We start from the raw sequence: 42,508 nt of genomic DNA, 5'->3' as shown, positions 1-42,508 counted from the left end.
TGCTAAAATTGCCCCATACTGCGTTACAAATCTCGCTAAGGCATCTGCATTATCGTCGCTTTGTGCCTTGTCTGGAACAATTTTAGCGATCAGCAGTGCCTATTTGCGAATGTTCAACACGCCCTAATCTTCTTATCGTATTAGAGCGTGTCCTTATTGTTCTTACTTAATTATTGTTGCTTAATTATTCTTACTCATCGAGCGAGGACGCGCCCTAGCATTTTCTTGTATTGGATCTTATGAAACACAACATTGAGGCGAGCTTAGATGCTCGCCGGACTCAGTATTTTCAAGTGTTTTTGATGGGCATCAGTGCCTTTATCATGAATACCACTGAATTCGTCCCCGTCGCCCTACTCAGTGACATTGCCCAAGATTTTTCTATCACCCCTGCCGAGACTGGCTGGATGCTGACGCTGTATGCGTGGATCGTTGCGGTCATGTCATTGCCGCTGATGCTACTGACCAGTCGCTTTGAGCGCAAAAGCTTACTGCTAGGGTTATTTGCAGTATTTATTGCCAGTCATGTACTGTCCGTATTTGCTTGGAGCTTTGATGTGCTGCTGATCAGCCGCGTAGGTATCGCGCTATCACATGCGATATTTTGGTCCATCACCGCGGCGATTGCCATACGAGTAGCACCAGAAGGCAAAAAAGCACTGGCACTAAGCGTGCTTGCAACGGGTACCTCATTGGCGATGGTGCTAGGGGTGCCGTTGGGGCGTTTGGTTGGTCAATGGTTTGGCTGGCGCGCGACGTTTGGTGGGATTGGGATGATTGCTTTTGTGGTGTTTGTGCTACAAGCCAAGCTATTACCGACCCTGCCCAGTATGTTTCAAGGCTCTTTTAGAAAAATACCAGAACTACTAAAAAACCCACTATTGGTCTGCCTGTACTTGCTTATCCTACTGGTCTTTACCGCTCACTATAGCGCCTACTCTTATATTGAGCCGTTTATGCGGCAGGTCGGCTCAGTGAGCGAAAACTCAGCGACGGTCATTTTATTGTTATTCGGTGTCGCAGGGATTGCCGGCAGTGTCATATTTAGCCGTTGGGGTGATCGATTTAACACGCGGATTATGCTGGTCTCGACCATACTGATGCTTTTATCTATGCTAGTACTGCTGTATGTGGTGACCTCGATCTGGGCGCTCAGCCTAATTGCCTTGTTATGGGGCGCGGCGCTGATGCTACTGATCATCTCCATGCAGGCCAAAGTCATCATGGTCGATGTCAATGCCCAAGACATGCTGATGTCGATGTTTTCGGGTATTATCAACTTAGGAATCGGTACGGGTGCGCTCTTTGGTGGATACGCGGTGACGCATCTGTCGCTATCAAGCGTGGGCTATGTCGGGACGGCCATTGCTAGTGCGGCGCTGCTACTGATGCTATTTATGATCAAACGCTTTCCTGAGCTGAGTAAAAGACTCGGCTAGTTAAAGCCAGATGATTCAAACCCAAATACAATGCCAGCCTACTAAACGGTCTGGCATTTTTTACGCCAATCATCACCATATCTTAGTAATTTTCATAAACAGCAGCAATTCTCATAAGCAGCAATTTTCATAAACTTTTATAACTTCTATTGAACGAGTGTTCAGGCAAAGCTATACTCATTGCTACCGGACTTTTTTTACTGCATTACCCACACAAGGATAAGTGTAAAATGGGCAATATTTTACGCCAGCCGGCGATATTATTTGGTTTGTGTATCATGCGTATGGGACACATAAGCGCCAGTTTCTTCGGTCTTTCGGAGAAACAACATGCGTGAGGACAGCTTGCCATCAGAGCCGCGCAATCGCACGCCGCCGCTTAGCTTAGGCAGGTTACATTATGCTTGGGTTGTCGCCGCTATAGGATCTATAGCGATGTTTTGCGGGCTGGGTTTGGGGCGATTTGCCTTTGGTATGCTGCTGCCCTCTATGTCAGCATCTTTGGCATTGAGCTACACCCAAAGCGGTATATTAGGTTTTGCCAACCTGATCGGTTATCTTGTCGCTGTGCTTTTAAGTCCGCTTATTCTACCTAGGTTTGGCACTCGCTTAACCAGTACGGCCAGTCTTTTTGTCATCGCAGCCTCTATGCTTGGTATGGCTTTTACCATCAGTTTTCCTATGCTTTGCGCTTTTTATGTGCTCACTGGCATTGGCAGCGGCGGCGTGGTCTTACCGATGATGAGCGTCATGTCACACTGGTTTTTTCCGTCGCATCGCGGGCTGGCATTGGGGCTGGTGATGGCAGGCCCTGGGTTTGGTATTATCCTATCGGGCTTTTTCGTCCCAAAACTATTGCCCTTTTTTAGCTTACTGTCTTGGCAGACGGGTTGGCTGATTTTTGCGCTAATCGATATTGTGGTGGCATGCCTTACTTTTGCGTTGATTCGCAATCATCCAGACGATGTCACGCGCAGCCCTTTCGGGCGTGTACCCACTTCGCCCATGAAAAACAAAAAAAAGCTGGAACGCAGTAACCTCAAGCTACTCGCGCATTTGGGCGTTATCTTTGCTATCTATGGCGCGACTTATATGGTTTATGTGACCTTTATCGTGACCAGTATGGTGGGCTCTTATCAGCTCAGTGAGGCAGCTGCAGGCGGTATTTGGGCATGGATTGGTCTACTGAGCGTCTTTTCTGGCATGCTTTTTGGCTGGATCTCTGATCATATCGGCCGTCGCCTTGGGCTCGCGCTGGCATTTTTCTTTCTTGCCATCGCTTATCTGTTAGTCGGTTTGACGGATTGGCATTTGGGGTTATATTTGTCGATTATCTTGTTTGGTTTCGTGGTCTGGAGCGTACCTGTCATTATGGCCGCCTGCGCTGGTGATTATTTTGGTGCCGCGGCAGCAGCCAGTGCGCTTGCGGCGCTGACATTTGCCTTTTCGAGTGGTCAAGCGCTTGGACCCGTGGCAGCAGGTTATCTTGCAGAGCTGACGGGCGACTTTCGCATCAGTTATATGGTCTCTGGTATTGCCGCCTTTGTCGCCATTGGACTGGCTTTATTATTACAGCCGCAAAAACCGCTTTAATTTGTGCCAAAGTTTGGCCGCTTTATAAGGCAAATGGCTTTATAATAATGGCGTTTGTTAGACAAGAATGACCAATAATATAGAGTCAATTCGATATAAAAACGATACAGTGATACGCTGATGTACTTAGGGCGTGTTGAACATTCGACCATGGCACTGACAGCGACTATTTTTTAGGCGATTCGATGTTAAAAATAATAAGTTTAGTCACTCTAAGCGCTTATTTTTAACGATGAAGCGGCAAAAAAGAGTCCTGTCCCCTGCTTTTATCGTTGGGTCTGATGCTAAAATTGCCCCATACTGCGTTACAAATCTCGCTAAGGCATCTGCATTATCGTCGCTTTGTGCCTTGTCTGGAACAATTTTAGCGATCAGCAGTGCCTATTTGCGAATGTTCAACACGCCCTAATCAGATAGAGACTTTTAAGGGGAGCCGCATGAGTGCACAAGCCAAGTTCAATCGTGATGAGGTGATCGAAAAAGCCAAAAACCTCTACTGGGAAAAAGGCTATCACGCCACCTCGATGCGAAACCTACAAGATGTCGTCGATATGCGCCCTGGCAGCATCTATGCCGCGTTTGGTAATAAAGACAGCTTGTTTACAGAAGCCTTAAACCGCTATGCTGAGCAAGGCGCGGCCAATCTTGCCAACTGTATTGCCCAAGAAAAAACCGTGCTCGCAGGCCTACAGCGTTTTATTCGAAGCGTCACCATCTGCAGCAAAGGCGGTGCGCCCAGCGGTATCTGCATGGTGGTCAAAACCATCGGCGAGCTGACACAAAACGATAGTCCAGAATTGCTCACCCACGCGACTAGTATCTTAAAGCAGGTAGAGGCCTCTTTTGTCAACACCTTTGAGCGAGCGATCGACCATGGCGAGATCAGCTGTGATCAAGACCCTGCCGAACTGGCACGCTATTTCCAAATCCAGCTCATCGGCTTGCGTACCTATGCACAGGTCAACCCTGATACAGAGGCCATCGAGCGGTATATTGATACTATGTTTAGGCATTTTTTATGACATGTTTTTGACAGATTTTTGACATGGCGTTGAACATAACTTTTAACATCACTTAAACGCAAGGCCCATGTGATGTCAGCATTTTATTTAACGGCTATTTTTTAATAACTGCTGACAGCGCTCAATCACCGGTGCATCGACCATCTCGCCCGCGACCTTAAATACCGCCTGTCCATGGCGCTCGTACTCTGTCACCACTCGCCGAGCGAACTCCATCTCGGCAGCGGTCGGCATCAGCGTGTGCTGTACCACGGCCACTTGTTTGGGATGGATACAGAGCATCCCTGCCATCCCCATCTGCGACCATAACTGTACGCGCGCGGCCAATCCTTTGGCATCCTGAAAATCAGGATACACGGTATCGATGGGCGGCGCTAACTGATGGATTTTAGAGCTAAGGATAAGCTGATAGCGAATCTGATTGGCGATAATATCTGCCGCCGGCGTTCCTACCTGTACGTTCAAATCATTACACAAATCCAAAAATCCATAGCTAAAAGCACGCAGCCCCGACGCTTTTGCCATCGTATCGACTTGATACAGACCACGCGCATTTTCTATCAGTGCAATGACAGATAGGCGAGTTAAATGATGGATGTATTCAATATCTGTGGCCTGTGCCGCCTTGGGCAGTATGACGCCAGCGAGATTGGGCATCTGCTCACAGGCTTTTATGTCTTTGGCAAACTCATCACTGCCTGCTTGACTGATACGCACCCACACGGGCCGATAGTCGGCATGAGCATAATATTCTTGTAACGCCTTACGCGCTGACGCTTTATCCTCTAGAGCCACGGTATCTTCTAAGTCGATAATGACAGCATCTGCGCCACTGGCAAAGGCTTTGGCCACTCTGTCCATGCGCGTTGCCGGTACAAATAGCCATGTTTTGGCATAGTGGGTGTTTTCGGTATGTGCAGTATCGTCTGTACGTGATGTCATTCCAACCCTCATTAATGTATATTGATACGTATTTTGTCATTATTGCTTCATTCTAACATTGAGTTCAGCGGCAATGTAGTTTATGCTTTTGAGACCTTATTTTATCTTATTTGTAGAGAATCAAAATGTTTGAACGCGTCGACTATTATGCGGGTGACCCTATCTTGGGTCTAGTAGATAAATTTGTTGCTGATAGCAACCCAAACAAAGTCAATTTGGGCATCGGCATCTATTATGATGAAGACAGCAAATTGCCAGTACTTGAGTGTGTAAAAACCGCCGAGCAACGAATCGCTGACCCCATCTCGCCCAGACCTTATCTGCCGATGGCAGGATTGCCAGGGCATCGCCTCGCCTGTCAAAATCTACTGTTTGGTCAGGACGCCGCGGTGCTACAAGAAAAACGCGTCGCTACCATTGCCACATTGGGCGGCTCTGGCGCGCTAAAGGTCGGCGCTGAATTTATCCATGAATGGTTTCCTGCCTCCAAGTGCTATGTGAGCGATCCGACGTGGAGCAACCATATTGCCATCTTTGAAGGCTCGGATGTCGAGGTGGGCACCTATCCTTACTACGATACTGCCACCAGCAGCATTAAGTTTGATGAGATGCTAGCTTTCATTGCAAAGTTAAATAAGCACGATGTGGTGCTACTACATCCTTGCTGCCACAACCCAACTGGTATGGACTTGACCCATGCCCAGTGGGATGAGCTATTGGACATCATGAAACAGCATGAGCTAATTGCATTTATGGACATCGCTTATCAAGGCTTTGGGCAAGATATGGACCACGATGCTTATGCTATTCGCAAAGCTGTGGCGCTGGGTTTACCTGTATTTGTGAGCAACTCATTTTCCAAAAACTTGTCGCTATATGGTGAGCGCGTGGGCGGCTTATCTGTGGTATGCCCTACAGCAGAAGAGGCCGAGCGCGTCTTTGGTCAGCTCAATTACGCCGTACGCCGTATCTACACCAGCCCGCCATCACACGGTGGCCGCGTGGTCGATATCGTCATGAACGACGAAGCGTTGCACCAACAGTGGGTCGGCGAGGTTTACGGCATGCGTGACCGCATCAAAGCCATGCGCCTTAAGCTAAAATCCGTACTAGAAGCCAACGTGCCAGCGCGCAATTTTGACTACATCACCAAGCAAAACGGCATGTTTAGCTTCACAGGATTGACCCCCAAGCAAATCGAGCGTTTACAAACAGAGTTTGGGGTTTATATCGTCTCAAACTCACGTATGTGTATGGCAGGTTTAAACGTCAACAACGTCGACTATGTCGCCAATGCCATGGCAGAAGTGCTAAAAGACTGATCGGGCTGAGCGAAGTACTAAGCCATTTATAAACCGTATAAAAAATAAAAACCGCCTAGAGACTCACCTCTGGGCGGTTTTTTACTTTGCGTACAAGCTGTGCTGTTATGGCCAAGCACTCATTACTATTTAAGACAAAGCTAAGCAAATGACTAATTATTTTCAACTGGCTATCAGTGACTCAGCAAATAATTAGGCAAGCATACCGCCATCGACGACCACGGTCGCACCCGTGGTATAGCTCGACGCGTCAGACACTAAGTACAACACCGTGCCCGCCATCTCGTCCGGATCGGCCACGCGTCCTAGTGGAATGGCATGTAGCGCCATTTTTAAGACTTTATCATTGGTAGTTAGTGCCGAGGCAAACTTGGTATCGGTCAGACCTGGCAGCAGCGCATTGACGCGAATGTTTAATGGGCCGCATTCTTTGGCAAAGGCTTTAGTCATGCTAATTACCGCCGCCTTGGTGATTGAGTAGATACCTTGCTTATCACCGGCGACCAAGCCATTGACCGAAGCGGTGTTTAAAATCACCCCGCCGCCCTGCTCGCGCATCATCTTACCCGCCGCCGTCGACATAAAGAAATAACCACGAATGTTAACTTCTACCGTCTTATCAAAAGCGGCTAAATCGGTATCTAAAATATGACCATAATAAGGGTTTGCCGCGGCATTATTCACTAAGATATCAATACGGCCAAATTCACTCTTGATATGCTCAAAAATTGCCTCAATCTGCGCCATATCACCAACATGACAAGCAAAAGCGCTGGCTTTATGACCGTCAGCGATGATGCTATCAGCGACCGCTTGGCACGCATCAATCTTACGGCTAGAGACAATTACATGCGCGCCTCTAGATGCCAATAGACGAGCGATAGACTCTCCAATACCGCGGCTTGCACCCGTCACCAGCGCAACCTTGCCGGTTAAGTCAAATAAATCTTTCATCATTACTCCTTATATTTTGAACTAGCTATTCAGCTTTTTATCAGAAATACTTAATAAGTTATGGTCAAAAAACTGCAAACTCATTACAAAGCAGCCGAGCATAGATAGTACGCATAGTACATCGAGCGAGGCTAACGCCGTCATGGTTTAGCAGTTATTTGACTATTAAGCCAACATACCACCATCAAGGGTAAAGGCATGACCATTCATAAAGCTGCTTTCATCACTCGCCAGCCAAGCAATCGCGCTAGATACCTCGTCAACTTCGCCTAAACGGCGCATTGGGCTGGCTTTGATGGTCGCTTGCTGGGCGCGCTCGTCCATGTTTGCCATGGTATTACGCACCATCGGCGTATCGATAAAGCTTGGGCAAACAGCATTAAAACGAATATTGACGCGCGCATACTCGTGAGCGGCAGACTTGGTCAGTCCCATCACCCCATGCTTGGCAGCGCTATAGGCGGATAATAGCGGCGCAGAACGCAAACCTGCGATAGATGCCACATTAATCACATGGCCACCGCCATTGGTCGCCATACAAGCAACAGCAGCGCGCATACAATGCCAGACGCCTTTTAGATTAACAGCGATATTACGGTCAAAGTCCTCGTCACTCAACTCATGCATGGGTGCTGGCTGATGGTCAATACCGGCATTATTTATCACCACATCAAGGCCGCCCAATGTTTCCATTGCAAAGGCAAATAACGCGCGTACTTCATCACCACTGGTAACATCGACCTTTTTAAACACGATGCTATTGCCCGCGTCTTGCCCTTGCTGAGCAACGCCTGCGCCCATCTCTTCTGCCAAATCACCAATCACCACTTTCGCACCGCGACTTGCCAGCAGTAGCGCGCTAGCTGCACCGATGCCAGACGCGCCGCCGGTGATTAAAATACGTTTACCATAAACGTTACTGGCTACGTCTGCTGCAATTCCATTTGTATTTAACGTCATATTTTATTCCTTTAAAATTGTATTATTTTATCTGGTGCAAGTTCCTACAAAATGATACTACTCACCTCTTATTGATTAAAACCACTCGGCTTGCATATCCGTGCATACTGCATTGTCGTTATTTAACAGCTCGATATCGCGGTTGATTAAGGGCAATTCCCAATCGATAAAGTATTTGGCCGCTTGTATCTTGCCGTGATAGAAATTCTGCTGCTCACCATCTTGCGTCGTACTTAGTAGTTGCTCAGCTTTGCTCGCTTGGCGAATCCAAATCCAGCTCACCACAATAGTCGCAAATATATTCATCAATGCTTGTGCATTACCAGTTAAAGTGATGGCTTTTTCTGTTTGTAGGATTTTGCTTAAATGCACGAGCACTTCATGTAAATGACCCATATAAGGCATGAGCTTACCGGCAAGTTTGGCGGTTTCTGGTGTACGAATACTTTCTAAGTCTTGAGTGATTTCACGTTTTAAGATTTGGATACCAAGTCCGCCTTTTTGCCATAATTTACGAAATGACAAATCTAACGCCTGCACACCATTTGTGCCTTCATGAATGGGATTGAGACGGTTATCTCGCCAAAACTGCTCGGCTTGATATTCACGCGTATAACCTGCCCCGCCCAATACTTGAATACCTAGATCATTGGCTTTGGGACCATACTCTGACGGCCATGCTTTGAGCACTGGTGTGAGTAAATCTAGTAATTCTGATAGCTCAGCTTGCTGGGTGGCGTCTTCACAGGTATTGATACGGTCAATGAGATTGGAGCCATAGAGACAGAGTGAAATACCGCCCTCGCTATAGGCTTTTTGCGCAAGCAGCATACGTTTGACGTCACCGTGATTAATAATTGCCGTTGCTGCATCTTCAGGTTTATCATTCGGTGCAATTCTGCCCTGCACTCTGTCTTTGGCATAGTCAAGCGAATATTGATAACCGCGATAGCCAATCATCGCCGCACCAAAGCCAACTGCAATACGCGCTTCGTTCATCATTTTGAACATATAGCGCAGGCCAAAATGCTCATCCCCAATCAGATAGCCGTGACACTCGCCTGCATCGCCAAAGCTCAATGCTGTAGAAGTTGCACCCCGATAGCCAAGCTTATGAATCAGTCCGGTCAAATGCACGTCATTACGCTCGCCTACCGATAAATCATCATTGAGTCGATACTTGGGCACGGCAAATAGCGAGATACCTTTGACGCCACCAGGACCGCCCGGCACTTTTGCTAAAACCAGATGCACGATGTTGTCAGACAATTCGTGATCGCCCGCTGAGATATAAATCTTACTGCCTTTGATACGATAGCTGCCGTCGTTTTGCTTCACGGCAGTGGTTTTGATATCAGCAAGTGACGAGCCAGCATGCGGCTCTGTCAGTGCCATGGTGCCAGTGAATTCACCGGTTAGCATACGCGGCATAAAGGCATCTTTGATCTCGTCACTGGCGAAATGAGAAATGACATTAATCGCCGCCGTGGTCAAAAATGGATAAGCCGTGGTCGATGGATTGGCTGCCATAAAATAGCCTGCCACTGCGGTCATGACGGTTTCAGGCAGTTGCATGCCACCATCGTCAAAGCTATAACGTCCGGCGATAAAGCCCGACTCACGAAAGGCATCAAAGGCGACTTTGACATCATCTATCATGCTGACTTTTTTGCCATCAAACTGTGGCTCGTTCTTGTCGGCCACATGATTATGCGGTAAAAACAAATCAGTGGCGATTTTATTGGCGGTACCCAATACCGCGTCAAAGGTTTCGCGGCTGTGTTCTGCAAACTTCGGATGCTTGGTTAAGTCTTCAGTGCCCAAGACATCATATAACTGAAACGGTAATTCAAAGTCGTTGATAAGCGTATCTGCTGCCATAGTGTTCTCGCTGGCTCATTAAATTTGTTGATGACTTGATAGTAATCTAATTTAACGCCTTGCTGTATTGTCATTTATGACATAATCATGGTCAAATACGACAAAACTCATGTGTTAAATTAGAAAACCCCGTCAAAAAACGTCATTTTTAATAAGTATTTTGAAAGGAAATTACGTAGCCATGCCCTACTTCAAACCCTTTAACGTCATCATTGTCGGTTTTGATGGTGTGCTTGGCAGTGCTTTGACAGGCGCATTAGATTTATTTTCATTTACCGGAGTGAGTTGGCAGCGCTTTTTGGATGAGGAAGTCGAACCGAGATTTAATGTGCAGATTGCCAGCCTTGGCGGCGCAGATATCAGATGTAGCAATCGCTTAATCATGCGCGCGCATGGCGATATTCAGGAAGTGACAGAGTGCGACTTATTGTTAATTCCAACGATTGGCGATTCCATCGATAAAGTGCTGAGTCAGAACGCTGAGCTGATTGAACATATCAAGCGACTGGCAAATACCAAAGCCGATATCGCTAGCAATTGCAGTGGGGCGTTCTTTTTAGCAAAAGCAGGCTTGCTCGATGGCAAAGTCGCGACAACCCATTGGGGTTATGCGAGTAAATTTAAGGCAGATTTTCCACTGGTTGATTTGCAAGAAAATCAGTTTGTTACTCACTCAAAAAGCAGATCAAAAAATGAGTCAGAAAGTGATTCAGCACATCAATCAGGCAATATATTTTGTGCAGCAGGTGGTAGCGCTTTTTATGACTTAGGGTTGTTATTAATCGAGCGTTATTGCGGGCGCGAGATTTCGACCCAAGTGGCAAAAACCCAGATTATTGATAGTAAACGCGGTAATCAAAACAGCTATACCAATGTGACTTTGCATAAGCCGCATGCAGACCAGCTGGTTCAGAAAGTACAAGAATTTATCGAGGAAAATTTTAGGCAAGCGATACAGGTGAGCTATTTGGCCGCCATGGTCAATATCACCCCGCGCACCTTAAACAGACGTTTTCAAGCCGCCGTTACGATGCGCCCGATTGAATATATTCAAGCAGTGCGTATTGAGCAGGCAAAGCGCTTACTGGAATTGGGCGATGTGACGATAAAATCGCTAGCGCATCAAGTCGGCTATGATGATATCTCATCATTTACGCGGCTGTTTAAACGCGCCACCGAGCTGACCCCGAAAGAATATCAGGATAAATTTTCACGACTGGCGATTTAGACTTTTATTTATTATATTTTTAACCACTAAACATTTTGCCATAACCCTTCGACATAAATGGCATCAGCCTTAATCGTTGGGTAATCATTAAATACCAATTGATAGCCACCAGCAGTATTTGGACTAATCTGACACATCGCGCCAAGTGGAAAGCTGTGCTTTTGTCCAATATGACCAAAGCGCATGCCGCTATAAATCGGTAATCCTGTCAGCTGATGCAATTGACGAATCACGGTGGCGACATCATAGCGCTTGTCATAACTGTCCTCACCACTACCCGATAACGCGCCAAACACAATCGCCTGCTGACCTTTAAACACTCCTGCCAAATACAAATCATAGAGCATGCGCTCGATACGGTAAGCTTGCTCGCCGACGTCTTCTAAAAATACAATACCGCCGTCAATACGCGGTAAGTACGCACTACCCGCCAGCGCCGATACCACGCTTAGATTGCCACCCCACATAGTGCCGGTTAGCGTTTTTGGCTCAGAATTTGTCAGAATACTGGGTAAATTTACACTGGTTAACGACGCATCTTGTATATCGATAGTCAGATTGGGAGTGGTTAATGCTGCTACAAACTGTCGGCAGCTAACCTCATCAGGCTTGGTTTTGCCAAACTCGCTATAGAGCATCGGCGCGGCAAGCGAGCTCATACCGCCTTTTGCCAACAGCGCACACTGGATGGCGGTCACATCGCTAAACCCTGCCAGTATCGTGCCGCGCTCCTTCATAATACGCCCAAGCGTCGGCCAGTCCACCATCGGCAATAGGCGCATAGCACCGTAACCACCGCGTACCCCAAGTAGCAATTTAGGCGCTTTGATTGCACCCGTAGCGATGTTTTGCAAATCACTGGCACGCTGCGAGTCCGTACCCGCAAAACGCAAATACTGCCGTTTGGTAATCGCCGGATTATCTACCTGAAAACCCGCGCAGGCCAAGCGCTCTAAAGCCCGCGCATTACGCTGCTGGCTACCTCCGACGTTGGAGCTGGCAAACAGCCGCGTCTCAATATTTGGTGTGATGCAAAGACGCTTTGCCGGCAAGCTCTCAGCCATTGTCTTTTCAGCAGCACGCTCCTCTACAGCCGTTGGCAGATCATCTTTGGTCAGCGGCAGGTGGCTCTCTGGCGGGTTCGCCTGTATAGATGAGTGCGCCACGGCGCGCGTGACGAGCAGCCCCGCCCCTGCATAGAGGCTAGCTTGACGCAGGAACTGGCGACGATTGAGTGCGAAGGATATCTTGGTCATAATGCTACCTTTATTGTCATCGATGACGACTGTATTCAGCAATACTTTATTTCGTAATAGTTTATTAAACCGCTATTTTCTTATAACGCAGCTCAAAACTGTCGTTAAGTTACAATCACTAGGTTACAGCCATCAGGTTCTGTCTAGCATCAAATTTTGGCTAGCGTCAGGGTTTTAGGCCACTTGACGTGGCATCTTCAGCTGCGCACACAGTCAACAAAATGATACAGAACCACTCATCGTCTTATTTGGATGACGTCACGACTCTTGCTATAGTAAAAGGTACGACAACAATAGATCAAAATACCATTAGCCAAAAACATCTACCCTAACATTTATATGAGGACCCTTAGTATGGCCGATAAAGAAAAAGACAATAAAAGCCTGATGGATAGTATAAAGCTCATCGTAGGCAAAGAAGACAAACTAAACGACCAACTCAAAAAAGACCAAGGCCTTGAAGGCTATGCCAAAGACTTATTGCTGCTGATGAGCCTAGTAAAAGACTACTATCAGGGCAATTATCGCAACATTCCTTATAAGACCATCTCAGCGGCGGTGGTTGGCTTGCTTTATGTCCTCAACCCCATCGATATCATTCCTGACTTTATCCCCTTTATCGGTCATATCGATGACGCCTTGGTACTCAAGTTTTGTCTTAAAATGATAGACAAGGATTTAACGAAATACAAAAAATGGAAGGATGAACAAACGGCTACCGAAGACAAATCTGTAGACACAGACAAGGACTCAAAACCAACCTTTAAAAAGTCAGACAAAGAACAATCCAGCAAAGATAAGTAAATCACAACTACCAGTCATCATGGCTGATAGCTAGCTGAACAAAACAGGGTCCATGTAAGCGTCATTGACCCTGTTTTATTAAAACGTATCTTCATTTGAAACATGCTGATAAAAATATGATAAATCGCAGACAAACAAGCAAAATAGCGCAGATAATATTGAGGTCAACTATTTGAGTTTGACACCGTTTGGCTAGACTTAGCCGTTTTTAGCCCATTTAGAGGGTTATCGATTGAGGACACGCTCTAGTCTTATCGGTGCCGCTTATGACAAACAGTACTACGACCGACCTATCAATCAGGCACCCCATAATTGGCGTTTTCTGGATTTAGGCCAAATGAATACACAAAGGTCGCCACCAAGCTATTGACGATGATAAAAGGCAAATCAATGGCGATATGACCGAGCAAGTAGCGACCAATCAGCCAAGAAACCACCAACATCACGATAAAAAAACTGCCAAGATAGGCTAAAATGGTTGGGTGCTTGAGGTTGTAAGGCTGCTCAGATTTGGGCTTTTTATCAAGTATATAGGTTCTAACCGCCCAACCAGCGGCATAAGAAAACCCGCCCAACACCACATAACTAAAAAAATTCATACGACCTGACTCAACTGACTATTCATAATAAAGACACATGATAATACAGCGACATGACGAGCACACTATTGAGAGGTTTGTAAGCGCCTCTACTAACCGTCGTCGCACGCTTTTATCTGCCCAAAAGACCTCGTTAAAGACGCTTCAAAGATCGGCTTATCGGCTCTCATTGACATTATCGATGATAATATTGGCATGCGGATTGGCCAAAATATCGGTATTGACCTCATCACATGCCACCTGATAGATGGTATTGGCACCGCGATAAATATAGGACAGATACTCACTATCTAGCAGCGGATCGATGTTGGCATAAGCGGGTTTGGCATGTGCCAAGACCAGTACTCTATCAGGGCGACCGATGACCGCATCGACATTATCAGGATCGATCGAAAAAAACTGCGGAACTTCACTGTTTTCGATGGCTTCTAATGGCTCAGGCGTGTCCCAAACGCGGCCACTGCTTGCTGGCTCTTTCATTTGCATGACCCACGCGCCCGCTTGTTGACTGATTTTTATTTGGGCAGGCTCATCATGACTGACGGTATAACACCCCTCAAACACCGACAAATCTGCTGGCACTACCGACGCCGTCTCATCTAGCGTGTCGCTGTCATTACACGCGGTCAAAAACATAGCGCTGCTTACGACGGTAGCAACCAGCAGCGGGGTGAGTTTTTTACAAAAACTAGCTGAGCGTAATAACATGAGGGCGTTATCCTGCATTTATGCGTGAGAGGCACGGATTAAATAAAGGGTGACAATACGTCTTATACCGGTATCCGGCGGTGACGCGGCTTATTTTAACAGAAAACCAAAAAGATAACCTGACCATCTAGGGCGTGTCCTCATTTTAAAAATGGTGATAAAAATGAGATAAATCGCCATCGAACAAGGAAAATAGCGCAGATAATATCGAGATATTAGGGCGTATTGAACATTCAACCATGGCACTGACAGAGACTATTTTTTAGACGATTCGAAGGTAAAAAATAGTAAGCTTAGTCGCTCTAAGCGTCTATTTTTACCAATGAAGCGGCAAAAAAGAGTCCTGTCCCTACGGCTGATGCTAAAATTGCGCCATACTGCGTTGCAAATCTAGCTAAGGCATCTGCATTATCGTCGCTTTGCGCCTTGTCTGGAACAATTTTAGCGATCAGCAGTGCCTATTTGTGAATGTTCAACACGCCCTAGTCACCTATTTGACACCGTTTGGCCAGATTTAGCCATTTTTAGCCCATTTAGATGGCTATCGATTGAATTGAGGACAAGCGCTAATTTTCAGCAAAGATTTTGTGCCCCAGCGCCGCCCATAATTACCCATAGTAAGCTGATATTTGCTATACTCAGACCCAAAATACGCAGCGCAGTTTTGTACTAAAACGACCAAAACGCGCGCTACGTTCGCTTTTTTTATTCTTGCCGTTATCATTTATCAGGTTGCTCAGCTTTTATGTCAGACAGTCCGCATTCGATGCCTCATACCCACACCGACCACGCGGCAGATCCGCTCGCGGCCAAAGCAAACACGACGGTTGCCTATACCGATGGCGCGTGTAAGGGCAACCCTGGTGCTGGCGGTTGGGGCGCGCACCTGATATTTAGTGATGGCCGCACCCAAGACCTGTATGGCGGCGAAGCACAAACCACCAACAATCGCATGGAGCTGATGGGCGCGATACAAGCCTTAACGCACAGCCCGCCAGCGCATACCCTTGAGATTTGGACAGACTCAAGTTATGTCAAAAACGGCATCACTGATTGGATCGCTGGCTGGAAAAAAAGAGGCTGGAAGACGGCGAGCAAAAAACCAGTCGCCAACCAAGATCTCTGGCAGCAGCTAGATGCGCTCTGTCAACAGCGCGATGTCGATTGGCACTGGGTCAAAGGACATGCTGGACATGCTGGCAACGAAAAAGCCGACGAGCTGGCCAATCTGGGGGTGACCTCCAGCAGCGAGGTACAAGCGACAACTGAATTGCCTAAAAAAAAAGACCCCTTGACGGCTGAGGCAAGCCAGCGCCGCCATGACGATTGGCTAACCTTTGACCCCTTAGGGTTTGATATGATCGATGACGATACAGATGAGACGCCAGCGGACAGCTCGCAAAGCCAAGATACCCGTAGCCTTGCTGACTATCCAATCATCTCTAGCCACACTCAGCGACCAACAGAGCAAGCAACCATGACTGACGCCAACCCAAACACGCACATGCCAAATACTGACACCTCCTCAGTCAGCCAAGCTGACACACAAACGGCTAGCGCAGAGGAGATGCCCAAGTTTGATGGCGACACCAGTCGTGCTAACCCTTACTTTAGGCCACTATTGCCAAAGCCCATCCATCGCCATGACTCTGATCGTCAGCTTATTATGGATACTGAGACCACAGGTCTTGACCCTCTAAAGGGCGACCGCATCATCGAAGTGGGTATCGTCGAGCTGGTCGGCCGTAAGTTTACGGGCGAAAAGCTCCACGTCTATATCAATCCACAGCGCGGGATGGACGAAGAAGTGATTCGTATTCACGGTATCTCTGAGGCGTTTTTGGCAGACAAGCCGACCTTTGACCAAGTCGCACAAGCACTGTATGATTTTATGGATGGCGCCGAGATCATCGCGCATAACGCCACCTTTGATATCAACTTCTTGAGCATGGAGTTTGCCAAAGTTGGCTTGCACGACTTCGCCGAGCGCATACAGGTCACTGACTCTTTGGCGATGGCCAAGCAGCAATACCCAGGACAAAAAAACACGCTAGATGCGTTGGTGCGCCGCTTAGACGTCGGTAAGCAAGATCGTACTTTTCACGGGGCATTACTAGATTCGGAGATATTGGCCGAGGTCTATCTGGCAATGACCGGTGGACAGGTCGCTCTCGCCATCGAAGAAGACACACAAACCGACGGCGGACAGACCGGTCATGCCCATTTTTCGGAGCTGGCAGATCTATTACTACAGTCGCCTATGGATGAGAGCGCAAGCCAACACTGGTATGCGTCACTGGCAGAAGACTTCCCTGCCCTCAAAAACAATATGTAGCGGTCACTAAAACCACTTTCTAATCCGACATTTGTATAATATAGTCTTGATTATTAGGGCGTGTTGAACACTCAAAAATAGGCACTGCTGATCGCTAAAATTGTTCCAGACAAGGCGCAAAGCGACGATAATGCAGATGCCTTAGCTAGATTTGCAACGCAGTATGGAACAATTTTAGCATCAGCCGTAGGGACAGGACTCTTTTTTGCCGCTTCATTGGTAAAAATAGACGCTTAGAGCGACTAAGCTTACTATTTTTACCTTCGAATCGTCTAAAAAATAGTCTCTGTCAGTGCCATGGTTGAATGTTCAATACGCCCTATATTAAGCGTTAAAACATTACTAATAAACGCTTTTTCATTCAAACGCTTTGTTACTTCGTATTTGAACAATCGTTACTCTTATCAGTACGTTATGGAAACACACTTATGGACCAGTCTGCGCAAATGAAGTTAACCGCCCCAACGCTTAGTGTTACTGACTTTAACTTACCTTCATTGCATTTGTTGCATGATGAGATTGTCGTGACGCTTAAGGATACCGAGACCCATCTTAGCGAGTTTAATGATGACAATACTCAAGCGCCTTTATTGCTAGACTCCATCATCGTCCTAAAGCAGCTGTCTGGTATTTTCAAACTCATCTCTTTGGTTGGTGCTGAGGCACTAAACACCGCCATCGTCAATGGTTTACAGCGCCTATACGACAACGGCGACAATAACGATGTCAATTTGATCATGGACTTGTCAGAGGCCATCATGACACTAGATCGCTATGTCGAGTTTGTCTTATTGACAGAGTCGGTAGAGCCGACGCTATTGTTACCTGTGATCAATAAGCTAAACGCGCATGGCCAGCACGCTCCTATCACCGCTGACTACTTTTCAGCCTTTGGTAGCAGTAGCGTCATCATTGCCAGTCCAGAAAAAAACTTCCAACCACTGCATGAGCTTGGCTTAAACAACGAGCTATTGACAGATGCTTATCGTAGCGGTCTTGGCGTTGCCTTATTAAACCAAGATGGCACTGTCAGCGCAGATGCGCAGCAAAAGCTCAATGCCATGAGCGCAGCCTGCGCGTTGATTGCCTCCAAGACCAGCAGTTTGTTTTGGCAAGCGGCCGCTGCGGCTACTGCCGACATCGCGGCCATCCTACCGCTCACGTTAAGCCAAAAACACACACTGATTTATCTAGAGCAGCAATTCCAAAGCTATCTGCCTGTGATGGATACACGTTTTGCTGATTTGGTCAGCTTTGCTTGTCAGCGCAATAACAAAGCGGCACAGCATCTACGCGAGCAATATGCGCAAAACCGGCTAGAAGAGCCGCAACTTGAGCAAATGAGACGGTTTTTATTTGGTCCCAACCGCGCCCTTACTGATACGCTAAACACTATGATTCAGACGCAGATCAATACCATCAAAGAAGAGGTCGATAGCTACGCGCGCGGCGACTCTGTCAATAGCGCTGAGATGCAAACAGCCAAAATCATAGAAGACTTAGCGGCCTTGGGCTCAGCACTTCGTCTGCTTGGATTGTCAAATGCTGCCGACAGTTTGCGCGCCGCAGCCGAGGAGGTCGGCCGTTGGCAAGCGCCCTCGCCTGAGGACTTCGATCGTCTATTGCTGGCGCTCATGCATGCTGAAAATGCCACCATCGCCATGGCTGCAATGCACACACCAGGGGCGATTTACTTACCGCTAAACAACCCTCACATCTCTTTGCATCAGCTAAATACAGCCAATGATACCTTGATACAAGAAAGCCGTACGGCCATCGCCAATGCAGAGCAAGCTATCAATGATTATCTGGCCGAGCCTGAGCGCGATATGCTAAACATCCAAAACATCCCTGAGATGATGCGCCAAGTGGCCGGTGCTGTGCGCTTCTTACAGCTGCCGACCCCTGCTAGCATGCTCAGTCAATTGGCCAACTATATCGAGCAGCGTATCGAGAGTGGCAGACGCATCGAAGACGGTACGCTGGCATGTATTGCAGATGTCATCATGGCAGTCGATCATCATTTAGATGGGTTTGAACATAACCGTCCTGTGAGTAAACAAGCGCTTAATGTCGGACAGCAAAGCCTAAGTCAGCTGCTAGCAGCCTAGCCTAGTCAAGACAAGCTGGCTGCTACTCATTACCTACTGCCCATATGCTGTGCTTTTCCGCTTTATGGTTAGGTAAAATAGACCGTTATTTCTGTCTTATAAGTCTGTATCTCATCAGGTACAGACTTGTTTTTATTTGCTTTCGCTATCGTTTGGAACCCTGATATGACCTGCGCTTTTATCTTTAGTGATGATACGGTATTGTGCCGTCAAACGCCTGAGGGGTGGTGGCCGTGGCACGTTGATTATCTGGCGTCTGCTGCTGCGGCCACCGATGATGATGCAGTGCCCGCCTATCAGCTCGGATGTGTCACACTGCTTGAGAGCCTAGCGCCCAGTCATTGGCAGGCTGATGACAACCGTCATAACGCCAACGCCAACAATACTACGCTTGATAAGCCAACTCATGCGTTTACTGCGCGCGCAACCTGTGCCATGACCTATGAGTATGCCACGGCGCATCATATCGCCTTACCTCTCATCGCTGAAAGTAGTGGTAATGCCTTTATCCCGTATCGCCAGCTGCTCACCCAGCTACCCATGGCCTTGAGCGACCAACTCAGCCAAGCCATACAGCTGCTGCGCTGGCAAGCTGACACGCAGTTTTGTAGCCGCTGCGCCTCGCCAGTCGTTCATGCGCGACTGGGTGAGCGAGCGATGGTCTGCCCGACTTGCAAGCTGCGCCAATACCCGCGTGTCCAGCCGTGCATCATCACTGCCATTACCCGCCCCAACCCGCAAACAGGTGCAATGCAAATTTTACTGGCGCATCATCATCGCTACGGTCAACAAAAACAGCCGCTGCAGTATGGCCTGATCGCAGGGTTTGTTGAGGTGGGAGAAAGCCTTGAGCACGCCGTGGTGCGCGAGGTGTATGAAGAAGTCAATATTCATCTGACAGATATCCGCTATGTCAGTAGTCAGCCGTGGCCATATCCGTCAAACTTGATGCTCGGATTTCGTGCTACGTATGCAGGTGGCGAGCTGATGATTCAAGAAGATGAGCTGTCACATGCAGACTTCTTTGATCTCTCAAGCCTGCCCAAGATACCTGCGAAAGGCAGTATTGCTTATGAGCTGATTGAGCAGATCCTCCGTGAGCAAGGCATGGTTTAGCCATCATAGGTGATTGCGTCCATCATTTAGCCCAATGTATCAATTTACTAATGACGCATGACTACCAGCGTCTTTGACCATGATTTGACCATGACCAGTGCGCTATAACCTTGCCCGCCCATCGCAGCAAGACTTTTTGGCAAATATGATGCGCGGACGAGGATACGCCATTATTGTGATTTTGTTATCATCCATTTAAAATGACCGCCTGAACGCAGCGATGGTCGTTTATCACCCATCAGTAGCCATACTTTCATCACGCTCATAAAGGCAGGCAAGCGAAACGCTCGTAAACCAGCCAGCAGCGTTATGAGAGATCAACTATATACCAACACCCTTTTTGTACTGGTGTTAAGGTTTTTAATAACATGCAAAGTAACGCCCCTATCCGTCTGATCAATCTGCCTATATTGTTTGATGACCTACAGATTGACACGCTGCCTGCTGATGTCTCGTCGCAGATTGCAGCGGTGGATGCCTGCCTGCCACAGACGCAGTGCGGCCTGTGCGAGCATCCCGACGGCTGCTTGCCATACGCGGCCGCCATCGTTGTAGATGGCGAGCCATACAATAAATGCGTGCCTGGCGGCCAGCCCGTGACGGATGCGATCGCAAAAATTGTCGATACAGAGCGTTATCAGCAAGGCCAAACCCCCGCCGCTGCTCCTTCACAGTGGCCGATAGATGCCAGCTCCGAGCGCCCAACTGAAGTGCGGGCTGTCATCCGCGAAGAGGACTGTATAGGCTGCACCAAATGTATCCCTGCCTGCCCCGTCGATGCCATCGTCGGTACTGGTAAACACATGCACACCATCTTTACCGACTTGTGCACGGGCTGTGAGCTTTGCCTAGCACCCTGCCCCGTTGACTGTATCGATCTGGTCACTATCGAGCGTACGCTTAGTGCCGCTGAGCGGCAAACTGAGCAAGAAGATTTGCGCCAGCGTTATCATACGCACTTAGGCCGCGTCGCGGAGCAGCTAAGCGATAGCAGCAACACCAAGCCGGTAGTCAGTATGGTCGAAGCCAAACTCAATAACGCCACCAGCCAAGCTGTTGATATCAGCGAAGCTCAAGCAAAAAACACCATAGCTGCGGCCAAATTACGCACCAAAATCAAAAAATTAGAAAAGCAGCTTACGGTACGCGCCAATGACAAAAAACAAGCCGAGCTTGAGACACTACAAGCCGAGCTGGCACAATTATGCTAATGAGTGATTCAATGATTCACGCCCAACAACCTATCAAATAAAGTCAAACACCATGAGTAAAACGGTCAAACACAAAACGGCTGAGACCCCGCCCTCCAGACGCATGCCAAACCGCGACGTGCGGCCTTTTTTTGAAAAGCTGGCCGAGACGATTAAGGAGCCCGTCACCGAGCTCAATTACGACAGTAATTTTGAGCTACTCATTGCCGTGATTTTGTCCGCACAAGCAACGGATGTGAGTGTCAATATCGCCACCCAGCAACTATATCCTGTGGCCAATACGCCTGAGGCCATACTCGCGCTTGGCGAAGAAGGGCTAAAGTCTTATATCAAAAACATCGGCTTGTATAACTCAAAAGCCAAAAACGTCATTAAGACCTGCCAAGACCTGATTGAAAAGTTTGATAGCACTGTCCCTGATAACCGCAAAGACTTAGAGTCTCTGGCAGGGGTCGGCCGTAAAACCGCCAATGTGGTGCTCAACACTGCCTTTGGTCAGCCGACGATGGCGGTCGATACTCACATCTTTCGAGTGGGTAACCGTACAGGGCTGGCCACGGGCAAAACCGTCTTAATCGTCGAAAAAAAGCTCATTGAGCGTATTCCAGAAGATTTTATCGTCGATGCTCATCATTATCTGATCTTGCACGGGCGCTATACTTGCCAAGCACGCACACCAAAATGCGGTGCTTGCCCGGTTTATGATGAGTGTATGTTTAAAGACAAAGCCAAGTTTGTAGAGCTATAACCCCTTGGCATGAAACAGAGGGTCATACCGATAGCCCTGACTTTGTCGTTTGATTGCCCCAAACCTTTTATTGAGCATTTCTTATGTGACAGCAAACGTCGCTCACTAGAGTTTTGCGACGTTTCAAGGTAGAATACCCTTATTTTTGAACTAACAGATGACAACGACGGTGACCGTCGATAGTAGAGGATACAGGCGTGACTGCAAAAGCGTTGAGATGATAAGCGTGGCACGTTTATACGCCTGTGTTTTTGGGTGGTTTAGCGCCATTTATGCTATCCATAATGACTGCTCGATGGTTAACGCTATGCGGCGGCAAACTGATTTTAATAAATATTACGACCGATACTGATTGTCAATTATTTAGCAACACCCATTATCCGCCAACTGAGTAATCACGCGGCCAATATGAATGAAAGCCACGCTAAACCGTGCCGCTTTTCCTACCTTTATCGATTCAATTAAGCGATCTAATTATGCGCGAATACAACTTATTTACCTCAGAATCTGTGAGCGAAGGCCACCCAGATAAAATGGCTGATCAAATATCAGATGCCATTCTTGATGCCATTTTACAGCAAGACCTAGACGCCCGTGTGGCCTGTGAGACCTTGGTCAAGACAGGGGCGGTGATATTGGCCGGCGAGGTCACCACCACCGCAAACATCGATTTGGAGCGCATCGTTCGTGATACGGTCAATGGTATTGGTTATCATCATTCAGATCTAGGGTTTGATGGCGAGACCTGCGCTATCATCAATATGCTGGGTAAACAGTCGCCTGAGATCGCGCAGGGTGTCGATCGCAGCAGCCCTGAAGAGCAAGGTGCCGGCGACCAAGGATTGATGTTTGGTTATGCCAGTAACGAGACCGACGTCTTGATGCCAGCACCGATTGAGTTTGCTCATCGCCTGATGGAGCGTCAATCCGAGCTACGCCGCGCAGGCGAGCTGCCTTGGTTGCGTCCAGACGCCAAAGCACAAGTCACGCTAAAATACGACGGCAATCTTCCGGTGGCGATCGATGCGGTGGTATTGTCCACGCAGCACGACCCAAGCATCTCGCAAACAGATCTGCAAGAAGCCGTTATGGAATCTATCATCAAGCAAGTGCTACCAGCCGACCTACTACACGCGGGCACACGCTATCATATCAACCCCACAGGTAAGTTTGTGATTGGTGGGCCTGTCGGTGATGCAGGGCTGACAGGGCGTAAAATCATCGTGGATACTTACGGTGGTATGGCACGTCATGGCGGTGGTGCCTTTAGTGGCAAAGATCCATCAAAAGTCGACCGCAGCGCGGCCTACGCGGTACGTTATGTCGCCAAAAACATCGTGGCCGCAGGGTTAGCCGATCGCTGTGAAGTACAAGTCAGCTATGCCATCGGTGTCGCCGAACCTACCTCTATCTCCGTCAACACTTTTGGCACCAGTAAGATCAGCAACGAAGAGATCATTCGTCTGATTCGCACACACTTTGACTTACGTCCTTATGGCATTACTCGTATGCTCAACTTGTTGCAGCCGATGTATCAGCAAACCGCCACCTTTGGTCACTTTGGCCGTCCAGGCTCAGAAACTGCCTTTACGTGGGAAAAAACCGATAAAGCTGAGATATTAAAAGCAGACGCAGGCTTGTAATCGCCCGACTGAGTCGCATTGATATATTGATATTATCCATTTAAAACCACCGATACTTATTAGGAGTCGCTTATGTCTCAAGATACCAATCCAGACAACGCTCAAGACAACACTGTTGATGCAAGCCTTGAGATTACCCCTGAAATGCAGGCGTTTTATCAGCGTGCTGATGCCATCATCGGGGTTGCCAACAGCCAGCTAGGCCCCAATGCTCATTCCGGCCAAGTCGGTGCTTCTTTACTATATGCCGCCGCCCGCTATAGCGCGTCAGTTGCGTCTATTGGCTTTGTGAAGGGTGAGGATTTTGCCAAAGAAAAAGACGATATCGTCGAGTTTTATGTCAAGCAGTATCGTCAAATGCTCAGCGACAACCTCACTGACTATGCCCAAAACTTCGATAAATATGTGCAGCTAAATAAAGATGACCAACCAGCGGAATAATCATCACTTGGTTTTATCATAATAATAAGTACCAGACCCAAACTGAATCATCAGTTTGGGTTTTTTATTGCCTATATATTTTTGCAGGTCTATCGGCTGGATGGTTGATGGTAAATACGCTACTATAAACGGTAGACAATCGGACGTTATTGCATTTATATAAGGAGATATAATGATGCCCCCCTTCATGAGCAACGCTTGGACTTTTATAACAAATCGGCCATTTATCAAACATATGCTCGGCCTGCCATTACTACTGACCTTAGCAAGCTGTAGCTCTTTGCCTGATATAACAATGTCTGAGAGCACGCCATCCCAGCCTACCCGCTCTCACCAACTACCTGATGGTGTGTTTTCGCAGTGCCCACCCTTTGACCCTGAAAAAACCATGTGCACCGCGCAGTACGATCCTGTTTGTGTGAAGGGTAAAACTGGCAACTTGATAAGCTACCGTACCGCTGGCAACGCCTGCTCTGCCTGTAGCACCCCTGAGGCGATAGGCTATGTCAAAGGCGAGTGTTTATAAACGACGGTTTTATGATGACGTTATGACGATGTTGTTAAAATACCGATAGGCACCGTGCCACTCACTTCACTACTGGCATTTCACTGTTGGCTGTTAATAACGGCAGCCATAAAAATACCCAGCTTGTGCTAAGCTGGGTATTTTTTAAAGCGATAAGATATACTTAAAAGGCAAATAGTCGCGCACGAAGATCAGTCTTCTCGCTTTAGCTCAATCGGACCTTTTAAAAAATCCTCATCAGGCAGCTCATTTGCTGAGTTGTGCTCGGCTGACTCTTCGGTAAGAAACCACTGCTGTTGACGATAGAGAATCAGGTGGTCTCGGCTTAATCCACGTAATAGCGAATACATCATGACCAAAATCACCACAGCAAAAGGTAAGCCTGACACGATAGACGCGGCTTGTAACGCGATCAACCCCCCTGCCGCGAGCAGTACCGCAGCGATTACCCCTTCTGTACCTGCCCAAAACAAACGCTGAACTTTTGGGGGATCAGTATCACCGCCTGAGGTCAACATATCTATCACAAAACTGGCCGAATCAGAGGAAGTAACAAACCACAATACAATCATCATGACAATCAGTAAATTAAACATCGACGTCAGTGGATAAGACTCCATCAACTTAAATATCGCACTACCAGTATCGGCCCTGACCGCCTCCACAAGACCTGGGCTGAGCAGGTCAGGACTGGCCGCCGCTAGTAGCTCCATATGAACAGCAGAACCCCCAAAAGCGGTAAACCACAAAAACAATATGGCCACTGGAATCAATAACACCCCTAAGGTGAACTCACGAATGGTACGGCCACGAGAGATACGCGCGACAAACACACCCACAAATGGCGACCAGCTTATCCACCATGCCCAATAAAAAATCGTCCAAGAAGCCTGCCAGTTTTCTTGTCCTTCATAGGACTCTGTCCAAAACCCCAATGGAATCACTTGATGTACATAGTTACCGATGTTTTCTACAAAGCTATTAAAAATAAACTGCGTGGGCCCTAAGATAATCACAAAGCTCAGTAAGATAATGGTCAAAAAGATATTGATATCGCTTAGACGCTTGATGCCTTTATCCAAGCCTAAAAAAAGCGACATCCCTGCCAAAACAGTGATGATGGCAATCAAGACAATCTGGACACTGGTGTTATTCGGAATACCAAACAAGCTCTCAAGACCAGAGTTAATCTGCAGCACCCCAAGCCCTAAGGTCGTCACTACCCCAAACATCGTACCAAATACCGCTAAGGTATCGACTGTGTGACCCCAGCCGCCATAGATTCTTTTGCCCAATATAGGATATAGAGTCGAGCGGATAGCCAGCGGCAAGCCGCGGCGATAGTGAAAGTAAGCCAAAGCCAGAGCCACCATGCCATAAAGCGCCCAAACATGAATACCGTAGTGTAAAAACGAGATATTCATCGCAAGCTTAGCTGAAGCGACTGTCTCCCCTTCGCCCAGCGGCGGCGCCATATAATGATATAGCGGCTCAGCGGTGCCCCAGTACAGCAGCCCGATACCGATACCTGCTGAAAACAGCATACCTATCCACGAGAGCAGTTTGTATTCAGGCTCCTCATTTTGATGCCCCAAACGAATATCACCATATCGACTGAGTATCATATAGACACTCATCAACAAGGTGGTATTAATCACGACAATAAAAAACCAACCAAAACGCAAAGACACAAAAGCTTTTGCTTGATTAAACACCATTTCTGCTTGCTGATTAAACAGTGCGCCAAAAATAATAAATAGTGTAATTAAAATGGCTGAGGTCAAAAAAACAGGTTTGCTTACTCGCGGAAAAGGGCCGACTCGGCCAACTTTCACATGATCCATAGATCTTTCCAAAATTAAAAGAGCGCCACCATATCAAGACATTGATAAATTATCAAATCTAACGCTGCTATGATGCCCTTGTATATAAATAAAATATGATGCCGTGCTAGGGGGTTTTTGCCCCTATTTTGCTAACCAAACTAAAAACAAAACCCCAGCTTCCAAAGAGACTGGGGTCTTAACGCGTATCAAAATATGTTTAGTCCATGTATAGTTAATTTACTTTAAAACCGATACGTTCATATGAACGTATCGATTTTATTTCGAACTGATTATAGATAACTAGCGGCCAAATTGCGGACAGGCCTAGTCACCCTTAACGATTTCTGGCGGACCTTCTAGTAGCTCTTCATCCGCAAACTCATTGGCGGTATTGTGCTCAATCGACTCATCAGTGATAAAGCGCTGTTCGGCACGATACAGTATCAGCTCATCACGGTTGAACCCACGTATCATGGCATACAACATGACAAATACCACGATAGCAAAGGGAAACCCTGCGACGATAGCCGCCGCTTGCAAGGCGCCAAGCCCGCCCGCAGCCAACAAAATAGCCGCTACCAGACCTTGCATAATGGCCCAAAACAAACGCTGAATCTTAGGCGGATTGGTATCGCCGCCAGCAGTCAGCATGTCAATGACAAAGCTGGCCGAATCTGATGAGGTCACAAACCACAATACAATCATCAGAACGATCAACATCGTCGTGGCTTTGGTAAATGGATAAAACTCCATCAGTTTAAAGATGGCGCTACCATAATCGTTTTGTACCACCTCGATAAACCCAGGGTTACCGATCAGCTCCATGTCTACTGCGACACCGCCAAAGGTCGTGAACCAGAAAAATAAAATAATCATCGGAATAAATAACACGCCGAGCAAAAACTCACGAATGGTACGACCACGAGAGATACGCGCGATAAACACCCCGACAAATGGTGACCAGCTGATCCACCATGCCCAGTAAAATATTGTCCATGAAGACTGCCAATCACCTTTACTATAGGCCTCACTCCAAAAGCTGAGCTGGACGATGTTTTGTATATAGTTGCCGGTGTTTTCGACCAAGCTGTCCATGATGTACTGTGTAGGTCCCATGATAAAAGCAAACCCTAACAACACAAAGGTCAAAACAATATTGGTATCACTTAGGCGTTTGATACCCTTATCCAAGCCCATTAGCAATGAGCCGCAGGCAAGTATGGTGATAAAGGCAATTAAGATCACCTGCATGGTGACAGAATTAGGTAAACCAAATAACCCCTCAAGTCCAGAGTTAATCTGCAATACGCCAAAACCCAAGGTAGTAACCACGCCAAACATGGTACCAAAGACCGCTAGTGTATCGACCGTATGTCCCCACTTGCCATAGATCTTTTGGCCCAATATCGGGTAGAGACTAGAGCGAATCGATAAAGGCAAGCCACGGCGAAAATGAAAATAAGCCAATGACAACGCCACGATGGCATAAATAGCCCAAGCGTGTATCCCATAATGCAAAAATGAGATATTCATCGCTTGTTTGGCAGCCTCTACTGTCTCGGCCTCACCCAGTGGCGGCGCCATAAAGTGATAGACGGGCTCTGCGGTGCCCCAGTACATGATGCCGATACCGATACCCGCTGAAAACAGCATACCTATCCAAGATGGCAGGCTATATTGCGGGGTTTCGGTTTGATGACCTAAGCGGATATCACCGTATTTGCTAAAGATTAAATACAGACACAGCCCCACGGCCACGTTCATTAAAATAATAAACATCCAACCAAAGCGGTTGGTGATAAAGCTTTGTGCACTAGTAAACATCGTATCTGCTAGCTCATGAAACAAAGCGCCGAATATAATAAACCCCACAATCAATATTGCAGACGCAATAAACACTGGTTTATTTACTCGCGGAAAAGGCCCTAAGCGACCTATTTTGAGTTCACTCATCTTAGTTATCCAATATGTTAGGGTGAGTTACCTTAACAATATGTTACCCATTTATCAAACCCCACCCTCAATTGTTAAGTTTTGATACAAAAAAATAGCCCTGAATTCCCAGAGCTATTGTGGCATGACTGTTTAATAGGTGACTTAACACAGTGGATTAGCACTGTTTTTTGCGGCGCTAGCCTGCACATAAAGACTAGTCACCTTTGACAATCTTTGGCGGCCCCTTTAGTAACTCTTCATCGACAAACTCATCAGCGGTATTGCGATCGATAGACTCATCCGTAATATACTGCTGCTGCGCGCGGTACAAAATCAAGCGATCACGGCTCAAACCGCGCCATAACGAATACATCATCACAAAGATGACCAATGCAAATGGCAGACCTGCAACGATGGCAGCGGCTTGTAATGCGTCCAATCCACCTGCAGCCAACAAAATCGCCGCGATTAAACCTTCCATCGTCGCCCAAAACAAACGCTGAATCTTGGGTGGATTGGTATCACCACCAGCAGTCAGCATATCGATGACAAAACTGGCCGAGTCAGAGGAAGTCACAAACCACAGGACAATCATGACGACGAGCAACAACGTAATTGGCTTGGTCAGTGGATAGTACTCAATCAGTCTAAAAATCGCACTGCCGAAGTCTGCATTTACCGCGTCGACCAATCCTGGACTCACTAAAGCGGGATCAAGGGCGGTGAGCAGCTCCATATGGATGGCCACCCCGCCAAAGGTGGTAAACCAAAAAAACAAAATCGTCATAGGAATGAGCAGCACGCCAAGGGTAAACTCACGAATGGTACGACCACGGCTAATACGTGCGATAAACACCCCAACGAACGGCGACCAGCTAACCCACCATGCCCAATAAAAAATCGTCCAGCTACTTTGCCAATCGGTATTGCTATACGCCTCGCCCCAAAAGCTCAGTGGCACCATAGCGGCCAAATAGTTTCCGACATTTTCAAAAAAGCTATCAAAGATAAATAGTGTCGGGCCCAAAACCACCATAAACGCCAGTAGCAAGCCTGTCAGACCCATATTGATATCACTTAAGCGCTTGATACCTTTATCAAGGCCCAACATCAGCGAACCACAAGCCAGCAGCGTGATAAAGGTAATAATGGCAAACTGCACACCGACACTGTTAGGAAAACCAAATAGGTTTTCGAGGCCTGAGTTGATCTGCATCACCCCCAACCCCAGCGAAGTGACTACCCCAAACATCGTGCCAAATACCGCTAAAACATCGACAGTATTGCCCCAGCGTCCATAGATTTTTTGCCCCAATATCGGATACAGAGTCGAGCGTATAGACAGCGGCAACCCCCGTCTAAAGTGGAAGTACGCTAAAGATAGCGCCATTTATCAATTAATTACACAATTTCACTCAATAAAGATACCGCTAAAACACAGCTGATACTATATTTCTATTTTGGTTTTATTAAAGAGGTTGCCGACTGACCAACTGTAACAGCCTGGCATCCTTGCCGTCTTCGAGCAGCCACACTCGCCCATCGACGGCCAACACACTACGCATCCGCTCCCCCATATCGTACCGATAACGCTCACCTGCTTTCTCACTGCCATTGTTGCTGTCAAGGCGCACCACCATCAGCGCTTGTGAAGACAAACCACTGATAAGCGCATGCCCTTGCCATGCAGGAAAGTCGTTATGACGGCCAGATGCGTAAATGCTCATTGAGGACGGTGAGATAACAGGCGTCCAAGTGATATGAGGCGCAGCAAAATCAGGCCGCGTATCATGATCAGGAATATCAGTCCCATTATAATTGCGGCCGTTTGAGACGACCGGCCAGCCGTAGTTACGGCCTTTTTTGATCAAATTAAACTCATCACCGCCGCGCGGCCCCATCTCATGCGCCCAAAGTCTGCCGGCATCGTCAAATACCATACCAAGGACATTGCGATGACCTATCGACCAAAACTGCTTGGCAATCTCGTGCTTATCTTCGGTAAATGGGTTGTCCTTTGGCACAGAGCCATCTGGATGTAGCCGTATGATTTTTCCCAAGTTGCCACTCATGTCCTGCGCGGGGGCTTTTTGTTGGCGATCGCCCGAGCTGATATATAGATACTGACCATCAGGGGAGAAGAGCAAACGATGGCTATAGTGACCTTGACCGCGTACCTTTGGGGCTTGCTCCCAGATAGGCATCAGCGCTTGTAAGCTTGGCGTCTCAGTATCCAGCCCCGTTAGTGCCGCTTTGATGACTTTTGCCCCAAACTTGCCGCTATCGCCGCCTGTACCTGCCTCAGCATAGCTGAGATATATCTGCTTAGAGGTAGAAAAATCAGGCGCTAGGATGACGTCACCCAGACCGCCCTGTCCGCCATAAGCCACTGCCGGTATACCCGCTACCGCTGTCTTGCTACCCATGGCAGTATCAACGACAAACAGCTCGCCGGTCTTTTGAGTCACCAAGAGCTTGGGGGACTCATTATCCGCCGTTGGTAGCGCCGTCATTGCCCAAGGCTCATCAAAGATGGCGAGCGCTTTTGTATCAAAGATAGGTTTTTCGGTATTGGCCGCCAAATCGCGCGCTGCGGCTTGGCCTTCTTTGTATTCTGTCAGATCGGCGTCGGTATTGACGGCTGCAGGATTGGAGCATGCAGAGGCACTAAACAGCAGTGACGCTACCACGAGCGATAGTAGCAACGGCATTTTTATTCTTTTATTAATAATAGTCATCCTGATTTATCTCCCTAATCTTGCCGTCTTTTTATGTGCTTTATCATTATTTATACCACAATCAAGGTGTGTAAACGGTAAAAAATGTTGACACAAAAAAACCCCTTACCTGACCATATAAAAATAGGCAGATAAGGGGTTTGGATTTTTCATTAGCTAGCAGAGACCGCTAAACTAACTCAATGAAAAACAAGCGCTTGATTTAGCTCATTCTGAGCTTATTAAATGTCAGCTGATCATCTGCGTCGACATCGACTTTGATGATATCACCTGCGACAAAGTCACCAGCCAATAGCTTTAATGACAATGGGTTTTCGATCTCTTGCTGGATCGCACGTTTTAGTGGACGCGCGCCATACACAGGATCGTAACCAATAGCGACTAGTTTGTTCATCGCATCGGCTGACAGCTCGATATCCATCTCACGCTCTTGGAGACGCTGACGTAGACGCTGCAACTGAATGTCAGCAATACCAGCCATCTGCGACATGCCAAGCGGATGGAATACCACAATCTCATCGATACGGTTGACAAACTCTGGGCGGAAATGCTGTCCGACCGAATCCATCACCTCAGACTTGATGTCTTCATAGCTCTCGCCGACCATCTCTTGGATTTTGTGTGAGCCTAAGTTACTGGTCATCACAATCACCGTGTTTTTGAAGTCGACCACGCGGCCTTGTGAGTCGGTCAAACGTCCATCGTCTAACACTTGTAGCAAGATATTAAACACATCAGGATGCGCCTTTTCGACCTCATCAAACAGTATCACGCTATAAGGCTTACGGCGTACCGCTTCGGTCAAGGTGCCGCCTTCTTCATAACCGACATAGCCTGGAGGCGCGCCCACTAAGCGGCTGACGCTGTGTTTCTCCATATACTCACTCATGTCGATACGGATGATGGCATCCTCACTATCAAACAAGAAGTTGGCCAGTGATTTGGTCAGCTCAGTTTTACCAACCCCCGTAGGCCCTAAAAATAAGAACGAACCCAATGGGCGGTTGGGATCAGACAACCCAGCTCGGCTACGGCGCACAGCGTTGGCGACTGCTTTGACCGCTTCATCTTGACCGATGACGCGCTCATGCAGCTTCTCTTCCATCGCCAGCATCTTGTCACGCTCGCCTTGCAGCATTTTGCTGACAGGAATTCCCGTCGCGGCTGCCACCACCTCTGCGATCTCGTTGTCCGTGACTTTATTACGCAGCAGTTTGGCACCGCCATTATCACCTGCCAGCTCTTTTTGCTCGGCCAAATCAGACTCTGTGATACGGCGCTCAAGCTGTGGAATCGTCTCGTACTGCAGCTTACTCATGGTCTCGTAGTCACCTTCGCGGCTGGCTTTGTCATAAGCGATACGCGCTTTGTCCAGCTCGTCTTTTAGCTGCTGAGAGCCTTTGACCAGCGCTTTTTCCGCTTGCCAGACTTCATTGAGATCGGCGTACTCTTTTTCTAGCTCTTCGATTTGGCTATCAAGCACTTTAAGCTCTGCTTGTGCGCCGGCATCTTCTTCGTTTTTGAGTACTTCGCGCTGCATTTTTAGCTGAATCAAACGGCTATCGAGCTTACCAAGCGCTTCAGGCTTGCTGTCCATCTCCATGCGCAGACGACTTGCCGCTTCATCGATTAAATCAATCGCCTTATCTGGCAATTTGCGATCGGTAATATAACGATGGCTCATGCGTGCTGCGGCAATAATCGCGCTATCTTGAATATCGACACCGTGATGCAGCTCATAACGCTCTTTTAGACCACGCAAAATCGCAATGGTGTCTTCAACCGTTGGCTCATCAACCAATACTTTTTGGAAGCGGCGCTCAAGCGCGGCATCTTTTTCGATATATTGGCGGTACTCATCTAGCGTCGTTGCGCCCACACAGTGTAGCTCACCGCGTGCAAGCGCGGGCTTTAGCATATTGCCTGCATCCATCGCGCCCTCTGACTTACCCGCGCCGACCATGGTATGCAGCTCATCGATAAACAAAATGACATTGCCCTCTTGCTTGGCCAAGTCACTTAGCACCCCTTTGAGGCGCTCCTCAAACTCACCGCGGAATTTTGCCCCCGCAATAAGCGCGCCTAAGTCTAACGACAATACTTCTTTATTACGAAGCCCTTCTGGCACATCGCCATTGATGATTTTTTGTGCTAGGCCTTCGACGATGGCCGTCTTACCGACACCCGGTTCACCGATGAGCACGGGGTTGTTTTTGGTGCGGCGCGAGAGCACTTGAATGGTACGGCGAATCTCTTCATCACGGCCAATGACAGGGTCTAGCTTACCCAGCTCAGCCTGCTCAGTTAAGTTGATGGTGTATTTGTTTAGCGCATCACGCTGATCTTCGGCATTTTGATTGTCCACCGTTTCGTCTCCACGTAATTTTTCGATCACAGCCTTTAACTGACTGGCTGTCACGCCTGCGTTTTCAAAGATTTTTTTGGTCTCGCCTTGTTCAGCAAGTGCCAATAGCACCCATTCAGTGGCAATAAATTCATCACCTGCCTTCTGCGCTTGGCGATCGGCTAGGTTTAAAATCTTCACTGAGTTTGGGTTTAGGTTGACATCACCTGTCGGCTCGCTAATTGTCGCTTGATTATCGAGCGCTTTTGCTACGCCGTTTTTTAGCGCTGGAATCGACGCGCCTGCTTGCTGACAGATAGATAAGTTAGACTCATCTTGTAGCAGTACGGCAAGCAGATGCACAGGGTCTATGCCTGTGTGATCACGTCCTAGAGCCAGACTTTGCGCCTCGGAGATAGCCGTTTGCAGCTTTTGGGTAAATTTCTCAAACCTCATATTGTTATCCTTTGATATTTCTGTATGTTATGGGTCAAAATGACAGCAGACTCTTATAAGTATTAGACTCGCCTACTCGCCTTTAGTTAATATTTATATAGGGTATAGTACCTTGTATTTCAAGCGAAAAACAATAAAAAACCTTACTATTAGCAATGATATAAACTTATTCTTATTCATAAGGTTTTATACCGTGCGTTTCAAGACACCCATTCTTAAAAACAAAGCCGTTATACGCATTGCCGCATGGTCGCCAAGTAGGAGTTTATTCCACGATTTCGATCGGTGTATCAATGGCAACCAATGCCATAATCTCATCCATCTCATCATTAGTCACCGCAATACAGCCATCCGTCCAATCACGCTGCTGCGTAATGGCCGCTAGATGACCAAGGCCGTTTTTTTGTCCATGAATCATAATATCACCACCCGCACTGACCCCGCGTTTTTTGGCTTGGGCTTTATCAGCGGCGTTAGGATAACTGATGTGGATGGAGCGATAGTAGCTAGAGTTTTCATTTTTATAATCGAGAATATAACTCCCTGTCGGTGTGCGCTCGTCGCCTTCTTGGCGCTTATGTCCCAATGGGCTATCCCCTAAAGCAATGTGATAAGTTTTGATTACTCGATCGCCACTTAATAGCTTTAATACCCGCTCGGACTTATCGACATAGACTTTGTCAATCGTGATATTTGCAAGGTCAGTTTGATGGCCTTTGTCAAAGTGATTTGCTGCAGCGAGCGCTTTGTAGCCTGTCAGGCCAACGCCGAGCAAAATAAGCATCGCCAAGGACAGCAGGATGATTTTTTTGGGGTATAAACGAAAAAATGACACAGTCTTTGCCTTTTATAATCCACCAGTAATGGGCTTTTATAAAATAACAAAAATTTGTGTCAAATATGTGCAAAAAGTATGAATACGCTAAAAGCGCGATTATACCATACGAATCGCGCCATCTAAGCGTATCACTTCGCCGTTTAGGTAGGCGTTATCAATGATATGAGTAACCAATTTGGCAAACTCGTTTGGAGCACCCAAACGCTTAGGATACGGCACACCTGCTTCTAACTGTTCGCGCGCCTTTTCGGGAATGGTGTCCATCATCGGTGTGGCAAACACACCAGGCGCGATGGTCATGACTCTGATGCCGTGGCGCGACAGCTCGCGTGCAAGCGGCAATGTCAGCCCGACCACGCCCGCTTTCGATGACGCATAACTGGCCTGCCCAACTTGTCCATCAAAGGCGGCGATAGAGGCGGTATTGATGATAATACCGTTGTCTGCGTTTGATGCGTAAGCGCCAGCTGCCACACGCTTAGCGATGCTAGCCGCTACCAAACGTGCGACGTTAAAAGACCCCACGAGATTGATATGAACCCCGCGGCTAAACGCCTCGAGATCGGCAGGTTTATTTTCACGATCGAGTAGCTTTTGTACCACCGCAATGCCCGCGCAGTTGATAGAGCCTTGCAGACCGCCAAAGGCTCGTTCGGCCATGTCTACTGCTGCTTGCACATCCTCGCCGCTGGTGATATCACAGCGTACAAAACGGCTATTTGCGCCTAGCTCATCAGTCAGTGCTTGTCCTGCCGATTCATTTAAATCGGCGATGACCACCTTGCCGCCTTGAGCGACGATTGCCCGTACCACGGCTTCGCCAAGGCCTGATGCACCGCCCGTTACCAAAAAGCTGTGTTGTTCAATTTGCATAATCCTTCCTTTTATTTGTCTGGTATTCTTTGCATGTAGTCTTTATAGTGTACGGAAAAATATTTGAGACAATGCATGATGCATTGCTCATCTTAAGCCAACATGGCCAATAAGGCGGCGACTGACGTACAGTCGCCCTTAATATGGCCGCGTCTTGATATCGTCGCGTTTTTCTTGGCTTATGCCGCAGACAAACTGCGCAGCAAAAAGCGCTGAATCTTGCCACTTGGTGTCTTGGGCAATGCTGCCACAAACTCAACGTCACGCGGATAGGCGTGTGTCGATAGACGCTTGCGTACCAGGTCTTGTATTTCTTTGGCCAGCTCATCTGAGCCTTCGATGCCGTCCTTTAGCACCACATACGACTTGATGGTATGACCGCGCACTTCATCAGGTACGCCAACGGCCGCCGACTCTGCCACCGCATCATGCTCCAGTACGGTGTTTTCGACATCAGTCGGCCCCACACGGTAGCCTGCGGTAATGATGATGTCATCATCACGCCCTGAGAACCAATAGCTACCGTCACTATGACGTTCGACCACATCGCCTGTTAGGTAGTAATCACCGACAAAGGCGTCTTTTTCATTCCAGCTATAACCACGGAAATAAAACGCGGGCGACTGACTGACCACCACCGCCAGCTGGCCTTGCTCACCATCAGGCAAGACATTCATGTCATCATCCAACACGACGAGGGTATGCCCTGGAAGCGCCATACCCATTGAGCCGACAGGACACTCATGGATCAAAGCATGGTGCTCGCAGCACGTCATTCCCGTCTCAGTTTGTCCATATTGGTCACAGACTTTGCAGTTTAGATAAGTCTCCACCCAGTTGACGACCTCGGTATTTAGGGTCTCGCCTGCCGAGTTGGCGCAGCGTAGGGATAGCGCGGCATCGCTATCATCATGCGCCTGCTCAAACACGCCGCTGGATTTCATCATACGAAAGGCAGTGGGCGAGGAGGCCAAATTGGTAATCTTATGACGCGCCATAAAGTCGCGCGTGTTTTCTGCATCAAATCCTGACTCATTAAAATGGGTGGTGATGCCCATCAGCAACGGCCCTGTAATGGCATAATACAACCCATAGGCCCAGCCAGGATCGGCCATATTCCAGTAATTATCATCGGCGCGCAAATCGATGGCATAACGCATATATAGATAAAAAGCCGAGAGCGCGCTGAGAGGAACGCTGACGCCCTTAGATTTACCGACGGTCCCAGAGGTAAACATCTGCAAAAATGGCGCATCTGTATCCAAGAGCACAGGCGCCGCCGTAGATGGCTGCGCTGCTACCACTTCCTCATAACGATCGTCACCCCAGCCATGGTCCTGCTGGCTATCATTGCCGCCCACCAAGACCATTTTGGTTTGCTCAGCCAAATCCTCAAACTTGCCGCGGTTCTCAAGGTTAGTAAATACCACTTTGGTATTGGCCTTATCCATACGGTATTTGATCGACTCATAGCCAAAAGCGGTAAATAACGGCTGATACACGGCACCAATACGCCATGTCGCCAATACAATAGTCAGCAGTTCAGGTGTGCGCGGCAGCATGGTCGCCACTTGATCGCCAGCTTGCACACCATATGACTGGAGCAAGTTGGCAACGTGACCACTGGCCTTATCAAGCTCAGCGAAGCTTAGGCGCGTGACGTTGCCTGCTGTGTCTTCGTGTACGAGTGCGAGATGCTCACCCCGCCCATCACGCACATGGCGCCCGCAGCAGGCCATGTAAGCATTTCGCTGGTCGTCCAGATGCTCGCCATATATTTCGGTCAATAAGTTATTGATATTAAAGTTTTGATAATAATCGCGGTAGTGTGGGCGCGTATCGGTGTGAGTTGTCGTGGGAGTCGATGAGGTAGTCATAAGCCAATCCTTTAGCACTTGCAGGTCATTGATGACAAGTGACAACAGCGGCACATGACATCATGGATAAAAATGCTCATGAATCAAAACACCACTGTCTCACTTGTAAAACCGCCCTATCCTATGGGCGGTTTTTATTGTCTATACGCTATTAGTAACGCATTTTACTTATTATTTCAATACATAACGTATCATTTTTATATTATTTTTTCTGCTGGTATTATTATTTCTACGTAGTTTCTATCTATTTAGTTTATATATAGTCATGACTGTTCAGCGCAATTGCATATGACTTATCATTTCATCGCCATGGCAGGCTTATGCGACATAACGTCTCATTGCTAAGCCCACCGATTATTGCCAAGTACACAGGCAGCTTAACAGCGCTTTTTCTTCACAGCTTTGGTGCTTTTTGCTACGGCCGCGTCGGGCGTGTTTGTATGTTTCAAAAAACTGACCTGCCAAAAACCGTTCGATAAGCATCGGATGAATATAAGAAGCACGGCATACCGCTGGCGTATTGCCAAGCTCTTCGGCCACGCTCTTCACCATATCGGTAACCAGCTGCTGACGCGCCTTGCTAGCAGGCGCGCTGGCTAGGATTGTCCGGCCTGCCGAGGTCTGCAGCTCATCATACAGATAGCTCGCTGCCAGTACACTGGCCATCCAAGTACGAAAGTCCTTTGCACTGTACAATCTGCCCGATGTAAGACCCTCCAAGTCCTCGCTGCTCGGCTGTTTGTGCGCCTCTGTAGCCGCACACAGATGACGGCGCAAGTAGTCATTGACATCGCTGCTATCCACAACTTGCTTATCGCCATTTCCATCTAGATATTTAAAAATCTGATACCCAGGCAGCTCACTACAGGCTTGCACAATTTCAATCAAGCGCTCGTCTTGTAGTTCGATATGGTGCTCTTTGGCACTTTTGCCGACAAAATCAAACGCCAGACCGTTATCCGTCTCGCTCACGTGCTTACTGCGCAGCGTACTCAGGCCATAGCTTTTATTCATCTTTGCATAGCGACTATTACCGATACGAATAAGGGTAGTTTCCAATAACTTGACCACGGCGGCTAATACATTGGCGCGTGATAACGGCGCAGCTTCTAGATCTTTTTCGACTTGCTCGCGCAGCGTGGGCAACGCGGTCGCAAACCCTATCATCGCGGCAAACTTGGCGTGATCGCGCACGCGGTTCCACTCCGGATGATACAGGTACTGCTTGCGCGCTTTGTCATCGCGGCCTGTCGATTGCAGATGGCCTTTTTCGTCTTGGCATATCCACACCTCTGACCACATCGGCGGTATCACCAGCGCATCAAAGCGCTTGCGCAGCGCTTTATCTTTTACCGTCTTGCCTGCCGCATCACGATAGGTAAAGCCGCGACCCCAACGCCGACGGGTAAATCCAGGTTCATCGTCGCTGACATAACGCAGGTTTGCCAAGCGTGCTAAATGTTCATAATCATGGCGTACATCTTGCGGGGTTGTTTGCTGGTCTAACTTCGCCATAAAAAATACTCGATTGATAAAATAGACGCTTTAGCATAATGAATTGCGGCAGTTTTTGCTGTTTGCTTGCCACAAACAAAGTGTAATACTGTGTAAATAGCCGTCCAATTACCATAAAAAAAACGCCAAGCACTTAATACTTGGCGTTTTTTATGGCTAGTGTCAATATGACGACAAATCTAAAAAGCTTTATTTACCATAAGTGCATAAATAAGCGGTCTCAACCTCTACTTTTACGCCAAACTTCTGATTGGCTTCAACGGTAAATGACTCGCCAGCATCAAAGGTCTGCCATTCGCTACTTTCTGGCAGTTTAACGGTCAACGCGCCGCTCACCACACTCATGGTCTCAAATTCGCTGGTGCCAAATTCATACTCCCCAATTTCCATCACGCCGACAGTCGCTGGCAAAGTGGCTGTCTGAAAGGCGATCGATGTGACTTTATCGTCAAAATAACTATTTACGCTTGGCATAAATTTTCCTTAAGTAATGGTGTTTAAAATGTGTTGATAAACCTTACAGTCCTGCTTTAAGGCTGGCTTCGATGAATTGATCGAGATCACCATCGAGTACCGCGCTGGTATTAAACGTCTCAACGCCAGTACGCAAGTCCTTGATACGTGAGTCATCGAGCACATACGAGCGAATTTGACTGCCCCAGCCGACGTCAGACTTATTGTCTTCGACCGCTTGCTGTTTTTCCATACGTTTTTGCATCTCAAGCTCATAAAGCTTGGCGCGCAGCATTTTCATGGCAGTGGCTTTGTTGCCATGCTGGCTACGCTCGTTTTGGCACGTGACCACCACGCCAGTTGGCTCGTGGGTAATACGCACCGCAGAATCAGTGGTGTTGACGTGCTGACCACCCGCGCCCGATGAGCGGTAGGTATCGATACGCAGATCGGCCGGATTAATATCAATCTCGACGTTGTCGTCAATCTCAGGCGAAACAAAAACAGCGGCAAATGACGTATGACGGCCATTGTTGCTATCAAATGGTGACTTACGCACTAGGCGATGCACACCAATCTCGGTACGCAGCCAGCCAAACGCATAGTCGCCTTTGATCTCGATCGTCGCTGATTTAATCCCAGCGACACTACCAGACGACACTTCGATGACCTCGACCTTAAAGCCATGTGACTCCGCCCAGCGCGTATACATCCGCAGCAGCATCTCAGCCCAGTCTTGTGCTTCGGTGCCGCCACTACCCGACTGAATGTCTAAGTAGCAGTTGTTTGGGTCCATCTCGCCGCTAAACATACGGCGAAACTCCAAGTCCGCCACACGCGTCTCGGCACTATCTAACTCGCTTTGCACGTCCGCCAGCAGTGACTCGTCCTCTGCCTCGACCGCCAGCTCGAGCATGGCAGAGGCATCTGCCAAGGTAGTCTCAAGCGATATCACCACGTCGATGACACCATCAAGCTGACTTTTTTCTTTATTAATCTTGGTCGCGCGCTCAGGATCGTTCCATAGCTCAGGATTTTCTAATTCCAAATTGATTTCTTCTAGGCGCTCTTGCTTACCATCGAAGTCAAAGATACCTCCGAAGGTCCTGTCCTCGCTCAGATAAGTCTTTGATTTTTTCTTGATACGGATTGATTTCCATAAATAGTCCTGTTTTTTTGCTAAAAAATAAAGGTCGCACTCGGGCGCTATTTTAAATGAGATTTCGGTTACATAATGGATTAATTGTGCGCTGACTGGTAGCGGCTCATTGACCAACCTCAATCGACCAATCTTCGACCGCCCAGCGATGCGCCAGCGCATGAGCATGCAGCGCCTCATCAGGAGACACGCAGACTGCGACGTCCGCCCATTCTAGCAGCGGGATGTCATTTTTAGAATCTGAATACGCATAAGTTTTTTCAAAGCGAACGCCAGCGAGCTGCTGCTTATTTAGCCACTTATCGAGATGATAAATCTTACCTTCTTTAAAGTTTGGCTTGTCGGTGAGCTTGCCGGTATAACGGGCGTCCTTTATCTCAAGCGGCGTCGACAATACATTGCCAGCCTCAACCCCAAAACGCTTTGCGATGGCAGACACCACAAAATCATTGGTCGCGGAGATTATCACCACATCATGCCCTTTTTCTACATGCTGACAGAGCACCTCCATCGCTTTTGGGCGGATGTGCGGCTCGATCTCAGACTTAATATAGTCTTCGCGTAACGCGTGTAGCCTCTCCATCGGTAAGCTGCTCAAAAACTGGGCGACAAACTCATTGTACTCAGTGGCATCGAGCGTGCCTTCGATATAGTCCTGATAAAACTTTTGATTGGCCGTACGATATTCGGCTTCATCGACCAGATTGTGCTTGACGATATACTCGCCCCAAAGATAATCGCTATCGACATCGAGCAAAGTATGATCCAAATCAAAAAGCGCCAGTTCTTTTGCTATCGGTTGTGCTGCCTGCATAATAAAACCTTATGGTGAGTGATAAAACGATGATTGGTAAAGAAGGGTTAAAAGTTGGGTGATAGTTGGTGGCACCCCATCTTCCATGACTCGGTAATATTTCGTGAATACAACTGTTTGGCAAACAAAATTATGCTAACTTTATAATAAAAACAGAGAAGCTTATGAAAACGCCCAATCCCCAGTCCACCACCGCTCGTCGACCGAGACGCCCTGCCCGCTCTATCAAAGAGATTAGGCGGCGGCAACGAGGAGAGGATTATCAGTCTCCGATGGCACTTATCTTCTACGCGCTCTTGACAGCTTTGCTGTATGGCGCTGGCGGGTTGTTTATTGATCTTGCTATCGTCGTGATTCGCTCTTTATTCAATCTAGGCACGGGCGATATTTTTTGGTTGTTTACGCCCATCCTGCTGGTTTTGGGTGCCATTATTGGGTTTTTTGTCGGCAAAAACGCCGGCGCCGAGAGCGTCAATGCCTTACACAATCCGCAAGCTAGCAATAACGCTTATCTCGACGACTACTCTATACGCCATGATATCTTTCGAGGTCTGATGATCGGGATTGCTATCTTTGCGGTTATTTGGCTGGTCATGATGCTCATGACGTAAATACGCGCAACCACAATGTCAGCGACGATAAGACGAACAACGGTTGACTTCCTCCCCTCCCTAAACGGAGGGAATTCCTACTAAAGACGGTCAAGCCCGACCACGAGAATGTTTTTTGCTCCATTAACATCTCTGTTATGGGTCGTTTTACAAGAACGACAAAACCACTCTCTTATACCAAGACCTGATCTACCTTTCGGACTGTCTTGGCGGGAGCCGCAACACGAGCA

General features: G+C 47.8%; 33 protein-coding genes and 2 pseudogenes. 15 read left to right on the top strand and 20 right to left on the bottom strand.

Features of this window, described 5'->3' with window-relative positions:
* Window positions 1–239: 239 nt before the first annotated feature.
* The 3 genes from JMX98_RS10520 (at window position 240) to JMX98_RS10510 (ending at window position 4,054) form a co-directional block, all read left to right on the top strand.
* Window positions 240–1,439, top strand: coding sequence for a sugar transporter (locus JMX98_RS10520; RefSeq protein WP_201586444.1), 1,200 nt, complete (start codon window positions 240–242; stop codon window positions 1,437–1,439).
* Window positions 1,440–1,769: 330 nt separating this feature from the next.
* A complete protein-coding gene (locus tag JMX98_RS10515) occupies window positions 1,770–3,032 on the top strand; it encodes an MFS transporter (protein WP_201586442.1) in 1,263 nt (420 codons plus the stop codon).
* A 437-nt stretch (window positions 3,033–3,469) separates the two neighbouring features.
* Window positions 3,470–4,054 carry a TetR/AcrR family transcriptional regulator gene (locus JMX98_RS10510; protein ID WP_201586440.1) on the top strand — a complete coding sequence of 195 codons (585 nt, stop codon included), beginning with the start codon at window positions 3,470–3,472 and terminating at the stop codon, window positions 4,052–4,054.
* Between the two features lie 87 nt (window positions 4,055–4,141).
* On the opposite strand, the gene JMX98_RS10505 is transcribed toward JMX98_RS10510, so the two are convergent.
* Window positions 4,142–4,996, bottom strand: coding sequence for an HpcH/HpaI aldolase/citrate lyase family protein (locus JMX98_RS10505; protein ID WP_201586438.1), 855 nt, complete (start codon window positions 4,994–4,996; stop codon window positions 4,142–4,144).
* 125 nt (window positions 4,997–5,121) lie between these two features.
* Between JMX98_RS10505 and JMX98_RS10500 the strand changes: the two genes are divergently transcribed.
* Complete coding sequence (locus JMX98_RS10500) at window positions 5,122–6,318, top strand: aromatic amino acid transaminase (RefSeq protein WP_192993913.1); 1,197 nt, start codon at window positions 5,122–5,124, stop codon at window positions 6,316–6,318.
* A gap of 192 nt (window positions 6,319–6,510) precedes the next feature.
* On the opposite strand, the gene JMX98_RS10495 is transcribed toward JMX98_RS10500, so the two are convergent.
* The 3 genes from JMX98_RS10495 to JMX98_RS10485 all read right to left on the bottom strand — a co-directional run bounded on the left by JMX98_RS10495 (window position 6,511) and on the right by JMX98_RS10485 (window position 10,113).
* Entirely contained in the window at window positions 6,511–7,275 is a 765-nt protein-coding gene (locus JMX98_RS10495; protein ID WP_201586436.1) for an SDR family oxidoreductase, read from the bottom strand.
* 162 nt (window positions 7,276–7,437) lie between these two features.
* Window positions 7,438–8,232 carry an SDR family NAD(P)-dependent oxidoreductase gene (locus JMX98_RS10490; protein ID WP_201586435.1) on the bottom strand — a complete coding sequence of 265 codons (795 nt, stop codon included), beginning with the start codon at window positions 8,230–8,232 and terminating at the stop codon, window positions 7,438–7,440.
* 75 nt (window positions 8,233–8,307) lie between these two features.
* On the bottom strand, window positions 8,308–10,113 hold the full coding sequence (locus JMX98_RS10485) for an acyl-CoA dehydrogenase (protein ID WP_201586434.1): 1,806 nt from the start codon (window positions 10,111–10,113) through the stop codon (window positions 8,308–8,310).
* A gap of 181 nt (window positions 10,114–10,294) precedes the next feature.
* On the opposite strand from JMX98_RS10485, the gene JMX98_RS10480 reads away from it, so the two are divergent.
* Entirely contained in the window at window positions 10,295–11,341 is a 1,047-nt protein-coding gene (locus JMX98_RS10480; RefSeq protein ID WP_201586432.1) for a GlxA family transcriptional regulator, read from the top strand.
* A 26-nt stretch (window positions 11,342–11,367) separates the two neighbouring features.
* On the opposite strand, the gene JMX98_RS10475 is transcribed toward JMX98_RS10480, so the two are convergent.
* On the bottom strand, window positions 11,368–12,597 hold the full coding sequence (locus tag JMX98_RS10475) for an LD-carboxypeptidase (protein WP_201586430.1): 1,230 nt from the start codon (window positions 12,595–12,597) through the stop codon (window positions 11,368–11,370).
* Between the two features lie 354 nt (window positions 12,598–12,951).
* Here JMX98_RS10475 and JMX98_RS10470 point away from each other — a divergent pair, with 354 nt between their 5' ends.
* Window positions 12,952–13,401 (top strand): YkvA family protein, encoded by a 450-nt coding sequence (locus tag JMX98_RS10470; RefSeq protein WP_201586423.1) that lies wholly within the window; start codon window positions 12,952–12,954, stop codon window positions 13,399–13,401.
* A gap of 293 nt (window positions 13,402–13,694) precedes the next feature.
* Here JMX98_RS10470 and JMX98_RS10465 read toward each other — a convergent pair whose 3' ends face one another.
* Complete coding sequence (locus tag JMX98_RS10465) at window positions 13,695–14,000, bottom strand: hypothetical protein (protein WP_075101153.1); 306 nt, start codon at window positions 13,998–14,000, stop codon at window positions 13,695–13,697.
* A gap of 156 nt (window positions 14,001–14,156) precedes the next feature.
* Window positions 14,157–14,708, bottom strand: a complete 552-nt coding sequence (locus JMX98_RS10460; RefSeq protein WP_201586421.1) for a hypothetical protein — start codon at window positions 14,706–14,708, stop codon at window positions 14,157–14,159.
* A gap of 745 nt (window positions 14,709–15,453) precedes the next feature.
* Between JMX98_RS10460 and dnaQ the strand changes: the two genes are divergently transcribed.
* The 8 genes from dnaQ to JMX98_RS10420 all read left to right on the top strand — a co-directional run bounded on the left by dnaQ (window position 15,454) and on the right by JMX98_RS10420 (window position 24,839).
* Window positions 15,454–17,043, top strand: a complete 1,590-nt coding sequence (gene dnaQ, locus JMX98_RS10455; RefSeq protein ID WP_201586419.1) for a DNA polymerase III subunit epsilon — start codon at window positions 15,454–15,456, stop codon at window positions 17,041–17,043.
* A 428-nt stretch (window positions 17,044–17,471) separates the two neighbouring features.
* Window positions 17,472–19,154, top strand: a complete 1,683-nt coding sequence (locus tag JMX98_RS10450; protein WP_201586417.1) for a hypothetical protein — start codon at window positions 17,472–17,474, stop codon at window positions 19,152–19,154.
* 165 nt (window positions 19,155–19,319) lie between these two features.
* Window positions 19,320–20,270, top strand: coding sequence for an NAD(+) diphosphatase (gene nudC, locus JMX98_RS10445; RefSeq protein WP_201586415.1), 951 nt, complete (start codon window positions 19,320–19,322; stop codon window positions 20,268–20,270).
* Window positions 20,271–20,638: 368 nt separating this feature from the next.
* The gene (locus tag JMX98_RS10440) at window positions 20,639–21,481 is read left to right on the top strand and encodes an RnfABCDGE type electron transport complex subunit B (RefSeq protein WP_201586413.1); all 843 of its coding nucleotides are present in this window, start codon (window positions 20,639–20,641) and stop codon (window positions 21,479–21,481) included.
* 52 nt (window positions 21,482–21,533) lie between these two features.
* Entirely contained in the window at window positions 21,534–22,229 is a 696-nt protein-coding gene (nth, locus tag JMX98_RS10435; protein ID WP_192993885.1) for an endonuclease III, read from the top strand.
* A gap of 476 nt (window positions 22,230–22,705) precedes the next feature.
* On the top strand, window positions 22,706–23,872 hold the full coding sequence (gene metK / locus JMX98_RS10430; RefSeq protein ID WP_201586405.1) for a methionine adenosyltransferase: 1,167 nt from the start codon (window positions 22,706–22,708) through the stop codon (window positions 23,870–23,872).
* 144 nt (window positions 23,873–24,016) lie between these two features.
* Window positions 24,017–24,313 (top strand): DUF3144 domain-containing protein, encoded by a 297-nt coding sequence (locus tag JMX98_RS10425; protein ID WP_075101243.1) that lies wholly within the window; start codon window positions 24,017–24,019, stop codon window positions 24,311–24,313.
* Window positions 24,314–24,485: 172 nt separating this feature from the next.
* Window positions 24,486–24,839, top strand: coding sequence for a hypothetical protein (locus tag JMX98_RS10420; RefSeq protein WP_227680133.1), 354 nt, complete (start codon window positions 24,486–24,488; stop codon window positions 24,837–24,839).
* Window positions 24,840–25,030: 191 nt separating this feature from the next.
* Here JMX98_RS10420 and JMX98_RS10415 read toward each other — a convergent pair whose 3' ends face one another.
* From JMX98_RS10415 to JMX98_RS10360, 12 genes and pseudogenes are all read right to left on the bottom strand, one after another.
* The gene (locus JMX98_RS10415; RefSeq protein WP_201586403.1) at window positions 25,031–26,683 is read right to left on the bottom strand and encodes a BCCT family transporter; all 1,653 of its coding nucleotides are present in this window, start codon (window positions 26,681–26,683) and stop codon (window positions 25,031–25,033) included.
* Between the two features lie 306 nt (window positions 26,684–26,989).
* On the bottom strand, window positions 26,990–28,618 hold the full coding sequence (locus tag JMX98_RS10410) for a BCCT family transporter (protein WP_201586401.1): 1,629 nt from the start codon (window positions 28,616–28,618) through the stop codon (window positions 26,990–26,992).
* A 196-nt stretch (window positions 28,619–28,814) separates the two neighbouring features.
* Window positions 28,815–29,990: pseudogene (locus JMX98_RS10405) on the bottom strand (BCCT family transporter); the annotation flags it as partial.
* A 79-nt stretch (window positions 29,991–30,069) separates the two neighbouring features.
* Window positions 30,070–31,338, bottom strand: coding sequence for a PQQ-dependent sugar dehydrogenase (locus JMX98_RS10400; protein WP_201586399.1), 1,269 nt, complete (start codon window positions 31,336–31,338; stop codon window positions 30,070–30,072).
* A gap of 202 nt (window positions 31,339–31,540) precedes the next feature.
* A complete protein-coding gene (gene clpB / locus JMX98_RS10395) occupies window positions 31,541–34,138 on the bottom strand; it encodes an ATP-dependent chaperone ClpB (RefSeq protein WP_201586397.1) in 2,598 nt (865 codons plus the stop codon).
* 265 nt (window positions 34,139–34,403) lie between these two features.
* Window positions 34,404–34,973: a L,D-transpeptidase family protein gene (locus tag JMX98_RS10390; protein WP_227680132.1), complete on the bottom strand. Its 570-nt coding sequence runs from the start codon at window positions 34,971–34,973 to the stop codon at window positions 34,404–34,406.
* Window positions 34,974–35,072: 99 nt separating this feature from the next.
* Complete coding sequence (locus JMX98_RS10385; RefSeq protein ID WP_201586395.1) at window positions 35,073–35,849, bottom strand: SDR family NAD(P)-dependent oxidoreductase; 777 nt, start codon at window positions 35,847–35,849, stop codon at window positions 35,073–35,075.
* Between the two features lie 179 nt (window positions 35,850–36,028).
* Window positions 36,029–37,726, bottom strand: a complete 1,698-nt coding sequence (locus JMX98_RS10380; RefSeq protein ID WP_201586393.1) for an AMP-binding protein — start codon at window positions 37,724–37,726, stop codon at window positions 36,029–36,031.
* A 354-nt stretch (window positions 37,727–38,080) separates the two neighbouring features.
* A complete protein-coding gene (locus tag JMX98_RS10375) occupies window positions 38,081–39,241 on the bottom strand; it encodes a DNA topoisomerase IB (protein WP_201586391.1) in 1,161 nt (386 codons plus the stop codon).
* A gap of 189 nt (window positions 39,242–39,430) precedes the next feature.
* Window positions 39,431–39,715, bottom strand: coding sequence for a pyrimidine/purine nucleoside phosphorylase (locus JMX98_RS10370; protein ID WP_192993871.1), 285 nt, complete (start codon window positions 39,713–39,715; stop codon window positions 39,431–39,433).
* A 43-nt stretch (window positions 39,716–39,758) separates the two neighbouring features.
* Window positions 39,759–40,854, bottom strand: a protein-coding gene (gene prfB, locus JMX98_RS10365) for a peptide chain release factor 2 (protein WP_201586389.1) whose coding sequence is annotated in 2 segments (ribosomal slippage) — window positions 39,759–40,781 and window positions 40,783–40,854 — 1,095 coding nt in all. Because the reading frame shifts where the segments join, the coding sequence is not laid out codon by codon here.
* A gap of 105 nt (window positions 40,855–40,959) precedes the next feature.
* On the bottom strand, window positions 40,960–41,667 hold the full coding sequence (locus JMX98_RS10360) for an HAD family hydrolase (RefSeq protein ID WP_201586387.1): 708 nt from the start codon (window positions 41,665–41,667) through the stop codon (window positions 40,960–40,962).
* Window positions 41,668–41,831: 164 nt separating this feature from the next.
* On the opposite strand from JMX98_RS10360, the gene JMX98_RS10355 reads away from it, so the two are divergent.
* Complete coding sequence (locus JMX98_RS10355) at window positions 41,832–42,278, top strand: hypothetical protein (RefSeq protein ID WP_201586385.1); 447 nt, start codon at window positions 41,832–41,834, stop codon at window positions 42,276–42,278.
* Between the two features lie 60 nt (window positions 42,279–42,338).
* On the opposite strand, the pseudogene JMX98_RS10350 reads toward JMX98_RS10355, so the two are convergent.
* Window positions 42,339–42,508: pseudogene (locus JMX98_RS10350) on the bottom strand (zinc ribbon domain-containing protein); the annotation flags it as partial.

The sequence above is a fragment of the Psychrobacter sp. HII-4 genome (assembly GCF_904846595.1).
In the GTDB taxonomy this organism is placed as follows: Bacteria; Pseudomonadota; Gammaproteobacteria; order Pseudomonadales; family Moraxellaceae; genus Psychrobacter; species Psychrobacter celer.
The sequence above is the reverse complement of the archived record's forward strand: the minus strand, read 5'-3'. Positions and strand labels throughout refer to the sequence as shown.

What these genes read in the sequence shown, in the direction of transcription:
- metK (WP_201586405.1), top strand. Translation starts at nt 22,706, where the DNA reads ATGCGCGAATACAACTTATTTACCTCAGAATCTGTGAGCGAAGGCCAC.
- JMX98_RS10520 (WP_201586444.1), top strand. Translation starts at nt 240, where the DNA reads ATGAAACACAACATTGAGGCGAGCTTAGATGCTCGCCGGACTCAGTAT.
- JMX98_RS10415 (WP_201586403.1), bottom strand. Translation starts at nt 26,683, where the DNA reads ATGGATCATGTGAAAGTTGGCCGAGTCGGCCCTTTTCCGCGAGTAAGC.
- nth (WP_192993885.1), top strand. Translation starts at nt 21,534, where the DNA reads ATGAGTAAAACGGTCAAACACAAAACGGCTGAGACCCCGCCCTCCAGA.
- JMX98_RS10490 (WP_201586435.1), bottom strand. Translation starts at nt 8,232, where the DNA reads ATGACGTTAAATACAAATGGAATTGCAGCAGACGTAGCCAGTAACGTT.
- JMX98_RS10420 (WP_227680133.1), top strand. Translation starts at nt 24,486, where the DNA reads ATGATGCCCCCCTTCATGAGCAACGCTTGGACTTTTATAACAAATCGG.
- JMX98_RS10505 (WP_201586438.1), bottom strand. Translation starts at nt 4,996, where the DNA reads ATGACATCACGTACAGACGATACTGCACATACCGAAAACACCCACTAT.
- JMX98_RS10510 (WP_201586440.1), top strand. Translation starts at nt 3,470, where the DNA reads ATGAGTGCACAAGCCAAGTTCAATCGTGATGAGGTGATCGAAAAAGCC.
- JMX98_RS10475 (WP_201586430.1), bottom strand. Translation starts at nt 12,597, where the DNA reads ATGACCAAGATATCCTTCGCACTCAATCGTCGCCAGTTCCTGCGTCAA.
- JMX98_RS10385 (WP_201586395.1), bottom strand. Translation starts at nt 35,849, where the DNA reads ATGCAAATTGAACAACACAGCTTTTTGGTAACGGGCGGTGCATCAGGC.
- clpB (WP_201586397.1), bottom strand. Translation starts at nt 34,138, where the DNA reads ATGAGGTTTGAGAAATTTACCCAAAAGCTGCAAACGGCTATCTCCGAG.
- JMX98_RS10470 (WP_201586423.1), top strand. Translation starts at nt 12,952, where the DNA reads ATGGCCGATAAAGAAAAAGACAATAAAAGCCTGATGGATAGTATAAAG.
- nudC (WP_201586415.1), top strand. Translation starts at nt 19,320, where the DNA reads ATGACCTGCGCTTTTATCTTTAGTGATGATACGGTATTGTGCCGTCAA.
- JMX98_RS10460 (WP_201586421.1), bottom strand. Translation starts at nt 14,708, where the DNA reads ATGTTATTACGCTCAGCTAGTTTTTGTAAAAAACTCACCCCGCTGCTG.
- JMX98_RS10480 (WP_201586432.1), top strand. Translation starts at nt 10,295, where the DNA reads ATGCCCTACTTCAAACCCTTTAACGTCATCATTGTCGGTTTTGATGGT.
- JMX98_RS10425 (WP_075101243.1), top strand. Translation starts at nt 24,017, where the DNA reads ATGCAGGCGTTTTATCAGCGTGCTGATGCCATCATCGGGGTTGCCAAC.
- JMX98_RS10355 (WP_201586385.1), top strand. Translation starts at nt 41,832, where the DNA reads ATGAAAACGCCCAATCCCCAGTCCACCACCGCTCGTCGACCGAGACGC.
- JMX98_RS10360 (WP_201586387.1), bottom strand. Translation starts at nt 41,667, where the DNA reads ATGCAGGCAGCACAACCGATAGCAAAAGAACTGGCGCTTTTTGATTTG.
- JMX98_RS10375 (WP_201586391.1), bottom strand. Translation starts at nt 39,241, where the DNA reads ATGGCGAAGTTAGACCAGCAAACAACCCCGCAAGATGTACGCCATGAT.
- dnaQ (WP_201586419.1), top strand. Translation starts at nt 15,454, where the DNA reads ATGTCAGACAGTCCGCATTCGATGCCTCATACCCACACCGACCACGCG.
- JMX98_RS10485 (WP_201586434.1), bottom strand. Translation starts at nt 10,113, where the DNA reads ATGGCAGCAGATACGCTTATCAACGACTTTGAATTACCGTTTCAGTTA.
- JMX98_RS10465 (WP_075101153.1), bottom strand. Translation starts at nt 14,000, where the DNA reads ATGAATTTTTTTAGTTATGTGGTGTTGGGCGGGTTTTCTTATGCCGCT.
- JMX98_RS10410 (WP_201586401.1), bottom strand. Translation starts at nt 28,618, where the DNA reads ATGAGTGAACTCAAAATAGGTCGCTTAGGGCCTTTTCCGCGAGTAAAT.
- JMX98_RS10370 (WP_192993871.1), bottom strand. Translation starts at nt 39,715, where the DNA reads ATGCCAAGCGTAAATAGTTATTTTGACGATAAAGTCACATCGATCGCC.
- JMX98_RS10400 (WP_201586399.1), bottom strand. Translation starts at nt 31,338, where the DNA reads ATGACTATTATTAATAAAAGAATAAAAATGCCGTTGCTACTATCGCTC.
- JMX98_RS10495 (WP_201586436.1), bottom strand. Translation starts at nt 7,275, where the DNA reads ATGATGAAAGATTTATTTGACTTAACCGGCAAGGTTGCGCTGGTGACG.
- JMX98_RS10450 (WP_201586417.1), top strand. Translation starts at nt 17,472, where the DNA reads ATGGACCAGTCTGCGCAAATGAAGTTAACCGCCCCAACGCTTAGTGTT.
- JMX98_RS10440 (WP_201586413.1), top strand. Translation starts at nt 20,639, where the DNA reads ATGCAAAGTAACGCCCCTATCCGTCTGATCAATCTGCCTATATTGTTT.
- JMX98_RS10515 (WP_201586442.1), top strand. Translation starts at nt 1,770, where the DNA reads ATGCGTGAGGACAGCTTGCCATCAGAGCCGCGCAATCGCACGCCGCCG.
- JMX98_RS10380 (WP_201586393.1), bottom strand. Translation starts at nt 37,726, where the DNA reads ATGACTACCTCATCGACTCCCACGACAACTCACACCGATACGCGCCCA.
- JMX98_RS10500 (WP_192993913.1), top strand. Translation starts at nt 5,122, where the DNA reads ATGTTTGAACGCGTCGACTATTATGCGGGTGACCCTATCTTGGGTCTA.